The organism is Streptomyces sp. SJL17-4, from assembly GCF_036826855.1.
GTDB lineage: Bacteria > Actinomycetota > Actinomycetes > Streptomycetales > Streptomycetaceae > Streptomyces.
The window spans coordinates 6636528-6690000 of record NZ_CP104578.1 but is presented as its reverse complement, the minus strand read 5'-3'; the positions used below and the strand labels follow the sequence as shown (position 1 = coordinate 6690000).

Annotated in this window: 58 protein-coding genes (1 of these 58 running past the window's edge); 22 read left to right on the top strand and 36 right to left on the bottom strand. The window is 71.3% G+C overall.

The features are described from left to right. Positions 1-501: 501 nt before the first annotated feature. Complete coding sequence (locus tag N5875_RS30100) at positions 502-1164, bottom strand: DNA-3-methyladenine glycosylase (protein ID WP_338497319.1); 663 nt, start codon at positions 1162-1164, stop codon at positions 502-504. A gap of 88 nt (positions 1165-1252) precedes the next feature. Between N5875_RS30100 and N5875_RS30095 the strand changes: the two genes are divergently transcribed. The 3 genes from N5875_RS30095 (at position 1253) to N5875_RS30085 (ending at position 3299) form a co-directional block, all read left to right on the top strand. Beyond that, entirely contained in the window at positions 1253-2035 is a 783-nt protein-coding gene (locus tag N5875_RS30095; protein ID WP_318207060.1) for a sporulation protein, read from the top strand. 53 nt (positions 2036-2088) lie between these two features. Further along, positions 2089-2625: a YbhB/YbcL family Raf kinase inhibitor-like protein gene (locus N5875_RS30090; RefSeq protein ID WP_338497317.1), complete on the top strand. Its 537-nt coding sequence runs from the start codon at positions 2089-2091 to the stop codon at positions 2623-2625. 167 nt (positions 2626-2792) lie between these two features. Further along, entirely contained in the window at positions 2793-3299 is a 507-nt protein-coding gene (locus tag N5875_RS30085) for an HNH endonuclease (RefSeq protein WP_189830354.1), read from the top strand. Between the two features lie 75 nt (positions 3300-3374). On the opposite strand, the gene N5875_RS30080 is transcribed toward N5875_RS30085, so the two are convergent. From N5875_RS30080 to N5875_RS30065, 4 genes are all read right to left on the bottom strand, one after another. Further along, a complete protein-coding gene (locus tag N5875_RS30080; protein WP_318207062.1) occupies positions 3375-4148 on the bottom strand; it encodes a sulfite exporter TauE/SafE family protein in 774 nt (257 codons plus the stop codon). 92 nt (positions 4149-4240) lie between these two features. Beyond that, positions 4241-5179: an SPFH domain-containing protein gene (locus N5875_RS30075; protein WP_318207063.1), complete on the bottom strand. Its 939-nt coding sequence runs from the start codon at positions 5177-5179 to the stop codon at positions 4241-4243. Between the two features lie 93 nt (positions 5180-5272). After that, the gene (locus N5875_RS30070) at positions 5273-5704 is read right to left on the bottom strand and encodes an NfeD family protein (RefSeq protein WP_318207064.1); all 432 of its coding nucleotides are present in this window, start codon (positions 5702-5704) and stop codon (positions 5273-5275) included. A gap of 76 nt (positions 5705-5780) precedes the next feature. After that, positions 5781-6578 carry an ABC transporter ATP-binding protein gene (locus N5875_RS30065; RefSeq protein ID WP_318207065.1) on the bottom strand — a complete coding sequence of 266 codons (798 nt, stop codon included), beginning with the start codon at positions 6576-6578 and terminating at the stop codon, positions 5781-5783. A 157-nt stretch (positions 6579-6735) separates the two neighbouring features. On the opposite strand from N5875_RS30065, the gene N5875_RS30060 reads away from it, so the two are divergent. Then, positions 6736-7533, top strand: a complete 798-nt coding sequence (locus N5875_RS30060) for a hypothetical protein (RefSeq protein WP_318207066.1) — start codon at positions 6736-6738, stop codon at positions 7531-7533. Between the two features lie 222 nt (positions 7534-7755). Here the strand turns inward: N5875_RS30060 and N5875_RS30055 are convergent, their stop codons facing one another. The 3 genes from N5875_RS30055 to N5875_RS30045 form a co-directional block, all read right to left on the bottom strand. Beyond that, positions 7756-7998 (bottom strand): chaplin, encoded by a 243-nt coding sequence (locus tag N5875_RS30055; protein ID WP_318207067.1) that lies wholly within the window; start codon positions 7996-7998, stop codon positions 7756-7758. A gap of 155 nt (positions 7999-8153) precedes the next feature. Further along, a complete protein-coding gene (locus N5875_RS30050; RefSeq protein WP_318207068.1) occupies positions 8154-8798 on the bottom strand; it encodes a response regulator transcription factor in 645 nt (214 codons plus the stop codon). After that, positions 8791-9936: a GAF domain-containing sensor histidine kinase gene (locus tag N5875_RS30045; protein WP_318207069.1), complete on the bottom strand. Its 1146-nt coding sequence runs from the start codon at positions 9934-9936 to the stop codon at positions 8791-8793. Before N5875_RS30045 ends, N5875_RS30050 begins: the two co-directional genes overlap by 8 nt. Before the next feature lie 442 nt (positions 9937-10378). On the opposite strand from N5875_RS30045, the gene N5875_RS30040 reads away from it, so the two are divergent. After that, positions 10379-11161, top strand: coding sequence for a transglycosylase SLT domain-containing protein (locus N5875_RS30040; protein ID WP_318207070.1), 783 nt, complete (start codon positions 10379-10381; stop codon positions 11159-11161). Positions 11162-11247: 86 nt separating this feature from the next. Here N5875_RS30040 and N5875_RS30035 read toward each other — a convergent pair whose 3' ends face one another. Further along, complete coding sequence (locus N5875_RS30035; protein ID WP_318207071.1) at positions 11248-13875, bottom strand: FHA domain-containing protein; 2628 nt, start codon at positions 13873-13875, stop codon at positions 11248-11250. 221 nt (positions 13876-14096) lie between these two features. Here N5875_RS30035 and serB point away from each other — a divergent pair, with 221 nt between their 5' ends. Then, positions 14097-15314 carry a phosphoserine phosphatase SerB gene (gene serB, locus N5875_RS30030; RefSeq protein WP_318207072.1) on the top strand — a complete coding sequence of 406 codons (1218 nt, stop codon included), beginning with the start codon at positions 14097-14099 and terminating at the stop codon, positions 15312-15314. Between the two features lie 118 nt (positions 15315-15432). On the opposite strand, the gene N5875_RS30025 is transcribed toward serB, so the two are convergent. The 4 genes from N5875_RS30025 to N5875_RS30010 form a co-directional block, all read right to left on the bottom strand. Further along, the gene (locus N5875_RS30025) at positions 15433-15951 is read right to left on the bottom strand and encodes a histidine phosphatase family protein (RefSeq protein WP_318207073.1); all 519 of its coding nucleotides are present in this window, start codon (positions 15949-15951) and stop codon (positions 15433-15435) included. Between the two features lie 35 nt (positions 15952-15986). Next, a complete protein-coding gene (locus N5875_RS30020; protein WP_318207074.1) occupies positions 15987-16190 on the bottom strand; it encodes a hypothetical protein in 204 nt (67 codons plus the stop codon). A 156-nt stretch (positions 16191-16346) separates the two neighbouring features. Then, on the bottom strand, positions 16347-16463 hold the full coding sequence (locus tag N5875_RS30015; protein ID WP_252121862.1) for an SGM_5486 family transporter-associated protein: 117 nt from the start codon (positions 16461-16463) through the stop codon (positions 16347-16349). A 17-nt stretch (positions 16464-16480) separates the two neighbouring features. Beyond that, the gene (locus N5875_RS30010) at positions 16481-17794 is read right to left on the bottom strand and encodes an MFS transporter (protein ID WP_318207075.1); all 1314 of its coding nucleotides are present in this window, start codon (positions 17792-17794) and stop codon (positions 16481-16483) included. Between the two features lie 81 nt (positions 17795-17875). Between N5875_RS30010 and N5875_RS30005 the strand changes: the two genes are divergently transcribed. Beyond that, positions 17876-18589: a FadR/GntR family transcriptional regulator gene (locus tag N5875_RS30005; protein WP_318207076.1), complete on the top strand. Its 714-nt coding sequence runs from the start codon at positions 17876-17878 to the stop codon at positions 18587-18589. Here the strand turns inward: N5875_RS30005 and N5875_RS30000 are convergent. The 3 genes from N5875_RS30000 to fabG form a co-directional block, all read right to left on the bottom strand. Beyond that, positions 18534-18944 carry a hypothetical protein gene (locus tag N5875_RS30000; RefSeq protein ID WP_318207077.1) on the bottom strand — a complete coding sequence of 137 codons (411 nt, stop codon included), beginning with the start codon at positions 18942-18944 and terminating at the stop codon, positions 18534-18536. The two genes, N5875_RS30005 and N5875_RS30000, sit on opposite strands and share 56 nt — an antisense overlap. A 162-nt stretch (positions 18945-19106) precedes the next feature. Then, positions 19107-19883 carry an enoyl-ACP reductase FabI gene (fabI, locus tag N5875_RS29995; RefSeq protein WP_318207078.1) on the bottom strand — a complete coding sequence of 259 codons (777 nt, stop codon included), beginning with the start codon at positions 19881-19883 and terminating at the stop codon, positions 19107-19109. Positions 19884-19885: 2 nt separating this feature from the next. Continuing rightward, positions 19886-20605, bottom strand: a complete 720-nt coding sequence (fabG, locus tag N5875_RS29990; protein ID WP_318207079.1) for a 3-oxoacyl-[acyl-carrier-protein] reductase — start codon at positions 20603-20605, stop codon at positions 19886-19888. Positions 20606-20847: 242 nt separating this feature from the next. Here fabG and N5875_RS29985 point away from each other — a divergent pair, with 242 nt between their 5' ends. The 3 genes from N5875_RS29985 (at position 20848) to tyrS (ending at position 25103) form a co-directional block, all read left to right on the top strand. Further along, positions 20848-22371 carry a TldD/PmbA family protein gene (locus tag N5875_RS29985; RefSeq protein WP_318207080.1) on the top strand — a complete coding sequence of 508 codons (1524 nt, stop codon included), beginning with the start codon at positions 20848-20850 and terminating at the stop codon, positions 22369-22371. After that, entirely contained in the window at positions 22368-23759 is a 1392-nt protein-coding gene (locus N5875_RS29980; RefSeq protein WP_318207081.1) for a metallopeptidase TldD-related protein, read from the top strand. Before N5875_RS29985 ends, N5875_RS29980 begins: the two co-directional genes overlap by 4 nt. 75 nt (positions 23760-23834) lie before the next feature. After that, the gene (gene tyrS / locus N5875_RS29975) at positions 23835-25103 is read left to right on the top strand and encodes a tyrosine--tRNA ligase (protein ID WP_338497309.1); all 1269 of its coding nucleotides are present in this window, start codon (positions 23835-23837) and stop codon (positions 25101-25103) included. A 94-nt stretch (positions 25104-25197) separates the two neighbouring features. On the opposite strand, the gene N5875_RS29970 is transcribed toward tyrS, so the two are convergent. Beyond that, positions 25198-25473 carry a GlsB/YeaQ/YmgE family stress response membrane protein gene (locus N5875_RS29970; RefSeq protein WP_318207083.1) on the bottom strand — a complete coding sequence of 92 codons (276 nt, stop codon included), beginning with the start codon at positions 25471-25473 and terminating at the stop codon, positions 25198-25200. Between the two features lie 169 nt (positions 25474-25642). On the opposite strand from N5875_RS29970, the gene N5875_RS29965 reads away from it, so the two are divergent. Further along, positions 25643-25987 carry a DUF3099 domain-containing protein gene (locus N5875_RS29965; RefSeq protein ID WP_318207380.1) on the top strand — a complete coding sequence of 115 codons (345 nt, stop codon included), beginning with the start codon at positions 25643-25645 and terminating at the stop codon, positions 25985-25987. A gap of 182 nt (positions 25988-26169) precedes the next feature. Next, a complete protein-coding gene (locus N5875_RS29960) occupies positions 26170-26385 on the top strand; it encodes a hypothetical protein (protein ID WP_189830380.1) in 216 nt (71 codons plus the stop codon). A 55-nt stretch (positions 26386-26440) separates the two neighbouring features. Here the strand turns inward: N5875_RS29960 and moaA are convergent, their stop codons facing one another. The 3 genes from moaA to N5875_RS29945 form a co-directional block, all read right to left on the bottom strand. Next, positions 26441-27430 (bottom strand): GTP 3',8-cyclase MoaA, encoded by a 990-nt coding sequence (moaA, locus tag N5875_RS29955; RefSeq protein WP_338497301.1) that lies wholly within the window; start codon positions 27428-27430, stop codon positions 26441-26443. Positions 27431-27596: 166 nt separating this feature from the next. Continuing rightward, positions 27597-29237: a cation acetate symporter gene (locus tag N5875_RS29950; protein WP_318207085.1), complete on the bottom strand. Its 1641-nt coding sequence runs from the start codon at positions 29235-29237 to the stop codon at positions 27597-27599. Next, positions 29234-29608 (bottom strand): DUF485 domain-containing protein, encoded by a 375-nt coding sequence (locus tag N5875_RS29945; protein ID WP_318207086.1) that lies wholly within the window; start codon positions 29606-29608, stop codon positions 29234-29236. Before N5875_RS29945 ends, N5875_RS29950 begins: the two co-directional genes overlap by 4 nt. A gap of 273 nt (positions 29609-29881) precedes the next feature. Between N5875_RS29945 and N5875_RS29940 the strand changes: the two genes are divergently transcribed. Next, positions 29882-31423, top strand: coding sequence for a S8 family serine peptidase (locus N5875_RS29940; protein ID WP_338497298.1), 1542 nt, complete (start codon positions 29882-29884; stop codon positions 31421-31423). An 89-nt stretch (positions 31424-31512) separates the two neighbouring features. Further along, the gene (locus tag N5875_RS29935) at positions 31513-32814 is read left to right on the top strand and encodes a CoA transferase (protein ID WP_318207088.1); all 1302 of its coding nucleotides are present in this window, start codon (positions 31513-31515) and stop codon (positions 32812-32814) included. Here the strand turns inward: N5875_RS29935 and N5875_RS29930 are convergent. The 8 genes from N5875_RS29930 to N5875_RS29895 all read right to left on the bottom strand — a co-directional run bounded on the left by N5875_RS29930 (position 32804) and on the right by N5875_RS29895 (position 40585). Beyond that, positions 32804-33847 (bottom strand): zinc-dependent alcohol dehydrogenase family protein, encoded by a 1044-nt coding sequence (locus tag N5875_RS29930; protein ID WP_318207089.1) that lies wholly within the window; start codon positions 33845-33847, stop codon positions 32804-32806. The genes N5875_RS29935 and N5875_RS29930 overlap by 11 nt on opposite strands. An 18-nt stretch (positions 33848-33865) precedes the next feature. Continuing rightward, positions 33866-34510: a lysoplasmalogenase gene (locus N5875_RS29925; RefSeq protein WP_338497296.1), complete on the bottom strand. Its 645-nt coding sequence runs from the start codon at positions 34508-34510 to the stop codon at positions 33866-33868. Continuing rightward, positions 34507-35436, bottom strand: coding sequence for a sterol desaturase family protein (locus N5875_RS29920; RefSeq protein WP_338497295.1), 930 nt, complete (start codon positions 35434-35436; stop codon positions 34507-34509). The genes N5875_RS29925 and N5875_RS29920 overlap by 4 nt, the downstream gene beginning before the upstream one ends. A 155-nt stretch (positions 35437-35591) precedes the next feature. After that, positions 35592-36302, bottom strand: coding sequence for a VIT family protein (locus N5875_RS29915; RefSeq protein WP_318207381.1), 711 nt, complete (start codon positions 36300-36302; stop codon positions 35592-35594). Between the two features lie 42 nt (positions 36303-36344). After that, positions 36345-37610, bottom strand: coding sequence for an amidohydrolase family protein (locus N5875_RS29910; RefSeq protein ID WP_338497293.1), 1266 nt, complete (start codon positions 37608-37610; stop codon positions 36345-36347). After that, the gene (locus N5875_RS29905; RefSeq protein WP_338497292.1) at positions 37610-38893 is read right to left on the bottom strand and encodes an amidohydrolase family protein; all 1284 of its coding nucleotides are present in this window, start codon (positions 38891-38893) and stop codon (positions 37610-37612) included. Before N5875_RS29905 ends, N5875_RS29910 begins: the two co-directional genes overlap by 1 nt. A gap of 10 nt (positions 38894-38903) precedes the next feature. Beyond that, entirely contained in the window at positions 38904-39788 is an 885-nt protein-coding gene (locus N5875_RS29900; RefSeq protein WP_338497290.1) for an SDR family NAD(P)-dependent oxidoreductase, read from the bottom strand. After that, entirely contained in the window at positions 39788-40585 is a 798-nt protein-coding gene (locus N5875_RS29895; protein ID WP_318207095.1) for an acetoacetate decarboxylase family protein, read from the bottom strand. Before N5875_RS29895 ends, N5875_RS29900 begins: the two co-directional genes overlap by 1 nt. A 96-nt stretch (positions 40586-40681) precedes the next feature. Between N5875_RS29895 and N5875_RS29890 the strand changes: the two genes are divergently transcribed. From N5875_RS29890 to N5875_RS29865, 6 genes are all read left to right on the top strand, one after another. Continuing rightward, positions 40682-41350 carry a TetR family transcriptional regulator gene (locus N5875_RS29890; protein WP_338497287.1) on the top strand — a complete coding sequence of 223 codons (669 nt, stop codon included), beginning with the start codon at positions 40682-40684 and terminating at the stop codon, positions 41348-41350. Continuing rightward, positions 41347-42336 (top strand): DEDDh family exonuclease, encoded by a 990-nt coding sequence (locus tag N5875_RS29885; protein WP_318207097.1) that lies wholly within the window; start codon positions 41347-41349, stop codon positions 42334-42336. The genes N5875_RS29890 and N5875_RS29885 overlap by 4 nt, the downstream gene beginning before the upstream one ends. Positions 42337-42400: 64 nt before the next feature. Next, entirely contained in the window at positions 42401-42634 is a 234-nt protein-coding gene (locus N5875_RS29880; protein ID WP_015032679.1) for a hypothetical protein, read from the top strand. A 107-nt stretch (positions 42635-42741) separates the two neighbouring features. Continuing rightward, the gene (locus N5875_RS29875; protein ID WP_338497282.1) at positions 42742-43581 is read left to right on the top strand and encodes an SURF1 family protein; all 840 of its coding nucleotides are present in this window, start codon (positions 42742-42744) and stop codon (positions 43579-43581) included. 34 nt (positions 43582-43615) lie between these two features. Beyond that, entirely contained in the window at positions 43616-45406 is a 1791-nt protein-coding gene (locus tag N5875_RS29870; RefSeq protein WP_338497280.1) for a glycoside hydrolase family 15 protein, read from the top strand. A 4-nt stretch (positions 45407-45410) separates the two neighbouring features. Continuing rightward, the gene (locus N5875_RS29865; RefSeq protein WP_338497277.1) at positions 45411-46166 is read left to right on the top strand and encodes an SDR family oxidoreductase; all 756 of its coding nucleotides are present in this window, start codon (positions 45411-45413) and stop codon (positions 46164-46166) included. A 20-nt stretch (positions 46167-46186) separates the two neighbouring features. On the opposite strand, the gene amaP is transcribed toward N5875_RS29865, so the two are convergent. From amaP to N5875_RS29840, 5 genes are read right to left on the bottom strand one after another with little or no spacing between them, the layout of a single operon-like run. Then, positions 46187-46774: an alkaline shock response membrane anchor protein AmaP gene (gene amaP / locus N5875_RS29860; RefSeq protein ID WP_338497275.1), complete on the bottom strand. Its 588-nt coding sequence runs from the start codon at positions 46772-46774 to the stop codon at positions 46187-46189. Between the two features lie 26 nt (positions 46775-46800). Further along, positions 46801-47580 carry a DUF6286 domain-containing protein gene (locus N5875_RS29855; protein WP_318207102.1) on the bottom strand — a complete coding sequence of 260 codons (780 nt, stop codon included), beginning with the start codon at positions 47578-47580 and terminating at the stop codon, positions 46801-46803. Next, positions 47577-47936 carry an Asp23/Gls24 family envelope stress response protein gene (locus N5875_RS29850; RefSeq protein ID WP_338497274.1) on the bottom strand — a complete coding sequence of 120 codons (360 nt, stop codon included), beginning with the start codon at positions 47934-47936 and terminating at the stop codon, positions 47577-47579. The genes N5875_RS29855 and N5875_RS29850 overlap by 4 nt, the downstream gene beginning before the upstream one ends. 6 nt (positions 47937-47942) lie before the next feature. After that, a complete protein-coding gene (locus N5875_RS29845) occupies positions 47943-48134 on the bottom strand; it encodes a hypothetical protein (RefSeq protein ID WP_318207104.1) in 192 nt (63 codons plus the stop codon). Between the two features lie 52 nt (positions 48135-48186). Beyond that, positions 48187-48663: an Asp23/Gls24 family envelope stress response protein gene (locus N5875_RS29840; RefSeq protein WP_318207105.1), complete on the bottom strand. Its 477-nt coding sequence runs from the start codon at positions 48661-48663 to the stop codon at positions 48187-48189. A gap of 93 nt (positions 48664-48756) precedes the next feature. On the opposite strand from N5875_RS29840, the gene N5875_RS29835 reads away from it, so the two are divergent. Continuing rightward, positions 48757-49404 carry a hypothetical protein gene (locus N5875_RS29835; protein WP_318207106.1) on the top strand — a complete coding sequence of 216 codons (648 nt, stop codon included), beginning with the start codon at positions 48757-48759 and terminating at the stop codon, positions 49402-49404. A gap of 57 nt (positions 49405-49461) precedes the next feature. On the opposite strand, the gene N5875_RS29830 is transcribed toward N5875_RS29835, so the two are convergent. The 3 genes from N5875_RS29830 to N5875_RS29820 form a co-directional block, all read right to left on the bottom strand. Beyond that, complete coding sequence (locus N5875_RS29830; RefSeq protein ID WP_318207107.1) at positions 49462-50262, bottom strand: enoyl-CoA hydratase/isomerase family protein; 801 nt, start codon at positions 50260-50262, stop codon at positions 49462-49464. A 133-nt stretch (positions 50263-50395) separates the two neighbouring features. Next, positions 50396-50617, bottom strand: a complete 222-nt coding sequence (locus N5875_RS29825; protein WP_006123601.1) for a helix-turn-helix domain-containing protein — start codon at positions 50615-50617, stop codon at positions 50396-50398. Between the two features lie 342 nt (positions 50618-50959). Further along, on the bottom strand, positions 50960-52558 hold the full coding sequence (locus tag N5875_RS29820) for an ABC-F family ATP-binding cassette domain-containing protein (RefSeq protein ID WP_318207108.1): 1599 nt from the start codon (positions 52556-52558) through the stop codon (positions 50960-50962). 266 nt (positions 52559-52824) lie between these two features. Between N5875_RS29820 and N5875_RS29815 the strand changes: the two genes are divergently transcribed. Then, on the top strand, positions 52825-53473 hold the 5' portion of the coding sequence (locus N5875_RS29815; RefSeq protein ID WP_318207109.1) for a neutral zinc metallopeptidase. 242 nt of this gene lie beyond the right edge of the window; 649 of the gene's 891 nt are visible here — the first part of the coding sequence; it begins with the start codon at positions 52825-52827; its stop codon lies off the right edge, out of view.

The window sequence follows — 53473 nt, the reverse complement described above, 5'->3', positions numbered from 1 at the left end:
ATCGGGTGACACTCGCGTTGAGCGGGACAGTCAGGCCGGAATAAGGCCGACTGTCCACAGCGTCCTCGCTGTGTATGTTGCCTACCCACCACAAGGGCCGGCAGGACTTTCAAAGGAACCTCGCCATCCGAAGATGGACGGGGTATCAACTAATCTGGCGTTGATTTTTGGCACGCTGTTGAGTTCTCAAGGAACGGACGCTTCCTTTGTACTCACCCTCTCGGGCTTTCCTCCGGGCTTCCCTTCGTGTTTCCAACCTTACCAGATCATTTTCCGTTCCGTTTCCGGTTCGGAGTTTGTATCCGGTGGCCTGTTGGCTGCCTTTCGCCTTTCGGCGTGTTCACTACTTTAGCTGATTTCTTCGGTGACTCATAATCGAGTCAATCGAATTCGTATTCCGGCATGCCGAAATACGCCCCTGCTGGGGAGTCGTCTTGAGTAGTGGGTGGCCGCTGCGGGGTGCTCGAACAAGCAGGCCCGTAACCAGCTGCTCGGGCTACGTTAGGCGCTCGGGGCCCCCGAGTCAAGTGGACGTTTCCGGGGCGTGTGGGGGCGATACGGACTCACCGTCGGGTCGTCGTCGATCCAGAAGCGCCAGGGGTGCGGGGCGCCGTCGCCGCCGACTCCTGTGCGGGGGCCGTTGCGGATGCGGTCGGGCGCCGGCGGGGTGCCGGTCAGGAGGGAGAGAGGGGCGTCCGGGCCCGCGCAGGTGTCGGTGCCGTTCAGGGAGAGGCCGATGTCGAGGGCCGTGGCGAGACGGGCGGGGCCCTTGGCCAGCTCGTGGTCGTACCGGGCCGAGCGGCGGCGGGGGCGTGCCTGCTCGGCGCCCCGAAGGACCTCCCCCGCGCGGAGCAGTACCCCGCTCGCCTCGCCCTCCGGGCCGCACACCAGGTTGAGGCAGTGCCACATGCCGTAGGTGAAGTAGACGTACGCGTGGCCGGGCGGGCCGAACATGACGGCGTTGCGCGCCGTCCGGCCCCGGAAGGCATGCGAGCCGGGGTCGATCGCGCCGGCGTACGCCTCCACCTCCGTGAGGCGCAGTTCCATCCGTCCTCCGGGGGAACGGCGGAGGAGTGTGCGGCCGAGGAGGTCGGGGGCGACCTCGAGGACCGGGCGGTCGAAGAAGGTCCGTGGGAGCGGCGTACGGTCGGGGCTCTCGCTCATGGCGCACGAGCGTAGTGGGGGTCCGCTGGGGAACCGACTACGGTCGTCGCGCGTATGTAGGGGTCAGGACTGAGAAGGAGTGAAGGTCATGGGTTTCAAGAAGCTGCTCGCGAGCCTGGGTGCTGGTGGGGCCACCGTGGAGACGGTGCTCACCGAGGAGAACGTGGTTCCCGGCGGTGTCGTCCAGGGTGAGGTCCGGATCCAGGGCGGCAATGTCGACCAGCAGATCGAGGGGCTTTCCGTCGGGCTGCAGGCGCGGGTCGAGGTCGAGGGCGGTGACCAGGAGCAGAAGCAGGACATCGAGTTCGTCAAGGTCCGTCTGGGCGGTGCCTTCGAGGTGAAGGCCGGCGCGGTGCACGTGGTGCCGTTCGGCCTGGAGATCCCGTGGGAGACGCCGGTGACCTCGGTCTCGGGGCAGCAGCTGCGCGGGATGAACATCGGTGTGACCACCGAGCTGGAGATCGCCCGCGCGGTGGACTCCGGTGACCTGGACCCGGTCAACGTGCACCCGCTGCCGGCGCAGCAGGCGATCCTCGACGCGTTCCTCCAGCTGGGCTTCCGCTTCAAGAGCGCGGACATGGAGCGCGGGCAGATCCGGGGGACGCGGCAGAAGCTGCCCTTCTACCAGGAGATCGAGTTCTTCGCGCCGCAGCAGTACCGGGGTCTGAACCAGGTCGAGGTCAGCTTCGTCGCGGACGACCGTGAGATGGACGTCGTCCTGGAGATGGACAAGAAGCCGGGTCTCTTCGGTGAGGGCAGCGACTCGTTCCGTGCGTTCAAGGTGGGTCTGAACGACTTCCACACCACCGACTGGGCGGCTTACCTGAACCAGTGGCTCGCCGAGGTCGGCGGCCGCCGCAACTGGCTCTAGGCTCGGCCCCGTAAAGGCTGCTGAGGCAGTACGGGCGAGACGGAGGATTCGACGTGTCCGAGGGCAAGAGGGCGCCGCTCCCGCATGACTTCCATCCGCCGGTGGCGGCGTTCACCCTGGTGAGCGACGACATCGCGCCGGGCGGGGTCCTGAAGGACGCTCAGGTGTACGCGGCGGGGAACACCTCTCCGCAGCTGCGCTGGGAGGGGTTCCCGGCGGAGACGAAGAGCTTCGCCGTCACCTGCTTCGATCCGGACGCCCCCACGGGCAGCGGGTTCTGGCACTGGGTGCTGTTCGACATCCCGGTGTCGGTGACCGAGCTGCCCGCCGGTGCCGGGTCGGGGGCGTTCGAGGGGCTGCCGGCCGGGGCCGTGCACGTCCGGAACGACTACGGCTCGAAGGACTTCGGTGGCGCGGCTCCTCCGGCCGGGGAGCAGCATCGCTATGTCTTCACCGTGTACGCGGTGGACAGCGAGAAGCTCGGTCCGGACGGCGATGTGTCGCCGGCGGTGGTCGGGTTCAATCTGCGCTTCCACACGCTGGGGCGTGCCCAGTTGATCGGTGAGTACGCGGCTCCCGCGGCGGTCTGATCGTTCGTTTGTTGTTTGCCCGCTTCTGGTCTTGGAGAGATCAGAAGCGGGCATCTTTTGTTGCGCGGGAAATATTGCGTTGTCCGACCCGGGCCGGCCCGGCCATCGTTGATCCAGGCCCCACCGCCCCGCTCCGGGGCCGGGCCTGCACACGGGAGGTGGGCACAATGCGGGACACGCTGGTACTCAACGCGAGCTTCGAGCCGCTGTCGACGGTCACTCTGAACCGTGCGGTGGTGCTTGTCCTGACGGACAAGGCCGTCGTCGAGCACGCCCACCCCGATCTGCGGGTCCGAGGTGCGGCCGTCGATCTTCCGGTGCCGCGGGTGATCAGGCTCTGCCGCTACGTCCGGGTGCCGTTCCGAAGACAGGCGCCGTGGTCGAGGAGGGGGGTGCTGGTGCGGGACCAGCACCGGTGCGCGTACTGCGGGCGGCGGGCGACGACCGTGGACCACGTGGTGCCGCGGGCCCAGGGCGGTGGGGACAGCTGGCTGAACACGGTCGCTTCCTGCGCCGAGGACAACCACCGCAAGGCGGCCAGGACCCCGGAGCAGGCGGGGATGCCGCTGCTGTTCCAGCCGTTCGAGCCGACGCCCGCGGACGCGATGCTGCTGGCGATGCGGGCGAGCGAGCGGTCGGAGCTGCCGGAGTGGCTGGCGAAGGCTGCCGCGTAACCCTGTCTCGTAGCGGAAGGGCCCGCCTCCCCCGGTGTGGGGAGGCGGGCCCTTCCGCCGTTCCGGGCTCCGGAACTAGCGGAGCGTCAGCTGGAGGATGGCGATGACGCCGACGGTGATGATCACTCCGCGCAGGACCGTGGGCGGCAGCCTGCGGCCGACCTTGGCGCCGATCTGGCCGCCGATGGTGGAGCCGACGGCGATGAGCAGGACGGCCGTCCAGTCGAACTCGGCGACGAAGAGGAAGAAGACGGCGGCGACGCCGTTGACGAGGGCGCCGAGGATGTTCTTGACGGCGTTGATCCGCTGCAGGGTGTCATGGAGCAGCAGGCCCATCAGGGAGAGGTAGAGCACGCCCTGGGCGGCGCCGAAGTACCCGCCGTACATGCTGGCGAGGAGGAGGCCGACGAGGAGGACGGGGCCGCCGTCGGGGTGGGCCTCGGTGCCGGTCTGTTCGCGGCGGCGCTTGACGGCGGCGGCGATGCGGGGCTGGAGGACGACCAGGACGAGTGCGAGGCCGATGAGGACCGGGACGATCGCGTCGAAGGCGTCGGACGGGAGCGCGAGGAGCAGGATCGCGCCGATCAGGCCGCCGATGAGGGCGGCGACGCCGAGACGGATGATGCGGCGCTTCTGGCCCTTGAGTTCGGCCCGGTAGCCGATGGCTCCGCTGATGGAACCGGGGACGAGGCCGAGGGCGTTGGAGACGTTCGCGGTGATCGGAGGGAGTCCGGTCGCGAGAAGGACCGGGAACGTGATGAGCGTTCCCGATCCGACGATGGTGTTGATGGTGCCGGCGCCGATGCCGGCGGCGAAGACCGCCAGGGCTTCCCAGATGGACAACGCCATCTCCTTACATGGTCAGCGAGTCGCCTCCCCGCCCTGGCGTCGCCGGGGTCGAGGGGCTCGCACCGATCATGCACGAGGATTACGTGTACGTGTCAGTCAACCGGCGGTTCGTCTCGCCTTTCGGCCGCGGCGCCCTTGGTGTTGAAGCCGGGGAGGCTGCCGTCCTTGTTGCCGAAGGCGCCCGAGAGGCCCTTGAGTGCGTCGCCGATCTCGCTGGGCACGATCCAGAGCTTGTTGGCATCGCCCTCGGCGATCTTCGGAAGCATCTGGAGGTACTGGTACGAGAGCAGCTTCTGGTCCGGGTCGCCGGCGTGGATGGCCTCGAAGACCGTACGGACCGCCTGGGCCTCGCCCTCGGCGCGCAGGGCGGCGGCCTTGGACTCGCCCTCGGCGCGGAGGATCGCGGACTGCTTCTCGCCCTCCGCGGTGAGGATGGCGGACTGGCGGGTGCCCTCGGCGGTGAGGATCGCGGCGCGCTTGTCGCGCTCGGCGCGCATCTGCTTCTCCATCGAGTCCTGGATGGAGGTCGGCGGCTCGATCGCCTTGAGCTCGACGCGGTTGACGCGGATGCCCCACTTGCCGGTGGCCTCGTCGAGGACGCCGCGGAGGGCGGCGTTGATCTCCTCGCGGGAGGTCAGGGTCCGCTCCAGGTCCATGCCACCGATGATGTTGCGCAGGGTGGTGACGGTGAGCTGCTCGATCGCCTGGATGTAGCTGGCGACCTCGTAGGTCGCGGCCCTCGCGTCGGTCACCTGGTAGTAGATGACCGTGTCGATGTTGACGACGAGGTTGTCCTGGGTGATCACCGGCTGGGGCGGGAACGGGACGACCTGCTCGCGCAGGTCGATCCGGTTGCGGATGGAGTCGATGAACGGGACGACGATGTTCAGTCCGGCGTTGAGCGTGCGGGTGTAGCGGCCGAAGCGCTCCACGATCGCCGCGCTCGCCTGCGGGATGACCTGGATCGTCTTGATCAGGGCGATGAAGACAAGCACCACCAGAATGATCAGGACGATGATGACTGCTGACATCGTGTTCCCCGTGCCCTTCGCTGCCGGTTGACTGCCGGATCGCTTTCGATGATCGAGTTTCCCAGATGGCGGAGCGTCATGGGTGAGGTTCGGTCACATGACGACGGCGGTCGCCCCGTCGATGTCCACGACATCGACCTGTTCGCCCGGTTCGAAGGTCTGTCCGGTGTCGAGTGCGCGGGCGGACCAGATCTCCCCCGCGAGCTTGATCCTGCCGGCGCCGCTGCCGTCGACCCGTTCCAGGACCACCGCCTGACGCCCCTTCAGGGCGTCGACTCCGCTGGCCACTTGGGGTCTTCCGTCGCGGTGACGTGCGGCGATCGGGCGCACCACCGCCACGAGCGCCACGGAGACGACGACGAAGACGAGAACCTGGGCGACGACGCCGAAGCCGAGGGCCGCGGTCACCGCCCCCGCGATCGCGCCGACGGAGAACATGCCGAATTCGGGCATCGCGGTCAGGACCAGCGGAATGCCGAGCCCCACCGCGCCGATCAGCCACCAGACCCATGCGTCGATGTCCACATGGTCATGGTAGGGCGGGTGGGGTGCTCCGGGACAGGGCGCGGGCGGCTGTGCGGGACGCCGGCGCTCCGGCCGCTTACTTCAGGGGCAGTCCGTGGGCGGTCCAGCGGTCGCCGACCCGCTCGACGACGAGCGGCAGGCCGAAGCAGTGCGAGAGGTTGCGGGAGGTCAGTTCCATCTCCACCGGGCCCGCGGCGAGGACCTTGCCCTGACGGATCATCAGGACGTGGGTGAAGCCGGGCGCGATCTCCTCGACGTGGTGGGTGACCATGATCATGGAGGGGGCGTACGGGTCGCGGGCGAGGCGGCCGAGGCGGCGGACGAGGTCCTCGCGGCCGCCGAGGTCGAGTCCGGCGGCGGGCTCGTCGAGGAGGAGGAGCTCGGGGTCGGTCATCATGGCGCGGGCGATCAGGGTGCGCTTGCGCTCGCCCTCGGAGAGGGTGCCGAACTTCCGGTCCAGGTACTCGTTCATGCCGAGGCGGTCGAGGAAGGCCTTGGCGCGCTGCTCGTCGACCGGGTCGTAGTCCTCGTGCCAGGTGGCGGTCATGCCGTACGCGGCGGTGAGGACGGTCTGCAGGACGGTCTGGCGCTTGGGGAGCTTCTCCGCCATGGCGATGCCGGCCATGCCGATGCGGGGACGGAGCTCGAACACGTCGGTGCCGACGCCGCCGAGACGCTCGCCGAGGATGTCGGCGGTGCCCTTGGTGGGGAAGAGGTAGCTGGAGGCGATGTTCAGAAGGGTGGTCTTGCCGGCGCCGTTGGGTCCGAGGATCACCCAGCGCTCGCCCTCCTTGACCGACCAGGAGACCTCGTCCACCAGAGCCCGTCCGTCGCGGACCACGGATACGTCCACCAGCTCCAGTACATCGCTCATGAGCGCGTTGTCTCCCCTTGCGGTCGAGTCGTGTCGTCGCCTTGCGCCGGTGGGCGCGGCGTCCAGGGGAAAACCTACGTTATCGACGGAGCGGGCCCGTCCCTAGGGCTTCCTTTGAGTCCCCCGGTGCGCCCAGGACTCCCCCTAGTCTTGGGGAATGCTTTCGGAACCACGCTCAGGACGCCTGGCCGCTTGGGGCAATGCCCTGCTGGCCGGGGCGGTGTCGCCGGACGAGGCGGCGCTGGCCATTGTCGGGGAGGACGCGGTGCACCGCGTGGAGGGGCTGCCGGGTGAGGCGCGGCCGGTGGGGCTGACGCTGGCGCTGGGCCGGCTGCGGCGGCTCGGGGTGACCGGGTGGCGGGTGGCGCTGCCCGCGCCGGGGCATCCGCTGGGGCTGAGCGGGCCGCCGGACTTCAACGCGCGCGCGTTGGAGGCGGAGGAGGCGGTGGTGGGCCACGGCGCTCCGTACGGCCTCGTGCCGGAGGTGTCGGAGGCGGGGCCGGTGGGTGACGTCCATGTGGAGGTGGTCTGGCGCTGTCTCGCGGTGCGGGAGGCGCCGCCGGCGGACGTGCCGTCGCTCGGCGAGGCCGAGCGGGAGCTGGCGGAGGCCCTGCGGGACGCGACGTCGGTCCTGACCCGGCTGGACGTGGCGGCCTCGGGCCCGGCGGCGGACGCGGCCCGCGAGGCGTACCGGGCGCGGGCGGAGGTGGGCCGCGAGGTCCTCGCCCCGGGCTACCCGCCGCGGGCGGTGCGGGTCCTGGAACTGGCGCAGCGGGTGGGCCTGCTGGTGGACCTGGCGTACGACCACGGGCACGGGGGCGCGGTGAGCGCCTCGGAGATGGCGGCGCGGGGGGCTGCGCTGCGGCCGGTGGAGCGGGTGGCGCGACGGGCGCAGGTGGCGGCGTACAACGCGTATGTGGAGGAACGGGAGCGGGAGCGGGATCGGGGGTTCTGAGCCGGAACGGCCTCGGCACCACGGTGCGGCTCGGTGCGCCGGGGCGACGGGCGCGGGTCGCCGCGTACAGGGCTTACGGGTCCTGGGGCGGAGGTGCGGGGAGCGGGCGGCGCCCTGGGGGGTTGTGCCCACCCGTTCCGCCCTGCGGAACGATTGCCCGCAACGGGGGAAAGGGGCCGGCCCCCGGGGGGATCGTCCGGGGGCCGGTTGTTCTGGGGGCGATCAGCCGTTGACGGCGTGGTTGCCGAAGGCCGGGTTGAGCAGGCCGATCACGTTGACCGTGTTGCCGGAGACGTTCACGGGGACGTGGACCGGGACCTGCACCAGGTTGCCGGACGCGACGCCCGGCGAGTTGAGGGCCTTGCCCGTGGCCTCGGCGCCGTGGGCGGAGGCGACACCCGCACCGGCGGCGACGATGCCACCGGCGACCATGGTGAGGGCAGCGGCCTTCTTGAGGTTCTTCACTTGGTACATCCTCCTGGTCATCGCTGCGGCCGGTCAGCCGCAGCACGCCATGGAGAACGCGGCACCCCCCGTCAGGTTGCGCCGAACGGGGGACATACACACGACGGTATGAAGGACAGAACGGTCGTGCGCCCGGCGCACGGGGGGCGCACGCGTCAGTTGGTGAGGCCGTGGCGGACCGCCCAGAGGGCCGCCTGGGTGCGGTCCGCGAGGTCGAGCTTCATCAGGATGTTCGAGACGTGCGTCTTCACCGTCTTCTCCGAGAGGACGAGCGCGCGGGCGATCTCGCGGTTCGAACGGCCGTCCGCGATCAGGCCCAGTACCTCGCGCTCCCGCTCCGTGAGGGTCGATCCGCGTCCCGTGCCCCCGTGGGAGTCGTCCTGGGCGAGGAGCGCGCCCGCGACCTCGGGCTGGAGCAGGATGTGCCCGGCGTGGACGGAGCGGATCGCGCCGGCCAGCGCGTCGGGGTCGATGTCCTTGTAGACGTAGCCGGAGGCGCCGGCGCGGAGCGCGGGGACCACCGTGCGCTGTTCGGTGAAGCTGGTGACGATCAGGACCCTCGCCGGGTTGTCCAGCTCGCGGAGCCGCTTCAGCGCCTCGATGCCGTCCGTCCCCGGCATCTTCACGTCCATGAGGACCACGTCGGGGCGGAGCTCCTCGGCGCGCGCGACGCCCTCGGCGCCGTCGGAGGCCTCCCCCACCACCTCTATGTCGTCCTGCACCTCCAGAAAGGTGCGCAGGCCTCTGCGGACGACCTGGTGGTCGTCGACCAGCAGGACACGGATCTGCTTGTCAGCCACCGGGAACCTCCATCTCGATCGTGGTGCCCTCGCCCGGGGCCGAGGTCACGGTGAGCGATCCGCCGACGCCGCCCGCCCGGTCCCGCATGGAGACCAGGCCGAGGTGGCGCCCCGCACTGCGGACCGTACGCGGGTCGAAGCCCTTGCCGTCGTCGGTGACGGTGAGCCGCGCGCCCTGGCCGGCGCGGGTGAGGGAGACCGTGACGAGCGCCGCGTCCGCGTGCCGCAGGGCGTTGTGCAGGGCCTCCTGGGCGACCCGGAGCACCGCTTCCTCCTGCGCCGCCGGCAGCGCGCGCGTCCCGGGGCTCTCGAAGGTGACCCGGGCGGTGTGGGCGCGGTCCAGGACCTGGATGTGGGTACGGAGGGTGTGGACGAGGCCGTCCTCGTCGAGGGCGGCGGGGCGGAGCTCGACGACGGCGGCGCGCAGCTCGTCGGCGGCCTCGGCGGCCAGAACGGCGACCTGCTGGAGCTCGCCCTTGGCGCGGGCGGGGTCGCGGTCGACGAGCGCGGCGGCGGCCTGGGCGGTCAGCCGGAGCGAGAAGAGCTTCTGGCTGACGGCGTCGTGCAGCTCGTGGGCGAGGCGGGAGCGCTCCTCGGCGATGGTGAGCTCGCGGCTGCGCTCGTACAGCCGGGCGTTGGTGAGGGCGATGGCCGCGTGCTGGGCCAGGATCGAGAGGAGTTCCTCGTCCTCGGCGGTGAAGCCGCAGCCGCCGTTCTCCCGCGGGCAGCGCTTGTTGGCGAGGAAGAGGGCGCCGAGGGTCTCGTCGCCGTCCCTGACGGGGAGGCCGAGGAAGTCGGAGAGTTCGGGGTGGGCCTCCGGCCAGCCCCCGAAGCGGGGGTCCTCGCGGACGTCGGCGAGTCGCTCGGGCTCCGCCTTGTGGAGCATCGCGGCGAGGATGCCGTGCTGCCGGGGCAGCGGGCCGATCGCCTTCCACTGTTCGTCGCTGACTCCGTCGACGACGAACTGGGCGAAGCCGCCGTGGTCGTCGGGGACGCCCAGGGCCGCGTACTCGGCGTCGAGCAGCTCGCGGGCGGAGGCGACGATCGTCTTGAGGACGTCGCGGACCTCCAGATGGCGGCTCATGGCCAGGAGGGCGGTGCTCACGGCGGCCAGGCCGGAGCTCGGTCGATGGCTCATGTGTTCACCGTACCGGCGGGCCGTGACGGTCCGTATCCGTCCGGAGACCGCGAAGGAGGGGGACCGGGGACCTAGGTCGTACGGCCCGGGGGCCCTTGTCCTCCCCCAGGAGGAGGGGACTCTCCGTGGGCTCACTGTGCGCATTGCTCACGCAACGCCTGGTGAGTTCGTTACGTGCCCGATGTGAGCCCGCGCATAGGACCCACGTCACTTACGAAGCCCCCTAGTGGACTCCCGGAGGGCGGGTCAGGGTGGGGTGAGCCCGACATAAGGGCGCTTCCGTGGCTCGTGCACGAGGCCCTGATCCACTACCCGGGATCGTACGTCACACCTTTGCCACGGGATTTTGCTGCCGCTAAGAATTGCCCCCGTCGCCGCCGAAGCAGGCGCACCGCCATCCCGGCGAGCGACGACCCCCAGCGATTCGAAGAGGTAGTCCGTTATGTCTGCGAACACCCCTGGCCACAGTCGTGGTCTGAAGAAGACCCACAAGGCCACGATCGCCGGCGTCGCCGCTCTGGGCGCCGCCGCGCTCACCCTCTCCCTGGTCCCCGGCAACGGCTCCACCGAGACCGAGCCCCAGGCTCTTTCCGGTACGCAGCAGGTGGCCTGGTCGTACGACGCGAGCAGCCCGCAGGCGAAGGCCCTGGCCGCCAGCGTGACCGAGCAGCACACCACCGTCGGCCTCCAGGCCAAGCAGGCGGCCGAGGCGAAGGCCAAGGCCGACGCCAAGGCGAAGGCCGCCGCGGCGGCCAAGGCGAAGGCCGACGCGCAGGCCAAGGCCGCTGCGAAGGCGAAGGCGGACGCCAAGGCCAAGGCCGCGGCGAAGGCGAAGGCCGACGCGAAGAAGCGCGCCGCGGAGAAGGCGGCCGCGAGCCGTTCCGTCGCCCGTACCCCGGTCTTCGCGAACAACCTCGACGGCTGGATCCGCGAGGCGCTGTTCATCATGGACAAGCACAACATCCCGGGCACGTACAACGGCCTGCACAAGAACATCATGCGTGAGTCCAGCGGCAACCCGCGGGCCATCAACAACTGGGACATCAACGCCATCAACGGCGTCCCGTCGAAGGGCCTGCTGCAGGTCATCTACCCGACCTTCAAGGCCTACCACATCCCCGGCACCAAGTTCGACCAGTACGACCCGGTCGCCAACCTCGTCGCCGCCGCCAACTACGCGGCCGACCGCTACGGCTCGATCGACAACGTCAACAGCGCGTACTGATCGCACTCGGTCCGCTGTCGTACGCCGAAGGGCGGCACCCCCCGCACTGGGGGTGCCGCCCTTCGGCGTACCGGTCGTTCAGTCGATCACTTGCGCATGACCTCGGGCTCGTGGCGGCGCAGCAGTCGCGCCACGGCGACGCAGCAGATGGCCGCCATGGCCAGCTGGATGCCGAGGTCGAGGCTCCACTGTGCGACCGTGTGCTCCCAGAGCGGGTCGGTGTTCGTGGGGTTCTTGTGGTCCCACGGCGGCATCAGGTGTGCCAGGTCCAGGGTGGCGCCGGCGCCGGCGATGCCCCAGCGGGAGGGCATGAGCCAGGCGAACTGCTCCAGGCCGGGCGAGTCGTACACCTGGAAGAGGATGCCGGTGAACACGACCTGGATGATCGCGAACATGACCAGCAGCGGCATGGTCTTCTCGGCGGTCTTCACCAGCGCGGAGATGACCAGGCCGACCATCATCGAGGTCAGGCCGAGCCCGATGACCTGGATGCACAGCTCGACGGCCGGCGGCATGAACAGGCCCTCTTCGGGCAGCGCGCGCGTGGAGAAGCCGATACCGCAGATGATCACGCCCTGGAAGGCCGTGATCACGCCGAGGACGATGACCTTGGACATCAGGTACGCGGAGCGGGACAGGCCGACGGCACGCTCCCGCTCGTAGATGACCCGTTCCTTGATCAGCTCACGGACCGAGTTGGCCGCGCCGCTGAAGCACATGCCGACCGCGAGGATCAGCATGATCGTGCCGGCGTCGCCGTTGAACCGGGACGGGGGCGTGGGCTTGCCGAGGCCGAAGTCGGCGGGGATGACGACGGACACCGCTCCGAGGACCGCCGGCAGGATCACCATCAGGGCCATGAAGCCCTTGTCGGAGGCGATCACGGAGACGTAGCGGCGGATCAGCGTCCACAGCTGGGAGCCCCAGCCCTGCGGCTTCGGCGGCCTGGCCATCGCCTGCTGCGGCATCTGGACGGGCTGCGCGGCGACGGCGTCGATGTCGGCGGCGTACAGCTGGTAGTGCTGCGAGCCCTTCCAGCGGCCCGCCCAGTCGTAGTCGCGGTAGTTCTCGAAGGCGGAGAAGACATCGGCCCACGTGGAGTAGCCGAAGAAGTTCAGCGCCTCGTCCGGCGGGCCGAAGTACGCCACCGAGCCGCCGGGGGCCATGACGAGCAGCTTGTCGCAGAGGCCCAGCTCGGCCACCGAGTGGGTGACGACGAGGACCGTGCGGCCGTCGTCGGCGAGGCCGCGGAGCAGCTGCATGACATCGCGGTCCATGCCCGGGTCGAGGCCGGAGGTCGGCTCGTCCAGGAAGATCAGCGACGGCTTGGTGAGGAGCTCCAGGGCGACCGAGACGCGCTTGCGCTGACCACCGGAGAGGGAGGTGACCTTCTTCTCCTTGTGGATGTCGAGCTTGAGCTCGCGCAGCACCTCGCCGATGCGGGCCTCGCGCTCGGACTCGGCGGTGTCGCCGGGGAAGCGGAGCTTGGCGGCGTAGCGCAGCGCCTTCTGGACGGTCAGCTCCTTGTGCAGGATGTCGTCCTGCGGGACCAGACCGATGCGCTGGCGCAGCTCGGCGAACTGCTTGTAGAGGCTCCGGTTGTCGTAGAGGACGTCGCCCTCGTTGGCCGGGCGGTAGCCGGTCAGCGCCTTGAGCAGCGTGGACTTTCCGGAGCCGGACGGGCCGATGACACCGATCAGCGACTTCTCGGGGACGCCGAAGGAGACGTCCTTGAGGATCTGCTTGCCGCCGTCGACCGTGACCGTGAGGTGGCGGGCCGAGAAGGAGACGGAGCCGGTGTCGACGAACTCTTCCAGCTGGCCGCCGACGAGCCGGAACGTCGAGTGGCCGACGCCGACGATGTCCTGGGGGCCGAGGAGGGCGGTGCCGCCCTTGGTGATCGGCTGACCGTTGACGTACGTGCCGTTGTGCGAGCCGAGGTCGCGGATCTCGAAGCGTCCGTCGGGCGTCGCGTGGAACTCGGCGTGGTGCCGCGAGACCTGGAGGTCGGAGACGACCAGCTCGTTCTCGAGGGCACGGCCGATGCGCATGACGTGGCCGAGGGCCAGCTGGTGGAACGTGGTGGGGCTGCGGTCGGCGTACGCCGAGGAGGCACCCCCGGCTCCGCCGGCGGCGGGAACCTTCTGCGCGAGCTGCTCGACGGGGCCGCCCTGGCCCGGGTGGCCGACGGGGCCCTGGTGGCCGCCAGGGCCCTGCTGGTGCGGGACCTGTTGGTGGGCGGGCGGCTGGGCCTGCTGCTGCCAGTTCTGCTGCGGCGGCGCCTGGTGCGTGGCCCAGTCGGCCTGGGCCGCGGCGGCCTGGTGGGCAGGGGCCTGCTGGGCGTGGGCCGGAGCCTGCTGGTGCGGGGCCTGCTGGTGCGGGGCCTGCTGCTGAGATGCGCCGGCCGCGCCGACGGCGGCGAGATTCAGCCTCGGGCCGTCGGTGGCGTTGCCGAGGTGGACGGCCGAGCCGGGGCCGATCTCCACCTGGTGGATCCGCTGCCCCTGCAGGAACGTGCCGTTGGTCGAGCCGTGGTCCTCGATGACCCAACTCCGGCCGCCCCAGCTGATGGTGGCGTGGCGCCACGAGACCCTGGCGTCATCGATGACCAGGTCGCCCTGCGGGTCGCGGCCCAGGGTGTACGACCTGGACGGATCGAGCGTCCAGGTCCTTCCGTTCAATTCCAGTACGAGTTCTGGCACTCCATGCCCCACTACTTGTCCCCCGATGTACCCCCGTCGCGGGGAGTCCAGGGATGCGAATCATCCTGGGGAACTATTTCAGGCCCGGTCCCCTCTCCGAAAGTCGGGCCGCGTGAAGACCCGGCGCAGGCTCTCCGAGAACGCTCCCGGGATCAAGGGCACGGCCGCTCGGGTGTCCGCTGGGCGGGACGGGGGGTCGGGTGGCACGCGGTGCCCGATACGGTGGAAGCACCATGAGCGCATCGCAGACCTCAGACGTTCCCACCCTTCTCGTCAAGATCTTCGGGAAGGACCGTCCCGGGATCACCGCCGGACTCTTCGACACCCTCGCCGCCTACTCCGTCGACGTCGTGGACATCGAGCAGGTCGTCTCCCGCGGCCGCCTCGTCCTGTGCGCGCTCGTCACCGAGCCGACCGTCGCCTCGCAGGGCGAGCTCCGCGCGACCGTGCACAGCTGGGCCGAGTCGCTGAAACTCCAGGCCGAGATCATCTCCGGCACGGGCGACAACCGTCCTCGCGGTGAGGGGCGCTCGCACGTCACCGTGCTGGGCAACCCGCTGACGGCGGAGCAGACGGCGGCCATAGCGGCCAGGATCGCGGAGGCCGGCGGCAATATCGACCGTGTCTTCCGGCTGGCGAAATACCCGGTGACGGCCGTCGAGTTCGCCGTCTCCGGCTGTGAGACCGAGCCGCTGCGGACCTCCCTCGCCACCCAGGCGCACTCCATCGGGGTCGATGTGGCCGTGGTCTCCGCCGGGCTGCACCGGCGGGCCCAGCGGCTCGTCGTCATGGACGTCGACTCGACGCTGATCCAGGACGAGGTGATCGAGCTCTTCGCGGCGCACGCCGGGTGCGAGGACAAGGTCGCCGAGGTGACGGCCGCCGCGATGCGCGGTGAGCTGGACTTCGAGCAGTCGCTGCACGCGCGCGTGGAGCTGCTCGCCGGGCTCGACGCCTCGGTGGTCGACAAGGTCCGCGCCGAGGTGCGGATGACGCCCGGGGCCCGGACCCTGATCCGTACGCTCAAGCGGCTCGGCTACCAGGTGGGTGTCGTCTCGGGCGGGTTCACGCAGGTCACGGACGATCTGAAGGAGCGGCTCGGGCTCGACTTCGCCTCGGCCAACACCCTGGAGATCGTCGACGGCAAGCTGACCGGTCGGGTGACCGGCGAGATCGTGGACCGGGCGGGCAAGGCGCGGCTGCTGCGCCGGTTCGCGGCGGAGGCGGGGGTGCCGCTGGCGCAGACCGTGGCGATCGGCGACGGGGCGAACGATCTGGACATGCTGAACGCGGCCGGTCTCGGCGTGGCGTTCAACGCGAAGCCGGTGGTGCGCGAGGCCGCGCACACGGCGGTGAACGTGCCGTTCCTGGACACCGTGCTGTATCTGCTGGGGATCACACGCGAAGAGGTGGAGGCGGCGGACGGCGGCGCGGAGGACCTGCTGCACTGAGCCGTGTGTGAACCCGTACGCGGGTGAACCGTACGAGGGAGGGCCCGGTCGTCGAGTGACGGCCGGGCCCTTTCCCGTACGGCTGCGGAGGAGGCGTACGGAAGACCGAGAGTGCGGATCAGACGTGCGGGGTCCAGAAGTCGACGAGGCGCCCGGTGCCGTGCTCCAGGGACTTCCACGAGCCGGTGAAGGTGACGACGGCGAAGGCGGAGGTCGGGAAGCCGCTGCGGTTCATCCGGGCCAGCGCGTCGCCCTCCGAGTCGCCCGCGAGGGCGTCGGCGAGGGCGTGCATCCCTGGGTTGTGGCCGATGACGAGGAGGTCGGACACGTCCTCCGAGGTCTCGTTGAGCAGGGCGATGAGCTCGCCGAGCGAGGCCTCGTACAGCCGCTCCTCGTACACGGTCTTCGGGCGCTCCGGGAGGGCCTGCACGGCCAGCTTCCAGGTCTCGCGGGTCCTGGTGGCGGTGGAGCAGAGGGCCAGGTCGAAGGCGATGCCGGTCCCGGCGAGCCGACGGCCGGCGACGGGGGCGTCCGCGCGGCCTCGCTCGGCGAGGGGGCGCTCGTGGTCGGACTCCTGGTTCCAGTCCGCCTTCGCGTGTCGGAGCAGCACGATCCTGCGGGGTGTGTCGACGCTCATGGTCCTCAGCTTCGCACGAAACGGCTCGCGCCGACTCAGAGAGAGAGCGTTTGCTGGATCCGCTCCAGGAACCCTCCGGCCCCTGGGTCGCCGACCGCCGCGTGGGCCTCACCGGGGCCGGTCATCAGCAGCAGAAGAGCGACGAACGCGGCCGCCGGGAGGGCGAGGGCCCACCAGGGCAGCCGGGTGTCGACACCGGTCGCCTCGGGCCGGACGCGGGTGGACGTATGGGCCGACATGACCGCCTCCGTGGGTGAGAACTCCGCTTTCCCTGTTGTCTCCAACCTAGGGATCGCGGGCCCCTCGGCCCATCCGGTGATCCACCCACTTCACCCTGAGTCCCGCCCCCTAGGGGATGCGGGGGTTATCCCCACCGCGGGGCGCGGGGAGCCGCCTCACGGGGAGGCGAACGAGGCGATGAAGCCGATGACGACCGTGATGCCGATCATCGCGCCGAACACGATGAGCAGCTTCTTCTGGCCGTTCGGGGGATTGGGTTCGAGAACTGGCATGGCGACAGTCTCGCATCTCAGGATTCGTCCTCGACCGTCCGGTCCCTGCCCGCCAGGGTTCCGACGATCATCTGCGGCACCATGAGCCCGCCCATGAGGGCGATCGGCAGTCCCCAGCCGCCGCTGTGCTGGTAGAGCACGCCGACGAGGAGGGGGCCGGGGATGGAGATGAGGTAGCCGACGCTCTGTGCGAAGGCGGAGAGCCGGACGACTCCTGCGCCGGTGCGCGAGCGCATGCCGATCATCGTGAGGGCGAGCGGGAAGGAGCAGTTGGAGACGCCGAGGAGCAGCGCCCAGATCCAGGCTCCGGCGGCGGGGGCGAGGAAGAGGCCGGTGTAGCCGGCGAGGCCGCAGAGGCCGAGGGCGACGACGATCGGGCCCTGGTTCTTCATACGGGTGGCGAGCCGGGGGATCACGAAGGCGAGCGGGACGCCCATGACCATGGTGACGGCGAGGAGCACGCCCGCGGTGGAGGCGGGGACGCCCGCGTCGCGGAAGATCTGCGGCATCCAGCCCATGGTGATGTAGGCGCCGGTGGCCTGGAGGCCGAAGTAGCAGCCGAGGGCCCAGGCGGTGCGGCTGCGGGTGATGCGCGGGGCGGCGGTCCGCGTCGCGACGGCGGTGGCCCGGGTCGCCGTGGCGGCGCGGTCCCGGTCGCGTACGAGCGGGATCCAGGGCAGGACGGCCAGCGCGGCGATGGCCGCCCAGACTCCCAGGCCGATGCGCCAGTCGCCGCCGAGGGCGGCGGTCATGGGGACGGTCGCGGCCGCGGCCATGGAGGTGCCGAGGGCGAGGGCCATGGAGTAGAGGCCGGTCATGCTGCCGATGCGGTCGGGGAAGTACCGCTTGACGATGACCGGCATCAGGACGTTGCTGACGGCGATGCCCATGAGGGCGAGGGCGCTGGCGGCGAGGAAGCCGACCGTGCCGCCGGCGAAGGGGCGCAGGATCAGGCCGGTGAAGATCGCCGCCATGCCCGCGCAGACGACGGCGGCGGGGCCGAAGCGGCGGGCGAGGCGCGGGGCCGTGATGCCGAAGACGGCGAAGCAGAGCGGGGGGACGGAGGTGAGGACGCCGGCGACGGTGCCGCTCATGTGGAGGCCCGCGCTGACCTCTTCGAGGAGGGCGCCGAGGCTGGTGATGGCGGGGCGCAGGTTCAGCGCGGCCAGGACGAGTCCGACGGTGACGAGGCCGAGGGTCCAGCGCTGCGCCTGCCCCTGTGCGGGAGAATCGCCGGCGACGGCGGCTCCGGGCGGGGTCGTGGTGGCCGCCGGGACGGTGGTCGTGGCCGGTCGTGCGGCTGGGTCGAGGGTCTTCGGCTCGTCAGGCATGGGGCCATCATAGAATCATGGGATGATTGGTTGTCCAATCTCGAACGACTTGGGCGACTCGAACGAATGGGAAGGTGCTCCATGGCCCTCGGCCACCCCCGGCGCGCAGGCCTCTCCGATCAGGTGATCGCCGAGCTGCGGAACCAGATCACGTCCGGCGAGTGGCCGGTGGGTTCGCGCATCCCGACCGAGCCCGAGCTGGTCGAGCAGCTGGGCGTGGCCCGCAACACCGTGCGCGAGGCGGTACGCGCGCTCGCGCACAACGGGCTCCTCGACATCCGCCAGGGCTCCGGGACGTACGTCATCGCCACCAGCGAGCTGGCGGGCGTCATGCACCGCCGCTTCGCCGGCTCCGACCCCCGGCACGTCGCCGAGCTGCGCTCGACGCTGGAGTCCGCCGGGGCGCGGCTCGCGGCCGCCCGGCGCACCGAGCGGGATCTGAAGCAGCTCGACACCCTGCTCGTACGACGCGAGGAGGCGTGGGAGTCCGGTGACGCGGAGCGGTTCGTGAGCGCCGACGCGACCTTCCACCACGCGGTCGTCGCCGCCTCGGGCAACGAGGTGCTCACCGAGCTCTACGCGGACCTCGGCGATCTGCTGCGGGAGTGGCTGCGCGACGACGTCGGGCAGGAGCTGCGCCCGGAGAACTGGATGGACCACGCGCGCCTGGTGGACGCGATCCGGGAGGGCGACGCCGAGCGGGCCGGTACGGAAGCGGCCGGCTATCCCTACATGTGCCTCAGGAGCCCCGTACCGGAGCCGGATCGGGAGCCTGGTCGGCCGGCTGGTGAGTGATCCAGGCGGACCGGACCTCCTTCCAGCAACGGCTGGTGATCTTGCCGTAGTCGGCGGGTCCGACCTCCACGGGGGCGCTGTCGGAGTCGATGTCCCACCAGCGCTCGCACTCGACGTGGAGCCGGACCCGGTCGGTGCGGGGGTACGGGTTGTGGCAGTGGGCGGTAACGGTCGAGCCCTGGACGACGGTGCGGCAGGAGGCGCCGAAGTTCTCCGGCTCCTCGGCCGCCGGGACGGTGACGGGGACTTCCTCGGCCGGGGCGGGTGCGGCCCGTACCTCGGCGGCGACGGCGACCCCGGTGAGCAGTACGGCGACGGAGGCGAACGCGCCGAACCCGTGACGTATCGCGCGCATGCCCGTACCTCCTCCCCGTCAGCAGCAGAAGCATCACGCTCTGCCCCAGTCTGGGGTGGTTCGCTCGACTTTTCGAGTCGGGCAGGAGTTGCGGAACGGCGAGGGCCGTGTGTCCGCCCGCTCCGGGCGGGCACACGGCCCTGACGCTCTGACGAGAAGCGGTTACGCGCCGATGGCGTGCAGGCCGCCGTCCACGTGGATGATCTCGCCGGTGGTCTTCGGGAACCAGTCCGAGAGCAGCGCGACGATGCCGCGGCCGGCCGGCTCCGGGTCCGAGAGCTCCCACTCCAGCGGGGCGCGGCTGTCCCACACGGACGCCAGCTCGCCGAAGCCGGGGATCGACTTCGCGGCCATCGAACCGATCGGGCCCGCCGAGATCAGGTTGCAGCGGATGTTCTGCTTGCCCAGGTCACGCGCCATGTAGCGGCTGGTGGCCTCCAGGGCGGCCTTGGCCGGGCCCATCCAGTCGTACTGCGGCCAGGCGAACTTCGCGTCGAAGGTGAGGCCGACGACCGAGCCGCCCTCGCTCATCAGCGGCAGCAGTGCCATCGTCAGCGACTTCAGGGAGAAGGCGGAGACGTGCATGGCGGTGGCCACGGACTCGAACGGGGTGTTCAGGAAGTTGCCGCCGAGCGCGTCCTGCGGCGCGAAGCCGATGGAGTGCACGATGCCGTCGAGGCGGTCGCCCAGGTGCTCACGGACCTGGCCCTCCAGGCGGGCGAGGTGCTCGTCGTTGGAGACGTCGAGCTCCAGCACCTTGACCTTGTCGGGGTGGGGCAGCTTCTTGGCGATGCGCTCGGTCAGCGTCGGCCGGGGCCAGGCGGTGAGGATGATCTCCGCGCCCTGCTCCTGGGCCAGCTTCGCGGTGTGGAAGGCGATGGAGGACTCCATCAGCACACCGGTGATGAGGATGCGCTTGCCCTCGAGAATTCCGCTCATGGTCAGTGACCCATGCCCAATCCGCCGTCAACCGGGATGACGGCTCCAGTGATGTACGAGGCGTCGTCGGAGGCGAGGAACTTCACCGCGGCGGCGATCTCCTCCGGCTGGGCGTAGCGGCCCAGCGGCACCTGGGACACGATGCCCGCGCGCTGCTCGTCGGTGAGCACCGCGGTCATCGCGGTGTCGACGAAGCCGGGCGCGACGACGTTGAAGGTGATGTTGCGGGAGCCCAGCTCACGCGCGAGGGAACGGGCGAAGCCCACCAGGCCGGCCTTGGAGGCGGCGTAGTTGGCCTGGCCGGCGGAGCCCAGCAGACCGACCACCGAGGAGATCAGGACGACGCGGCCCTTCTTGGCGCGCAGCATTCCGCGGTTGGAACGCTTGACGACCCGGAAGGTGCCGGTGAGGTTGGTGTCGACGACCGAGGTGAAGTCCTCCTCGGACATGCGCATGAGGAGCTGGTCCTTCGTCACGCCGGCGTTGGCCACGAGGACCTCCACCGGACCGTGCTTCTCCTCGATCTCCTTGTACGCCTGCTCCACCTGCTCACCGTCGGTGATGTCGCACTTGACGGCCAGGCAGCCGAGCTCGGTGAGGGCCGCCGGCGGCTCGCCGGAGCGGTACGTGATCGCGACCTTGTCGCCGGACTCGGCGAACGCGCGGGCGATGGCGAGGCCGATGCCCCGGTTTCCTCCGGTGACGAGAACCGAGCGGCTCAACGGATCACCCTTTCGATAGCGGTCTGGTAGCCGAAAACCTATCGGTATCGCCCCCGACATGAGGAATCGACCTCCCACAGTGGCTCCCGGGTGTCACTGTCGGGTCCCTACAGCTCAGGCCACCCGACGTCGGTAATGCGCCGACTCCGCGGGCCGTCCCGTGATTGACTTCCGGGGCAGATCAACGACAGCTCCACCACAGCTCCACCACAGCCTTCCGATCACCGAGAGCGAGGCCGCTCGTGGTCCACCAGATCGACCCTTCGTTCGTCGCGCTGCCCCTGCGGGCGCTCGCCGACGCGGCGCTCGCCCGAGCGCGCGCGCTCGGTGCCGAGCACGCGGACTTCCGCCTGGAGCGGGTGCGCAGCGCCTCCTGGCGGCAGCGCGACGCCAAACCGTCCGGTTCCTCGGACACCACGGACCTCGGCTACGCGGTGCGGGTGGTGCACGGCGGGGCCTGGGGCTTCGCGTCCGGGGTCGACCTGACCATGGACGGGGCCGCGAAGGTCGCCTCGCAGGCGGTCGCCATGGCGAAGCTGTCGGCCAAGGTGATCGCGGCGGCGGGCTCCGACGAGAGGGTGGAGCTCGCGGCGGAGCCGGTGCACGAGGAGCGCACCTGGGTCTCCTCGTACGAGATCGACCCCTTCTCCATCCCCGGCGAGGAGAAGAGCGCGCTGCTCGCCGACTGGAGTTCCCGGCTGCTTCGGGCGGAGGGCGTGGCGCATGTGGACGCCTCGCTGCTCACCGTCCACGAGAACAAGTTCTACGCGGACACCGCCGGCACCGTGACCACCCAGCAGCGTGTCCGGCTGCACCCGCAGCTCACGGCGGTCGCCGTCGACGAGACGACCGGCGAGTTCGACTCGATGCGGACGATCGCGCCGCCGGTCGGGCGGGGCTGGGAGTACCTGACGGGCACCGGCTGGGACTGGGACAAGGAGCTGGACGAGATTCCGGCGCTGCTCGCCGAGAAGATGCGGGCGCCGAGCGTCGAGGCGGGCCGGTACGACCTGGTCGTCGACCCGTCGAACCTCTGGCTGACGATCCACGAGTCGATCGGGCACGCCACCGAGCTGGACCGGGCCCTCGGCTACGAGGCGGCGTACGCGGGCACGTCCTTCGCGACCTTCGACCAGCTGGGCAAGCTGGCGTACGGCTCCTCGATCATGAACGTGACGGGTGACCGGACCGCCGAGCACGGTCTCGCGACGGTCGGGTTCGACGACGAGGGCGTCGAGGCGCAGAGCTGGGACCTGGTGAAGGACGGCACGCTCGTCGGCTACCAGCTGGACCGGCGGATCGCGAAGCTCACCGGCCTCGGCCGGTCGAACGGCTGCGCCTTCGCCGACTCCCCCGCGCACGTGCCGGTGCAGCGGATGGCGAACGTCTCGCTCCAGCCGGACCCGGGCGGTCTGTCGACCGAGGACCTGATCGGGGGTGTGGAGCGCGGCATCTACGTGGTCGGTGACCGGTCCTGGTCGATCGACATGCAGCGCTACAACTTCCAGTTCACCGGGCAGCGCTTCTTCCGCATCGAGAACGGCCGGCTCGCCGGTCAGCTGCGGGACGTGGCCTACCAGGCGACGACCACCGACTTCTGGGGATCGATGGAGCAGGTCGGCGGCCCGCAGACGTACGTCCTCGGCGGCGCCTTCAACTGCGGCAAGGCGCAGCCGGGCCAGGTCGCCGCGGTCTCCCACGGCTGCCCCTCCGCCCTCTTCCGGGGCGTCAACATCCTTAACACGACGCAGGAGGCCGGGCGATGAGCCGCGTCAGCAAGCCGTACGAGATCGTCGAGCGGGCCCTGGAGCTGTCCCGTGCCGACGGGTGTGTCGTCATCGCCGACGAGGAGTCCTCGGCGAATCTGCGCTGGGCGGGCAACGCGCTCACCACCAACGGTGTCACCCGCGGCCGTACGCTCACCGTCATCGCGACCGTCGACGGCGCGCAGGGCACCGCCTCCGGTGTCGTCTCCCGGTCCGCCGTGACCGTCGACGACCTGGAGCCGCTGGTGCGGGCCGCAGAGGCCGCCGCGCGTGCCGCCGGGCCCGCCGAGGACGCCCAGCCGCTGGTGACGGGCGTGCCCTCGTCGCCGGACTTCACCGACGCGCCCGCGGAGACGTCCTCCGCCGTGTTCGCCGACTTCGCGCCGGCGCTCGGCGAGGCCTTCGCCCGCGCCCGGGTCGGCGGCCGTGAGCTCTACGGCTTCGCCAACCACGAGCTGACCTCCACCTATCTGGGGACGTCGACGGGCCTGCGGCTGCGCCACGACCAGCCCAAGGGCACCCTGGAGCTGAACGCCAAGTCCCCCGACCGCTCGCGGTCCGCCTGGGCCGGCCGCTCGACGCGGGACTTCAAGGACGTCGACCCGGCCGCGCTCGACGCCGAGCTGGCGACCCGCCTCGGCTGGGCGGAGCGCCGCATCGAGCTGCCCGCCGGGCGGTACGAGACGCTGCTGCCGCCGACGGCCGTGGCCGACCTGCTGATCTACCAGCTGTGGTCCTCCACGGCCCGGGACGCGGTCGAGGGCCGTACGGTCTTCTCCAAGCCCGGTGGCGGCACCCGGCTCGGCGAGACCCTGTCCCCGCTGCCGCTGACCCTGCGCAGCGACCCGAACGAACCGGGCCTGGAGTCCGCGCCGTTCGTCATCGCCCACTCCTCGGGCGACGACTCCTCCGTCTTCGACAACGGTCTGCCGGTCGCACCGACGGACTGGGTGCGCGACGGGAAGCTGGAGCGTCTGATCACCACCCGGCACACGGCGGAACTCACTCGCCTGCCGATGGCTCCCGGAGCGGAGAACCTCATCCTGGACGGCGGGGGCGAGCGCTCCCTGGAGGAGATGGTCGCCTCGACGGAGCGCGGTCTGCTCCTCACCTGCCTCTGGTACATCCGCGAGGTCGACCCGGCGACGCTGCTGCTCACCGGACTGACCCGGGACGGCGTCTACCTCGTCGAGAACGGCGAGGTGGTCGGCGAGGTGAACAACTTCCGGTTCAACGAGTCGCCGGTGGACCTGCTGTCGCGGGCCTCCGAGGCGGGCCGGACGGAGAAGACGCTGCCGCGCGAGTGGAGCGACTGGTTCACCCGAGCCGCGATGCCCGCCCTGCGGATCCCCGACTTCAACATGAGCTCGGTCAGCAAGGGGGTCTGACCCACCTAGACTGAGACAGCTGTTCCCCCGAGTTTTTCCCACCGGCATCACCGGCATCACAAGGAGACGGACGACGTGACCGACATCGTCGACGAGCTGAAGTGGCGTGGGCTCTTCGCCCAGTCCACCGATGAGGACGCACTGCGCAAGGCTCTCGCGGACGGTCCCGTCACCTTCTATTGCGGTTTCGACCCGACCGCGGCCAGTCTCCACGTCGGCCACCTGGTCCAGGTCCTCACCGTCCGCCGGCTCCAGCAGGCCGGGCACCGGCCGCTGGCGCTGGTCGGCGGGGCCACCGGTCAGATCGGTGACCCGCGGCCGACGGCCGAGCGCACCCTGAACGACCCCGAGACGGTCGCGAACTGGGTGAACCGGCTGCGCTCGCAGATCGAGCCGTTCCTCTCCTTCGAGGGGGAGAACGCGGCGGTCATGGTGAACAACCTGGACTGGACCGCCGGCCTGTCGGCGATCGAGTTCCTGCGGGACATCGGCAAGCACTTCCGGGTCAACAAGATGCTGACCAAGGACTCCGTCGCCCGGCGCCTGGAGTCCGAGCAGGGCATCAGCTACACCGAGTTCAGCTACCAGCTGCTCCAGGGCATGGACTTCCTGGAGCTGTACCGCCGGTACGGCTGCACCCTCCAGCAGGGCGGCTCGGACCAGTGGGGCAACCTGGTGGCCGGCCTCGACCTGATCCACCGCCTGGAGCCGGGCGCCGAGGCGCACGCGCTGGCGACCCCGCTGATGGTCAAGGCGGACGGCACCAAGTTCGGCAAGACCGAGAGCGGCGCCGTCTGGCTCGACCCGGAGATGACCACGCCGTACGCGTTCTACCAGTTCTGGCTGAACGTGGACGACCGGGACGTCTCGACGTACATGCGGATCCTGTCCTTCAAGTCCCGCGAGGAGCTGGAGGCGCTGGAGGCGCAGACCGCCGAGCGGCCGCAGGCGCGCGCCGCGCAGCGTGCGCTGGCCGAGGAGCTGACCGCTCTGGTGCACGGCGCCGACCAGTGCGCGGCCGTCATCAACGCCTCCAAGGCGCTGTTCGGCCAGGGCGACCTGGCGGAGCTGGACGAGGCGACGCTGGCCGCCGCCCTGTCCGAGCTGCCGCACGCGCGGGTGACCGAGCTGGGTCAGGTCGTCGACCTGTTCACCGAGGTCGGCCTCGCCCCGAGCAAGTCGGGGGCGCGCCGCACGGTGAAGGAGGGCGGGGCGTACGTGAACAACGTGAAGGTCACCGCCGAGGACGCCGAGGTGTCGGCGGACGAACTGCTGCACGGCCGCTGGCTGGTGCTGCGGCGCGGCAAGAAGAACCTGGCGGCGATCGAGTTCACCGGCGCGTGATCCCGTAGCACCGCACGGACACGCCGGGAGGCCCGGTGCGGCACATCGCGTGCCGTACCGGGCCTCCCGGTTCTCGTGGAGTCGATGAGCGGAGCTAGGCCCGCTGTCTGCTGCCCTTGATCGAGGCCCACAGCATGTCGCCCACTCCGACCACCGCGACGGCGCCGATCAGCTGGAGCAGGTGGCGGGTCCAGTCGATGCCCTTGGTGTCGTTGACACCGATCCAGGTCGCGACGGCGTTGCCGAGCACGCTGCCGAGAATGCCGAACACGGTCGTCAGCCAGAGCGGGATCTGCTGCTTCCCCGGCAGGATCGCCTTCGCGATCAGGCCCAGGACGAATCCCACGATGATCGCCCACAACCAACTCATCGTCGCCTCCTTGTACGCATGTGCGCCCAGTCTCGGCGCATCCGCCATACGACGCATGTCGGACAGCGCCATCCGTGCCCCGGTCTCGTCGGCGGAGAAGGGCGGGCGTACGGTGGAACGAGGTCCGGACCGGGGAGAGTCCGGCGCGACCGGTGGGTGGTGGACGGCGATGCCGAAGCGTGGCGGGAGCGAGGTCTTCCGGATCACGGGGGCCCGGCAGGGGCTCGCGGACGACGTCCGGGGACGGCAGCGGCGCTACATCATCTCGATGACGGTCAGGACGCTGTCGGTGATCGCGGCCGCGGTGCTGTGGAACGTCGAACGGCACGTGGCGATCGTGGCGCTCGCCCTGGGCATCCTGCTCCCCTATATCGCGGTGGTCATCGCGAACGCGGGACGTGAGACCTCTCCGTCCCTTCCCTCCACCTTCGTACCGGCACCGGTACGGCCCGCGATCGGTGCCGCGGAGGCCTCCGCGGACGGGGACACGGAGCGACCGTACGGCCGGAACTGATCACGGACAGTGGCCGGAAAGCTCAAGAAAAGCTCAGATCAATCGTGAAGTTCCGGTGCACGACACCCCATGTGCCGTGACATACTGCCTACGCGCTCCGCATCCCCCGTCGGAGCGACGGACCGATGCCGGGCAGCTCCCCCCGTGGCTGCTCGGCATCGCCCTTGCTGGACAATGATCAGGTGAGCGAAGAGAAGCCGATCTGTTCCGCCAAGGGCTGCCGCGCCGACGCCGTATGGGTGCTCGCGTGGAACAACCCCAAGCTGCACACGCCCGAGCGTCGCAAGACCTGGCTCGCGTGCGAGGAGCACCGGGAGCACTTGTCCCAGTTCCTGGGTGTACGGGGTTTCCTCAAGGACGTCGTACCGCTGGCCGACTGGGAGTCCGCCGAGGCCTGATCCGACAGGCGGGCCCAGGGCTGCGGGCCCTGGGGCCGCCTTTGGCCTTCCCCGCTCAGCCGCCGATCGCCGACATCGGACGGTCGGGCTGGAGGAATTCGGGGTCGTCGAGGCCGGAGCCGGCCTTCTTGCCCCACATCGCCTTCCGCCAGAGCTCCGCGACCTTGGCGTCGGAGGCGTCCGAGCGGAGCGTGGCCCGCAGGTCGGTCTCCTCGGTGGCGAACAGACAGGTCCGCACCTGGCCGTCGGCGGTGAGCCGGGTGCGGTCGCAGGCCCGGCAGAACGGACGGGTGACGGAGGCGATGACGCCGACCGTGTGCGATCCGCCGTCCACGACCCAGCGCTCGGCGGGGGCCGAGCCCCGCTCGTCGGCGCCTTCCGGCGTCAGGGTGAAGCGGGTGCGCAGGGACTCCAGGATGTCCCCGGCGGTGATCATGCCGTCGCGCTTCCAGCCGTGCTGGGCGTCCAGCGGCATCTGCTCGATGAAGCGGAGCTCGTAACCCTCCGCGACCGCCCAGGCGAGCAGGTCGGGGGCCTCGTCGGCGTTGAGCCCGGGCATCAGGACGGCGTTGACCTTGACCGGGGTGAGGCCGGCCTCGCGGGCGGCGGCCATGCCGTCGAGGACGTCCTGGTGACGGTCGCGCCGGGTGAGGGTCTTGAAGACCTCGGGGCGCAGGGTGTCCAGGGAGACGTTGACCCGGTCGAGACCGGCGGCCTTCAGTGCGGCGGCCGTGCGCTTCAGCCCGATGCCGTTGGTGGTGAGGGACATCCGGGGGCGCGGCTCCAGGGCCGCGCAGCGCTCGACGATGCCGACGAGGCCGGGGCGGAGGAGGGGCTCGCCGCCGGTGAAGCGGACCTCGGTGACGCCGAGGTCGGTGACGGCGATGCGGATGAGCCGGACGATCTCGTCGTCGGTGAGGAGATCGGGCTTCGCGAGCCACTGCAGGCCCTCTTCCGGCATGCAGTACGTGCAGCGGAGATTGCAGCGGTCGGTGAGCGAGACGCGCAGGTCGGTGGCCACCCGGCCATAGGTGTCGATGAGCACTGTGGGCCCCCTCCCCGTCGTGGTGATGGCGTGTGGTTCGAGCCTACGTGAGCACGCGGCCCACGAGCAGGGCAGATTGTCACGAGGACCGGAGCGGCCGCGTCGTAGAACTCTACGACGCGGCCGTCCGGGAATCGCGGACCGTATACGGTCGGCTGCGCTCCGGTCAGTGCTTGATCGCCGCGGCGACCCCGACACCGGTGAGGGACTTGACCTCCAGCTCCGCGTACTTGCCGGCGTCCGGCTCCTCCTTGGAGAAGAGCGAGCCGAGCCAGCCGAGGAGGAAGCCGAGCGGGATCGAGACGAGGCCGGGGTTCTCCAGCGGGAACCAGTGGAAGTCCACGCCCTTGAACATCGAGGCCGGGCCGCCGGAGACGACCGGCGAGAAGAGGACGAGGACGACGGAGGAGATCAGTCCGCCGTAGATCGACCAGAGCGCGCCCTGGGTGGTGAACCTCTTCCAGAACAGCGAGTAGAGGATCGTCGGCAGGTTGGCCGAGGCGGCGACCGCGAAGGCGAGGGCGACCAGGCCGGCGACGTTGAGGTCGCGGGCGAGGGCGCCGAGCGCGATCGAGACGATGCCGATGAGGACGGTGGACCAGCGGGCGGCCCGCATCTCCTCCTTCTCGGTGGCCTTCCCGCGCTTGATCACGTTCGCGTAGATGTCGTGCGCGAAGGACGAGGACGAGGCCAGGGTCAGACCGGCGACCACGGCGAGGATGGTGGCGAAGGCGACGGCGGAGATGACGGCGAGGAGGATCGCGCCGCCGGTGGAGTCGGCGCCGCCGCCGACCTCCAGGGCGGTGAGCGGGGCCGCCGTGTTGCCCGCCTTGTTGGACGCCTTGATGGTGTCGCCGCTGAGCAGGGCGGCGGCGCCGAAGCCGAGGACGATCGTCATCAGGTAGAAACCGCCGATGATGCCGATGGCCCAGTTGACCGACTTACGGGCGGCCTTGGCGGTCGGCACCGTGTAGAAGCGGATCAGGATGTGCGGCAGGCCGGCGGTGCCGAGGACGAGGGCGATGCCGAGGGAGAGGAAGTCGAGCTTCGAGAGGGCGCTCACGCCGTACTTGAGGCCGGGCTCCAGGAAGGCGTCGCCCTTGCCGCTGTTGGTCGCGGCGGCGCCGAGCAGCTGCGAGAGGTTGAAGTCGAACTTCAGCAGGATGAGGAAGGTGATGAGGAGCGTGCCCGCGATGAGCAGGACGGCCTTCACCATCTGCACCCAGGTGGTGCCCTTCATGCCGCCGATCGTCACGTAGACGATCATCAGGACGCCGACGAGGGCGACGATCGCGATCTTGCCGCCGTCGCTGGTGATGCCGAGCAGCAGCGAGACGAGCACGCCCGCGCCCGCCATCTGCGCGAGCAGGTAGAAGATCGAGACGACGATGGTGGAGGTGCCGGCGGCGGTGCGGACGGGCCGCTGGCGCATCCGGTAGGCGAGGACGTCGCCCATGGTGAACCGGCCGGAGTTGCGCAGCGGTTCGGCGACCAGGAGCAGCGCGACGAGCCAGGCGACCAGGAAGCCGATCGAGTACAGGAAGCCGTCGTAGCCGTAGAGGGCGATGGCGCCGCTGATGCCGAGGAAGGACGCGGCGGACATGTAGTCGCCGGAGATCGCGAGGCCGTTCTGGAAGCCGGTGAACTGGCCGCCGCCGGCGTAGAAGTCGGCGGCGCTGCGGGTCTGGCGGCCGGCCCAGACGGTGATGACCAGGGTCGCGATGACGAAGGCCCCGAAGAGGGCGATGATCAGCGGTCGGTGCTCGCTGGTGGCGTTGCCCGCCGCGAGCAGGACGGGGGTGCTCATGCGTCGCCCTCCATGCGCATTCTGATGGCGTCGGACTGGGGGTCGAGCCGGTTCGCCGCGTGCCGCGAGTAGAGCCAGGCGATGAGGAAGGTGGTGGCGAACTGGCCGAGGCCGAGGACGAGGGCCACGTTGATGTTGCCGAAGACCTTGGTCCCCATGAAGCCGCCCGCGTAGTTGGAGAGCAGCACGTACAGCAGGTACCAGGCGATGAAGGCCAGGGTGAGCGGGAAGGCGAAGGAACGGTACGTACGGCGCAGTTCGCCGAACTCCGCGCCCTCCTGCACCTCGACGAACTGTTCCGTCGTGGGCGTTACGGGAGCGGATGCGGCATCCGTCCCGTTTCTGGGCGGCGGCGGTGCTTCGGTAGCCACGGAATCTCCTCGTGACGCGGGGACGGACGGCATGGTCAAGGGGGCCTCACCAGGGGTGCGGGAACCGGCGCTCCGATCGGAGCTCCTCCCCTGCACAACGGCACGGAGCGCGAAGCGAAGCGGTTCACACGAGGGATTTATTCGCACAGATCTTCATGAAGTCTTCTCAACTCATTGAAGCGCCGGGAAGATCAGCGATAGCTTCACTCGTCATGCACCTGCCCGCGCGCAAACCCGCGCGCGAGCAGTACATACGGATGATGTGGAGAACCCATGGCTCATCTGGGATCGAGGCGCGGCCGAGCTCTCGCTCTGCCGGTTGGTCTCGCGCTCACGGCTTCGCTCGGCTTCCTTCCCTCCGGCGCCGCCTCCGCCGCGGATCTGAGCGACGCACCGGCTACGGCAGCGGTGGCGACGAACGGGCCGAAGCTGACGTACGTCGTCAACGTCGAGGGGGGTCGCTGGACGGCCGCCTCGGTGAAGAAGGCGATCGCCGCCGCCGGCGGCGAGGTGGTCGTCTCGTACGACCAGATAGGCGTGATCGTCGTCCACTCGCAGAACCCCGAGTTCGCGAAGACGATCCGTCAGGCGCGTGGTGTGGTGTCGGCCGGTTCGACCCGTACCGCCCCGCTGTCCGCCCAGGCGGACGACGCCGTCGACGAGGGCGCCCAGACGCTGTCCGCGGCCGAGGCCAAGGCCGCCGCGGCGAGCGCCACGGACGCGCAGGACCCGCTGGAGCCCCTGCAGTGGGACCTTCCCGCCATCAAGGCGGACAAGGCCCACGCGAAGACGCTCGGCAGCAAGCGCGTCACCGTCGCCGTCATCGACACGGGTGTCGACGACACCCACCCGGACCTGGCGCCGAACTTCGACGTCGCCGCGTCCGCCAACTGCGTGTCGGGCAAGCCGGACACCACCCCCGGCTCGTGGCGTCCGAACCCGGGCGAGAGCGACCACGGCACCCACGTCGCCGGCACCATAGCCGCCGCCAAGAACGGCGTCGGCATCACCGGTGTCGCCCCGGGCGTCAAGGTCTCCGGCATCAAGGTGTCCACCCCGGACGGCTTCTTCTACACCGAGGCCGTGGTCTGCGGCTTCATGTGGGCGGCCGAGCAGGGTGTGGAGATCACGAACAACAGCTACTACACCGACCCGTGGATGTTCGCCTGCAAGACCGACGAGGACCAGAAGGCCCTCATCGAGGCGGTCACCCGTGCGACCCGCTACGCGGAGCGCAAGGGCACCGTCAACGTCGCGGCGGCCGGCAACTCGAAGTTCGACCTCGCGGCCGACTCGATCGTCGACAAGAGCAGCCCGAACGACACCGTCCCGGCCGAGCGGGTCATCGACCCGAAGGTGTGCTTCGACTACCCGGCCATGCTGCCGGGCGTCGTCACCGTCTCCGCGACCGGTGCCAAGGACCTGAAGTCGTCGTACTCCAACTACGGCCTCGGCATCATCGACGTCGCCGCCCCCGGCGGCGACCGCACCGAGTACCAGACCCCGGGCGCCCCGGCGGTCAACGGTCGCATCCTGTCGACCACGGTCAACGGTGGCTACAACTACAAGGCCGGTACGTCGATGGCCTCGCCGCACGCGGCGGGTGTCCTCGCGCTCATCAAGTCGACGCACCCCTACGCGAGCCCGGCGGCGCTGAAGGCGCTGCTGTACGCGCAGGCCGACGACCGCGCCTGCACCAACCCGTACGACATCGAGGGCGACGGCACGATCGACGCCGTCTGCGAGGGTGGCAAGAACAAGAACGGCTTCTACGGGGCCGGTCTGATCGACGCGCTGGACGCCGTCCGCCGCTGATCGGTGACTGAATGAGCGAGGGCCCTGGTGGGGTGTGCCACACCAGGGCCCTTCGCATGACGCCTGGCACTCAGTGCCACACTGCCGTCATGGACAACACAGTGCGCACCGGTACGGAGTTGTTGTGGTCGGCCCTCGGCGGTGATCCCGCCCTGGTGGACCGGGTGGAGTACGGCGGGCCCGCGGGACTGCTGGCCGCGCGGCTTCCGGTGATGGAGCTGGCCCGGTCGGCGGTCGCGGTCGCCGGACTCGCCGCCGTCGAGCGGGCCGGTCTCCCGGGCCCGGTGCGGGTGGACGACGGGGCCGTCGCCACCGCCTTCGTGAGCGAGCGTCATCTGCGGGTCGACGGGCGGACCCCGGTGAACTTCGCACCGCTGTCGCGGTTCTGGCGGGCGGCCGACGGCTGGGTCCGTACCCATGCCAACTACCCGCACCACCGGGCCGCGTTGATCGCCGCTCTGGGCGTGGGCGAGGGGTCGGTGGAGGCCGTCGCGGCCGCGATCGGCGAGCGGAAGGCCGTCGAGGTCGAGACGGCGGTGTACGCGGCCGGGGGCCTGGCCGTCGCCCTGCGGACCCCCGCGCAGTGGGCGGCGCACGAGCAGGGCCGGGAGGTGGCGGCGCGGCCGCTGCTGACCCGGGAGCGGCTCGACGAGGCCCGGCCCCGGCGTCGTACGGGACCCCTGCGGGTCCTTGACCTGACCCGGGTGATCGCGGGTCCCGTCGCGACCCGGACGCTCGCGCTGCTCGGTGCGGACGTGCTGCGGATCGACCCGCCGGGCAATCCCGAACTGCCGGACCAGCACGCGGACACGGACGTCGGCAAGCGGACCGCCGCGCTCGATCTGGACCGCCCGTCGGACCGGCGTACCTTCGACGAGCTCCTGGACGCGGCCGATGTACTGGTCACCGGCTACCGGCCGGGCGCCCTCGACCGCTTCGACCTCCACCGCCCCGGTCTCGTCACCGCACGGCTCTCCGCCTGGGGCGACTACGGGCCGTGGGCCGGGCGGCGCGGCTTCGACAGCCTGGTCCAGGTGGCGACCGGGATCGCGACGGCCGAGGGTTCGGCGGAGCAGCCGGGCGCGCTGCCCGCGCAGGCCCTGGACCACGGCACGGGCTATCTGCTCGCGGCGGCGGTCCTGCGGTCGCTGACCGAGCAGGACCGGGACGGCGGCACGCGGCTCGTCCGGCTCGCCCTCGCCCAGACGGGGCACTGGCTGACGCACGCGCTGCCGAGGTACGAACCCGAGCGGTACCTCACCGAGTCGGAGGGGCCGCTCGGGCGGCTGCGGCACGCGCTGTCGCCCGTCGCGTACGAGGGCGGCCCGACGGGCTGGTCCCGCCCGCCGGGCCTCCAGGGTGGGGACGACGCCGTCTGGACTACGGCTTGACGAGGACCTTGAGGGCGGTGCGCTCGTCCATCGCCTTGTAGCCGCCCGGGACGTCGTCGAGGCCGACGGTCAGGTCGAACACTGGCGACGGGTCGATGGTGCCGTCGAGGACGTCGGGGAGCAGCTCCGGGATGTACGCGCGGACGGGGGCGACCCCGCCGCGGAGCGCGATGTTCCGGTCGAACATGACGGACAGGTCGAGCCCGGTGCCGCTGCCGTGCGGGACGCCGACGTAACCGATGGAGCCTCCGTCGCGGGCGATGGCGACGGCGGTCCGCATGGACTGCTCGGTGCCGACGGCCTCGATGACGGCGTGGGCGCCCTGGCCGCCGGTCAGCTCGCGGACGGCGGCCTCGGCGGCCTCGCCGCGCTCGGCGACGACGTCGGTGGCGCCGAAGCGGCGGGCGATGTCGGTGCGGGTGGTGTGCCGCCCGAGCGCGATGATCCGCTCGGCGCCGAGGCGCTTGGCGGCGAGGACACCGCAGAGGCCGACGGCGCCGTCGCCGACGACGGCGACCGTGGAGCCCTTGCGGACCCCGGCGCCGAGGGCGGCGTGGTGGCCGGTGCCCAGGACGTCGGAGAGCGCCAGGAGCGCGGTGAGCAGGTGGTCGTCGGAGGCGGCGTCGGCGGGCAGCTTGACGAGGGTGCCGTCGGCGAAGGGGACGCGGACGGCCTCGCCCTGGCCGCCGTCGGAGCCGACCGAGCCCCAGAAGCCGCCGCTCGGGCAGGAGGTCTGGAGGCCCTCGGCGCAGTAGTCGCAGGTGCCGTCCGACCAGACGAAGGGGGCGACGACGAGGTCTCCGGCGGTGAAGCCGGTGACCTCGGAGCCCGCCGCCTCGACGATGCCGAGGAACTCGTGCCCGATGCGCTGGCCGGGCTGCCGGGCCGACTCTCCGCGGTACGCCCACAGGTCGCTGCCGCAGACGCAGGCGCGCAGGACGCGGACGACGACGTCGGTGGCGTCGCGCACCACCGGGTCGGGCACGTCCTCCACGCGCATGTCGAACGGGGCGTGGATGGTGGTGGCGCGCATGGCGGGCGTTCCTTGCTGTCAGACGGTTGTACGACGCTCACCGTACATCGCGTGGAGCGCGCCCGCCGGCAGCAGGTACTGCGCCGCGATGTAGGTCAGCATGACCCAGAAGTCGGGAGCGGGCAGCTGGGGCCACTCGGCGACCCCGGTGGCGATCAGGGTGTCGGACAGCAGGAAGAGCGCGCCGCCCACTCCCGCGAGGAGACCGCGGGCGCTCGCGCGGTACGCCATGGCGGTGAGGAGCAGCGAGTAGCCGGCGACCGGGACGCGGAGGTCGGCGGGGAGGTCGGGCCAGAGGAGCACGACGGTGCCGACGAGGACGGCCGCGTACAGGGCGCCGAGCGCCGGGGACGTACGGCGTCGTCCGAAGAGGACCAGGTAGCAGACGTGGCCGGCGGCGAAGGAGCCCATGCCGACGAGGAAGGCCCAGTCGGCGTCGGAGAGCAGGAACACGTCTCCGCCCCAGCCGAGGAGCAGCGCGGCGGTCAGCGGCCTGGGGGCGCCCCGGGTGACGGCGTACGCGGCGAGCAGCGGCATCAGGAGCGGCTTGGCGATCTGGTGGCCGAGCTCGGCGCCGGCGAGCAGCGAGATCAGGTCGACGGCGGTCGCGAGGCCGAAGGCGGCGAGCAGTGCGCGGGAGAGCGTGGAGGAGGAGGTCTTCACGCGGCGCGCTCCGGGGTGGCCTTGTCGGTACGGGATTCGGTACGGGTGTCGGTACAGGTGTTGGAACGGGTGTCGGTGGCGGCTGCCGGCGCGGCGGCGGCCGGTTGCCAGCCCGGGCCGCGGAGGACCCGGCCGGCCCGCTCGCGCCAGTCGTGGGCGGCGCGGAGGTCGCGGGCGATGGCGGCGTACTCGTGGGTGGCGACGCGCAGGGGGTTGTAGGTCTCGATGTTCTTGGTGAGGCCGTAGACGGGCCGGTCGGTCTCGCCGACCCAGGAGCCGAACATCCGGTCCCAGACGATGAGGATCCCGCCGAAGTTCCGGTCCAGGTAGCCGCCCTGGGAGGCGTGGTGGACGCGGTGGTGGGAGGGGGTGTTGAGGACGTACTCGAAGGGCCTGGGCAGCTTGTCGACGCGCTCGGTGTGGATCCAGAACTGATAGACGAGACTGACCGAGGAGCAGAAGGCGACGGCGGCCGGGTGGACGCCGAGCGCGATCATCGGCAGATAGAACGGCCACGAGGTGAAGCCCGTCCAGGGCTGCCGCAGCGCGGTGGAGAGGTTGAACCTGCGGCTGCTGTGGTGCACGACGTGGGACGCCCACAGGATCCGGACGACATGGTGGCCGCGGTGCTGCCAGTAGTAGAAGAAGTCCTGGGCGAGCAGCATCAGCGGGATCGTCCACCAGAGGAGGGGGACGCGGAGCGGGGTGAGCTCGTGGACCGCCGTGTAGATCGCGACGATCGGGATCTTCCACACGAGGTCGACGAAGAGGCTCCCGAGCCCCATGCCCATGCTCGTGGCCGTGTCCTTGGCCTCGTAACCGGCGGCTTCCTCGTCGGGATGGAGGCGGTAGCCGACCATCTCCAGGACGGCGAGCAGGACGAACGCCGGTATGGACCAGAGCACGACATCGGGCAGGTTGGGCATGCGGTCGACGGTAGGGGCGGGGGCGGGGGTGCGGATAGACGTCGTTACCAACAAGTATGCGAGACGAGTTGTCAGCAAGCCTTGGCACCTTCTGACAGCCGCCCCCGGGGCAACCTCCGGGACAACCGGCTCCGGGACAACCGCCCCCGGGAGGCCTACACGCCCGTCGCTCCCAGCAACGAGCCCGCGCCGTAGGTGACCGCCATCGCCAGGGCACCTCCCGCGACGTTGCGGAGCATCGCGCGGCCCGTGGGGGCGGCGCCCAGGCGAGCGCTCCACCAGCCGGTGAAGGCCAGGGCCGCGAGGACGGAGACGACCGTGACCCAGAGGCGCGCCGAGGCCGGTGGAAGGACGATCGCGAGGAGCGGGAGCAGGGCGCCGACGGTGAAGGCGAGGAAGCTCGCGGCGGCCGCGTGCCAGGGGATCGTGAGCTGGTCCGGGTCGATGCCCAGCTCCACGCGCGCGTGGGCGCGCAGGGCGTCGCGGGCGGTGAGCTGCTCGGCGGCCTCGCGGGCCACGTCGGCGGAGAGGCCGCGGGCGGCCAGGAGGCCGGTCAGTTCGGCGAGTTCCGCCTCCGGATCCTCGCGCAGTTCGCGCTTCTCCTGCGCCAGGGCGGCCTTCTCGGAGTCGCGCTGGGTGGAGACCGAGACGTACTCCCCCGCCGCCATCGACATCGATCCGGCCAGCAGCCCCGCGAGACCCGCGGTGAGCAGGGCGGCCTGGGACTCGGTGGCGCCGGCGACGCCGACGACGAGGCCCGCGGTGGATACGACTCCGTCGTTGGCTCCGAGCACGGCGGCCCGGAGCCAGTTGAGACGGGAGCCGAGGCCTCCGCCGTGGGCCTCGTGTTCGGGGACGTCGGTCATCTCGGGCGCGTCGGTCACGTCAGGAGCGTCGCACCGGGCGGGTCACCAGACGCGGACCGACCCGCCCGGGGCGAAGGCCGGGCTGGTGGCGCCCGCGGGAACCTCCTTCAGGGGCTCGGCGATCTCCTCGACGGTCGGTCCGTGGACCGCGGCGAGGGAGTCCAGGTACGGCAGGTCGAAGCCGTAGACGCGGGCCGCGTTGCCGCCGGCCATCGCCGCGACCTCCTCCCTCGGCAGCCCGGCGTAGGCGATCCGGAGGCCTTCGCGGGAGTACGGGGTGGTGCCCTCGTCGTGCGGGTAGTCGCTGCCCCACATGATCTTGTCGAGGCCGATCCGGTCGCGCAGCGGCACCTCGTGGGGGCGCATGAAGCTCGCGCCGACGAAGCAGTTGTCCCGCCAGACCGCGCTGGGGCCCTTGCCCATGGCCTCGGCGAGGCCCGCGCCGAACTTCGACTCCGCGGTGGAGGCCCCGGGGGCGCCGGTGGCGCCGGGGGAAGCCCCCGCGGAGGCCTTCGTCGCCGCCGACACCAGGCGGCCGTGGTAGTAGTCCAGCATGTCGAGCACGCCCGGGATCCAGCCCGAGCCCTGCTCGGTCAGGACCAGCTTGAGCCCCGGGTGGCGCCGGAACGCCCCGCCGAAGACCAGGTGCCACAGCGCCCGGTGCGAGAACCAGGTGGTCTCCACCATGAAGACCGCCCGGGCGGCCGGTTCGTCGCCCAGCGGCGGTGACGCCGAGCCGCCGTGGTGGTTGACCGGGACGTCGAGCTCGGCGCAGACCGCCCAGATCGGGTCGTACGCCTCCGAGTACAGCTCGGGCACGGTCGAGCCGGGCGGCACACCGGGCAGCAGGATGCCGCCGGTGAGCCCGGCCTCGCGGGCCCGGCGGATCTCGCCGACCGCCGCGTCCACGTCGTTGAGGAGGATCTGCGCCACGCCCGCCCTGCGCCCCGGCGCGGCGGCGCAGAAGTCGGCGAGCCAGCGGTTGTGCGCCTGGAGTCCGGCCCACCGCTGCTCGTACTCGGCCGCGGTGGGCGGCTGGGCCATCAGGGAGGCCTTGGGGAAGAACGGCGGGACGGTGTTGGGGAAGACGACCTCGGCGACGATGCCGTCCGCCTCCAGCTCGCGCAGCCGGCGCTCGGAGTTCCAGTTGCGGTCGGCGGTGTCGGCAAGCAGATCCTCGTACGGGTTGACGTAGGTGGCGGCCCAGGCGTCGAAGGCCTCGTGGTGCTTCCTCTCCAGGTAGGGGCGGTAGTCGAGGAGGTCGGCGCCGGCGTGACAGTCCGCCGAGATCACGGTGTAGCGGTCCATCAGCTCACCCCCAGGGTGGGGAAGTCGTGGTCCGTCAGCCAGTGCCGGCCGACCTCGCGCGAGCGGGCCCAGGAGGCCTCCACGGCGGTCTGGTCGGCGGGCTGGCCCAGGTCGGCGGGGGTGGGGCCGATGCGGCGGGCGATCGGATCCAGCTTCTGGACGTCGAATCCGAAGACCTCGGCCGCCGCGAGGCCCAGCATCCGGCGGGTCTCCGTCACCGGAATGTCGTGGAAGGTCTTCCGGAGCCACGCGCGCGTGTCCGGCCAGGTTCCCTCCGGGTGCGGGAAGTCCGAGCCCCACAGGATGTTGTCGACGCCGATCTCGTACCGCTGGGCGAGTTCACGCCGCTTGGTGTTGGTGGCGCAGATGAAGACCTGCCGGTCCAGGTACTCGCTCGGCGGCCGCCTCAGCTCCGCGAACGGGGACAGCTTCTTGCCGCCGTGCGCGCCGAGGTAGAGCCGGTCCATGAACCAGAGGAGGTTCGGCAGCCACCAGCAGCCGGACTCGGCGACCCCGAACCGGAGGCCGGGGTGCCGCTCGAAGACGCCCGACCAGAGCAGGAACCACAGCGGCCTGGCCGGCCACCAGGTGACCTCGGAGACGTAGATGCCGAGGTGGTCGCCGTACTCCTCGCGCGGTGCCGCTCCGGAGTGGGTGACCAGCGGCATCCCGGTCTCGGCGGCGGCCGCCCAGACCGGGTCGTAGCGCCGGTCGTGGTACGGCTCCTTGTCCACCCACATGGAGGGGATCATCAGCGCCCCGAGCCCGGACTCCTTGGCCCGGTGGATCTCGGCGACGACCTTCGCCGGCTCGGCGGTGATCGGCAGCAGCGCCACCCCGCAGTGCCGCTCGGGATTCCGTCCCACGAACTCGGCCAGCCAGCGGTTGTGCGCCTGCGCGCCCGCCATGCCGAGCTCCGGGTCCTGGTCGCCGGAGAGCCCGAGGCCGACCCCGAAGGGCGCGGCGGTCTGGCTGTCGACGGCGTCCGCGTCGGGGAAGACGACCTCGGCCGCCACCCCGTCGCCGTCGAGCTCCTTGAGCCGCTGCCCGGCGTCCCAGCCGCCGCGCAGCCCTTCCTCGTTGTCGCTGAACCACTTGTTCGCGAAGGCCTCGTTGCGCACCCCGAGCCGGGTCATGGCCTCCCGGCGGGCCTCGCGTCCGGCGAGGAAGTCGTCGAACGCGCCGTGGAAGCGGGAGTCGAGGTAGGGCCGGTACCGCTCGGTGGGCAGCCCGGCGTGGCAGTCGGAGGAGATGATCAGATACGGGTCGTTCGGATCGGCCATCGGGGCCCCCTCAGTCGAGGATGAAGTTCTCCAGGTACGACGGGTTCGAGCGGTCGAGCATCGACCGCGAGCGCGCCCGGATCTGCCGGTCGCTGTGCTCGCTCTCCGGCAGCATCCAGAAGCGGTCGGCACGGATGCCGTCGACGACGTGCTCGGCGACCTCCTCCACCGGGGTGAAGGCGACCTCGTGCCCGGCCTCCTTCATGGCGGCCTCCCACTGGTCGAGGCTGCGGTACGGGGTCCTGCGCGGGCGCTCCTTGGCGTACCGCTCGGGGCGGTTGCGGTGCGACTCCCAGAGGCCGGTGCGGAGCATGTGCGGCCCGGGGAAGAGCACGGAGGCGCTCACGCGCGCGTGCTCGGCCCTGAGGTGGGCGTAGAGCGACTCGGTCATGGTGACGACGGCCGCCTTGGTGACCGCGTACACGGAGGCGGTGGGCAGCGGGGCGATGCCGCCGTCGCCGGAGGAGGTGTTGACGACATGGCCGGGTTCGCCGCCCGCGAGCATCCGGGGGACGAAGGCCTGGATGCCGTGGAAGACGCCCCAGACGTTGACGGAGAACGCCCACTTCCAGTCGTTGGGCTCGTGCTCCCACATGCGGCCCTCGGCGCCGGAGCCGACGCCCGCGTTGTTGCAGAGGACGTGGACGGCTCCGAAGGTGTCGTAGGCGGCCTCGGCGAACGCCCGTACCCCGTCGGCGTCCGAGACGTCGACCGTCCGGGCGAGGACCTGCGCCCCGCTCGCCATCAGCTCGTCGGCGGCCTCGGCGAGCGCGCCCTCCTCGACGTCGCCGAGGACGACGGCCAGGCCCTCGGCGGCGAAGCGGCGGGCCATCGCGAGCCCGATGCCGCTCGCCGCGCCGGTGACGACGGCGACCTGTCCCTCGCGGAGCTCCATCAGACGCTCCCCTCGGGCGGGCCGTCGAGGATCTGCTGCGGGTCGTCGTACCGCTGGTGGATGTACGGCAGGAGGGCCTGCGCGGAGACCCGCTCGGCGACCGTGCCCCGCTGGTCGGTGGTCTTCTCGCCGATGGTGATCTCGACGAGCCGGCGTACGGGGAGGTCGGCGACCGGGTCGTACATGGACTCGCGCAGCACCACGTCGCCGGTGATCCGCTCCAGCTTCCGCACCTTCTCGTTGCGGACGCAGTGGACGAGGACGGGGTCGGCGTCGAAGCCCGAACCCTCCACGCCCGGCAGGAACTTGAAGTAGAAGTCGGTCTTCTCGACCGGCTCCGGGAGCGGCAGTGGTCCGGAGACCGCGCCGCGCACCTCGACGAAGTCGATGCCGTGCCGCCCGAGGGAGGCGCGGACGACGAGCCCGTCGCGCTCGACGACGACCGCGCCGAGCTTCTTCGGTTCGCCGAAGACCTCGCGGCCGCCGACGAGGGCGCGCTCGTGGGTCATCGGCATGACCAGCGGGTACCAGCCCTCGCGGTCGCCGTGGGCGGCGGCGACGGCCACCGAGCCGGCGCCGAGGGGGTAGCCGGGCAGGTCGACCTGGGAGATGTTGGCCCGCACGAGGGGCCGCTCGGTGGGCTTCAGCGGGGGCGGCAGGACGGCCGCCACCACCTCCGGATCGGTCTCCCAGACGGCTACCACTCCGGTGGACCAGATGTCGGGGAGCTTGGCGCTCTTCGTGCGGGCCGCCGTGATCTCGGCGTCCGTGCGAGCCCCGTACCGTACTCGTGTCATGACGTACCACCCTTCGGGGGGTCGGGTCTGTAACAGAGTTACACCGGCGGCGATGAAGGGTAAAGACCCGTGCACGCGACAGAGTTGGGGGAACGGATGGCGCGCACCGCACTCACCCGGGAGGAGGTTCTCGAGACGGCCGCCGCCCTGGTGAAGCAGCACGGCCCGGACGCCCTCACCATGCGCAGACTCGCGGCCGAGCTCGGCACCGCGGTCACCTCGATCTACTGGCACGTCGGCAACCGGGAGTCCCTGCTCGACGCCCTGGTCGAGCGGACGGTCGCCGATCTCGACACGATCCGCCCCCGCGGCGCGACCCCGGCCGAGCGCCTCGTCTCGGTCGCCCGCGCGCTGCGCCGCGCCCTGCGCGAGCGCCCCCACCTGGTCGCGATGGTCCACGAACGGGGCCTGACGGAACGCATGTTCCTGCCCGCCCAGCGCGCCCTGGTCCACGAGGCGCACGCCGCGGGACTGCGCGGGGCGCACGCGGCGCGGGCCGTCCGCGCGGTGCAGTTCCAGGTCGTCGGCTATGTCCTGGTGGAGCGCAACCGGGAGCGCGCACCGGCGCAGTCGCCCGCCGAGGAGGAGCTGTGGAGCGCCGAGGACGCCGAGTCCGACGGCCCCCTCGCCCGCGCGCTGGCCGCCTCCATCGACACCGAGCGCCTGTTCGTCGACTCGGTGCGCGCCCTGGTGGACGGGCTGCTCGCCGGGGCCGCCGGGGACACCGGGGACGGAGTTGTCGGTCGCGGGCCGTATTCTCAGTGACCGTGCTTGACGACCGTACGACAGCAGCGACGTGGCCGGCCGCCTACCCACAGGGGTACGCGGTCGTCGACGTGGAGACCACCGGACTCGCCCGCGACGACCGGATAGTGTCGGCTGCCGTCTATCGGCTGGACGCCCAGGGGAACGTCGAGGACCACTGGTACACGCTCGTCAACCCCGAGCGTGATCCGGGACCCGTCTGGATCCACGGGCTCACCACCGACGTCCTGGAGGGCGCGCCGCTCTTCCCGGAGATCGCGGCGGAGTTCGCGACCCGGCTGGACGGGCGGGTGCTCGTCGCGCACAACGCGATGTTCGACTGGCAGATGATCGCCCGGGAGTACGCGCGCGCGGAGTCGGCCGCGCCGGTGCGGCAGCGGCTGTGCACGATCGCGCTCGCCAAGGAGCTGTCGCTGCCGCTGCCCAATCACAAGCTGGAGTCGCTCGCCGCGCACTTCGGTGTCGTGCAGCAGCGCGCGCACAACGCGCTCGACGACGCGCGCGTGCTCGCGGAGGCGTTCCGGCCGAGCCTGCACGCGGCGGCCGAGCGCAACGTACGGCTGCCGCTGCTCGAATGCCGGCCGCTGACCGAGTGGGCCGCGTCACCCGCGCAGCAGCCGCGGATCGGCCACCAGGCCGGGTACGCCTCCTCGTACCGGGCGGGCAGCTGGCGTCCCTCGCGGAAGCGGCCGCCGTGCCCGTACCCCAACCCCGGCCGGTACGAGACGGACAAACCGCTCAAGCAGGGCATGCGGGTGGCGTTCTCGGGAGACACCTCCGTCGACCGGGAGCTCCTGGAGGACCGTACGGTCGACGCCGGACTCCATGTGGCGGGGAGCGTCTCCCGGCTGACGAGCCTCCTCGTCACCAACGACCCGGACTCCGCCACCTCCAAGACCGTCAAGGCCAAGTCCTTCGGCACGCCGATCGTCGACGAGGCGGCGTACACCCAGCTGCTGCGGGACGTGGCCCCGGCAGACGGGTGACACCCCCGGCCCTGCGGGCGTGCCGAGCTGCGCACGCCCGCCGGGAGCCCTCACCCTGTGGCGCATGGCACGTTGTGAGGTCTGCGGAAACGATTACGGCATGTCCTTCGAGGTACATGCGCAGGGCGCGATCCATGTCTTCGACTGCTTCGCCTGCGCCATCCACCGTATGGCGCCCATCTGCGAGCACTGCCGGGTCCAGATCATCGGACAGGGCGTCGAGGTCGACGGCAGCTGGTACTGCGGCGGACACTGCGCCCGCGCGGAGGGAAAGGTGGGCATCGTCGACAGGGTGTGAGTCGACAAGGTCTGAGTCGACATGGTCCGAGGAAACGATCCTGGGCTCGTCTCCCGCGAGCCGCCCCCCGTGCGTGCACCCCATGGACCGAGTTGTACGGTCATGGGGTGTACCGCTTCTTGTTGTCCCGGCAGTGGGTGATCCTCACCCTCATCGCCCTCGTCCTCGTCCCGACGATGATCGAGCTGGGCTTCTGGCAGTTCCACCGGCACGAGCGCCGGGTCGCCCAGAACGCCCTGATCGCGGACAGCATCGCGGCGAAGCCGGTCCCGGTCGAGGAGCTCACCTCCCCCGGCCACACGGTCCCGCGCTCCGACTACTGGCGGCCCGCCACCGCCACCGGCACCTTCGACACCACCCATGAGGTGGTCGTCCGCCGCCGCACCTCCTCCGACGAGCGGGTCGGCGTCCACATCCTGACCCCGCTGGTCCTCCGGGACGGCCGGATCGTCCTGGTCAACCGCGGCTGGGTCCCGGCCGCCGCCGACCAGCACTCCTTCCCGCCGGTGCCGCCCGCCCCCAAGGGCGAGGTCACCATCACCGGCCGGCTCAAGGCCGACGAGACGACCGGCGCCAGCGGCATCAAGGACCTGAAGGGGCTGCCGGACCGTCAGGTCATGCTCATCAACAGCGAGCAGCAGGCGGAGCTCATCGGCCGCGAGGTGCTGGGCGGCTACCTGGAGCAGACCGGGCCCGAACCCGCCGGGGACACCCCCGAGCTGATCCCCGAGCCCGACCACGCATCGATCGGCGCCCACATGGCGTACGCGGTGCAGTGGTGGCTCTTCGCGGCCGGGGTGCCCGTCGGCTGGGTGATCCTGGTCCGCCGCGAGAAGCGCGACCGGGAGACCGAGGCCTCCGCCGGCACCACGGGGAACGACACTCCGGGCACCCCGGGAACCCCGGAACGGGACTCCGAAGCGATCCAGGCCACTCCGTCCCTCTGATTGACCGTCGCCGCTTCCGGGAACAGCCCAAAGCGTGACGCAACGTATCGACGACTACGCCCTCATCGGCGATCTCCAGACCGCCGCGCTCGTCGGCCGCGACGGATCGGTCGACTGGCTGTGTCTGCCCCGGTTCGACTCGGCGGCCTGCTTCGCCTCGATCCTCGGCGACGAGGACAACGGCCACTGGCGGATCGCCCCGACGGGCGCCACGGCCTGTACCTCCCGCCGGTACGCCGAGGACTCCCTCGTCCTGGAGACCTACTGGGAGACCCGGACCGGCACCGTCAGGGTCGTCGACTTCATGCCGCAGCGGGACAAGGCCCCCGATCTGATGCGGATCGTGGAGGGCGTCAGCGGCAGGGTCGAGATGAGCTCCGTCCTGCGGCTCCGCTTCGACTACGGATCGGTCGTGCCGTGGATGCGCCGCTCCGACGGCCACCGGGTCGCCATCGCCGGGCCCGACGCGGTCTGGCTGCGCAGCGAGCCGCCCGTGAAGACCTGGGGCCAGCAGTTCTCCACCTGCTCCTCCTTCACCGTCACCGCCGGCGAGAAGGTCGCGTTCGTGCTGACCTGGCACCCCTCGCACGAGCCGCGCCCCGACCTCGTCGACCCCTACGAGGCCCTGGAGCAGTCCCTCGCGGACTGGCGGGACTGGTCGGCCCGCTGCACCTACCGCGGCCCGTACCGGGAGGCGGTGCTGCGCTCGCTGATCACCCTGAAGGCCCTCACGTACGCCCCGACCGGCGGGATCATGGCCGCCCCCACCACCTCCCTGCCGGAGGAGGTCGGCGGCGTACGGAACTGGGACTACCGCGCCTGCTGGCTGCGCGACTCCTCCCTCACCCTCGGCGCGCTGCTCGCCGCCGGATACGTCGACGAGGCATGCGCCTGGCGGGACTGGCTGCTCCGGTCGGTCGCCGGCGACCCTGCCGACCTGCAGATCATGTACGGGCCCGCCGGGGAGCGCCGGCTCCCCGAGACCACCCTGCCGTGGCTGCGCGGCTACGCCGACTCCTCGCCGGTACGGACCGGGAACGCGGCCGTGGACCAGTTCCAGCTCGATGTGTACGGCGAGGTCATGGACTCGCTCCACCGCGCGCGTGAGGCCGGGATCCCCGCGGAGCGGCACGCCTGGAACCTCCAGCTGAGCCTGCTCGGCTTCCTGGAGTCGACCTGGCGCGAGCCCGACGAGGGGCTGTGGGAGGTGCGCGGGCCGCGCCGGCACTTCACCCACTCGAAGGTGATGGCCTGGGTGGCCGCCGACCGGGCGGTGCGCACCCTGGAGGCGGACCCCTCGCTGCCGGGCGACGCGGCACGGTGGCGGACGATGCGGGACGAGATCCACGCGCAGGTGTGCGCCAGGTCGTACGACCCCGTCCGGAACACCTTCACCCAGTCGTACGGCTCGCGGGAGCTGGACGCCGCGACCCTGCTGATCCCGCAGGTCGGCTTCCTGCCGCCGGACGACCCCCGGGTGGTCGGCACGGTGGACGCGGTACGGGCGGAGTTGATGCACGGCGGGTATCTGCGCCGCTACAGCACGGACTCGGGCAAGGTGGACGGCCTCCCCGGCCAGGAGGGCACCTTCCTGGTCTGCTCCTTCTGGCTCGCGGACGCCCTGCGGCTGACCGGCAGGTCCGAGGAGGCCCGGGAGCTGTTCGAGCGCCTGGTGGCCCTCAGCAACGACGTGGGCCTCCTGGCGGAGGAGTACGACCCGGTGACGGACCGCCAGCTGGGCAACTTCCCGCAGGCCTTCAGCCACATCGGCCTGGTGGGCACGGCGCTCGCACTGGCAGCCGAGGATCAGGACCCGGCAGGATAGCTCCATGGATCTTGGACTGAAGGACCGTGTGTACGTGGTGACCGGGGCGACGCGGGGGCTCGGGCGGGCCTCCGCCGAGGCGCTGCTGGCCGAGGGGGCCAAGGTGCTGGTCACCGGTCGCGAGGAGAAGACCGTCGCCGAGGCCGCGGCCGAGCTGGGCCCGGGCGCGGCGGGCATCGCCGCCGACAACGCCGACCCGGAGACCCCGGCGCGGCTCATCGCCGAGGCGCGGGCGCGGTTCGGCGGCTTCGACGGCATCCTCATCAGCGTCGGCGGACCGGCTCCCGGCTTCGCGGCCGACAACACCGACGCGGAGTGGGCCACCGCCTTCGACACCGTCTTCCTCGGGGCCGTACGACTGGCCCGCGCGGCCGCCGAGACGCTCGGCGAGGGCGGTGTCATCGGCTTCGTCCTGTCCGGCTCGGTCCACGAGCCGATCCCCGGCCTGACCATCTCGAACGGTCTGCGCCCGGGTCTCGCCGGCTTCGCGAAGTCCCTCGCCAACGACCTGGGCCCGCGCGGGGTGCGCGTCATCGGGCTGCTGCCCAGCCGGATCGACACGGACCGGGTGCGGTTCCTGGACTCCCTCTCCGGCGACGCGGACGCGGCCCGCGCGGCCAACGAGCTCACCATCCCGCTGCGCCGCTACGGCACCCCGGAGGAGTTCGGGCGGACGGCGGCCTTCCTGCTGTCGCCGGCCGCCTCGTACCTCACGGGGCTGATGCTCCCGGTGGACGGCGGGGCGCGCGCCGAGTTCTGATCCGCAGGAACCCAGGAGCCTCAGGTGACCCTGCGGGCCCGGTGCTTCACCGCCCGCAGGCGCGCCTCGGTGGGCAGGGCGGGCAGGCCCGTGGACGTCCGCGCGTGGGCCAGGGCCTGGGTGCTGAGCGTGGTCAGGGCGGCCCCCGGGGAGGCGTACGGCTCCAGGAGGAGCCGTACGCGGGTACGGGGGGCCGCGCGGCGGCCCGTGAGCGAGACCCGGGCCCGGGCCACGCCGTCCTGGGCCGTGGCGTCCGCCTCCAGGACGCCCTCCAGGGCCCGGCCGCGCAGCACCGCCGCATCGCCGTCGCCGCTGTCGACGACGACCTCGGCGAGCCGGGCCCGCCGGAACTGGACGAGCAGCCACCACAGGGCGAGCAGGACGACGAGTCCGAGGGCCGCGATGACCACCGGCCACCACCAGCCCTCGTCGCGCCAGCGCTGCCGGTCCGCGGCGGAGAGCAGCACGTCCGCGGGGCCCGACCAGGGCCACCAGGACGGTACGGACAGATCGAGGGAGGCGGCGAGGACTCCCCCGCCGACGAGGACGAGCAGCAGCCCGGCGAGGCCGAGCAGGACGCGGTTGACGCGCCGGAGGACGACCGTCACCGGAGCACCTCTTCGTGGCTCATGGCTCATGCCTTCCTGGGCGGCCGGGCCACCCGTACCGTCAGCGCGGGCGCGTGGGCGAGGGCCAGTTCGTCGACGCCGGCGGCGAGGGCGGTCTCCACGTCGGCGCGGACCTCGTCGAGCGCCCGGAAGTGGGAGACGGCCCTGACCGCCACCTTGGCGCGGCCCACCCGGACCCGGACGGACTGCACTCCGGAGACCTCCATGGCGCGGTCCCGCAGGGCCAGGGCCGCGGCCTCACGGTCGAGTCCGGCCCGTACGTCGGCGTGTTCGCGGCGCATCGGGAGGACTGCGCGCAGGCCGGGGGTCGTGGCCAGGACCAGGAGCCAGAGGCCGAGGACGACCGCGAGGGCCGCGCCGAGCACGACCCAGGTGTCGTCGAGCGGCCGGGTCGCGAGGCCGTCGGCGAGCTCGCGCCGCCAGGCCATGGCGGTGCGGTCGGCCCGTACGGCCGCCACGTCGTAGAGCAGGAGCCCGACCCCGCCGAGGACGAGCGCCGCGAGAACGGCGGCGGGGATGCGTCGGACCGCCCAGAAGCGGCGGACGCGGGGCGCGGGGGCGTCGGTGTCGGTCAGGACGGGGACGTCGTCGGAGGGAGAGCCGGAACCGGAGTGGGAATGGGGATCGGAGCCGGAGTGGGTGCCGGAGCCGGAGCCGGAGTGGGGGTCGGAGCCGGGGTGGGAGCCGGGAGGCGAGTCGGGGTCGCCGCCGCGGGCCCGGGTCGGCTCGCTGCCGGGGGGCGGGGTGGGCTCGTGCCTGGGGGACGGTTCGGGGGGAGTCGTCATGACAGGCGGCCCCTCGGTCCGGACTGGCGGGTGAGCGGGGAGTGGAGGCGTTCCACCTGGACGGTGACCTCGTGGACCTCCATGCCCACGAGCTTCTCCACCCGCGCGCGCACCCGTCCCCGGACGGCCCCGCACCGGGCCCCGATGTCGGTGGGGTAGTCGAGGTCGAGGCTCACCGCGACCCGGGCGACGTCCCGGTGGACGACGACCGAGGCGTGCGGCTTGGAGCCGCCCTCCGGGACGGTGCCCACCGCTTCCCTGGCCGCCTGGGCCGCGATCTTCGCCACCACCCGGTCGGCGATCGAGGTGGCGCCCCGGTCACGCACCGGGTCCGGGGAGACCAGGTCGGTTGCCACCCCGGGTCACCGCCGCCGGTCGCCGCGGTCGCGGCTCCGGAACAGGTCGCCGGGTTCGAGGTCGCCGTCGAGGAAGCGGCCCGCCACGAAGCCGATCGCACCCAAGGCCGCGACCAGTACAAACGCCCCGAAGCCGCCGAAGTATCCGGCGAAGCCGAGAGCCATGCCGGCCACCAGGCCGACCACCGCCATGCTCATTACTGACTCCTTTCCGAGTCATCCCGAGCCCCCCGCGCAATGCCGTCCGCGGCTACTGCAGCCGTGATTCCGGCTCGTCCTCCTCCTCGTCGGGCAGCTTCACGTCGCTGACGGCGATGTTGACCTCGACGACCTCGAGGCCCGTCATGCGCTCCACGGCCGCGATGACGTTCTCGCGGACATCGCCGGCCACGTCGGCGATGGAGACGCCGTAGTCGACGACGATCTCCAGGTCGAGCGCGGTCTGCACCTCGCCGACCTCGGCCTTCACCCCTCGGGTGACGTTCGACTTGCTGCTGCCCCCGCCGGGCACGCGGTCGCGTACGGCGCCGAAGGTGCGGGAGATGCCGCTGCCCATGGCATGGACGCCGTCGACGTCACGGGCGGCGAGTCCGGCGATCTTCTCGACGACTCCGTCGGCGATGCTGGTCCGGCCGCGGGTCGCGGCAGCGCCGCCTCCCCGCTTGGTGACCGAGGTCCGGCGCGGTTCGCCGCCGGTGGACTCGGTGGAATGCGTGGTGTCCGTCATCACGTTTCGCCCCTTCTGGGATATTTCGGGGTTCCTCGCCCACACTAAGGGCGCTTACCCGACCTCGCCCCGGGGATACGGCAGGCTGGGGTAATGACGACGGGTGACGGTTGGACGGCTGCGGTACGGGACCGCCTCGCTCCGGGCAGGCTGCTGCCGCTCGGAACGGCGGCGGAGGGGGCTTGGATCACCGAGCGGGCGGTGCGCGAGGTGCTCGACGTGGCCGCCTCGGCGGTACGGGGTGTGGTGCCGGGCAGGCTCCGCATCGGTCCTGGCGACGTGCCCGACGAGCCGGAATCGGGCGGCCTGCTGATCACGGCCTCGTTCGGCGCGGTCGCCGGGCGGGAACTGCCGGAGCTCGCCGGGGAACTGCGGGCGGCGCTGCTCGCCGCGGCCGAGGACGGGCTCGGCCTGGTGGTCGCGGTGGTGGACCTGCGGGTGACGGATCTGCTCGACGCGGCGCCGCCGGCGCCGGATGCCGGTGCCGCTCCCCCGCCGGGCCCGACCTCGCCGGCGACGGACGATCCCGCGGCGCTCGCCGCGCTCGGGGTGGCGGGGGTCGCGGCGGTGACGGACACGCTGGGTCCGCCGGTGCGCCGGAAGCCCGACGAGGTGCGGGTGGAAGTGGCCGTGACGGCCGGGGCCCGCCCGCTGGACGTGGCCCGCGCGGTGCGCACGGCGGTGGCCGCGGTCGCCCCGGAGGGGACCGCGGTCACGGTCGTGGTGTCGGGCCTGCGCTAGGCCGGGCCCGGCGCGTGCGGACCCGGCGTATGCGGCCCCGGCGCGTGCGGGCAGGCGTCAGTCGCCGAGGCCCGCCAGGTCGCGCAGGCGGCGGGCCTGGGCGGCGCGCTCGGCGACGCGCTGCTCCTCGTACGAGCGGCCGGAGGCACCCTGAAGGAGCGCCTTGGTCTCGGTGACCGCGTCGCGCGGCGCCGCGAGCAGGGCGGCGCCGAGGTCCCGTACCGCCGCGTCGAGCTCGTCGGCGGGCACGGACAGGTTGGCGAGACCGATGCGCTCGGCCTCCTCCGCGTGGACGAAGCGGCCGGTGGCGCAGATCTCCAGCGCGCGGGCGTAGCCGACGAGCGAGACGAGCGGGTGCGTCCCGGTCAGGTCCGGGACGAGGCCCAGGCTGGTCTCGCGCATGGCGAACTGCACGTCCTCGGCGACGACCCGCAGGTCGCAGGCGAGAGCGAGCTGGAAGCCCGCGCCGATGGCGTGCCCCTGGACGGCCGCGATCGACACCAGGTCGCTGCGGCGCCACCAGGTGAACGCCTCCTGGTACTCGGCGATGACCGCGTCGAGGTCCGCGTCGGAACCGCGCGCGAGATCGAGGAAGGACGGCTCTCCGTCGAAGCCCTCGGGCGTGAACGCCTGCCGGTCGAGTCCGGCGGAGAAGGACTGTCCCTCACCGCGCAGGACGACGATCCGCACGCTGCCGGGCAACGACCGGCCGGCTTCTGTCAACGCCCGCCACAGAGCGGGAGACTGAGCGTTGCGCTTCGCCGGATTGGTCAGGGTCACCGTGGCAACGGCGTCCTCGACGGTGAGCCGTACACCGTCCTTGTGGAATACGAGCTCAGAGTCGTCGAGCGTAGTCATGGGGCGCCTCCGGTTACGGTGCAGCACATTGCATGCGAAATGCTAAGTGACTGCACAGTAACCACCTGGTCGGCGCGATGACCGACCGGGTGGCCACCGGGAGATCCGGTGGCCCGGTCGAGGCGTCCCGATGTCAGGCCGAGGCGGCTTTCTTGCCCCGGGTCGCTCCGCCGCGTCCGCGCAGCGTGACTCCGGACTCACTGAGCATCCGGTGGACGAATCCGTAGGAGCGGCCCGTTTCCTCGGCCAGCGCCCGGATACTCGCACCGGAGTCGTACTTCTTCTTCAGGTCTGCCGCGAGCTTGTCGCGCGCGGCGCCGGTCACCCGGCTGCCCTTCTTCAGAGTCTCGGCCACCCGTGCCTCCTCATGGGAAGTGCGCTCTGGACTTCTCATGATCACCCCTCCCGTCCGTCCTGGCCACCCATTCGACAAGGTCCATGCCGCCGGGTTTGTGGACGAGCGCGCGTTCATCACGACCGGAAGCTTGGATTCCGCTGGGCCGGAAACAGGCCTTCGCGCCGCCCGGCACAGGAATCAGCAGGTCAGCGACACAGGGGGAACACACGTACGGCGCGGGTCTGCCGGAAGGATTCGGCAGAGCACCGCGCCGGGGTGTACGAGACGCCCTCACTCAGATGAAGGATCACCCGTGGGCCGAATGATCCAGCCGGGCATGATCACCCGGTCCTCTCCGGGTCAGGCGAGCGCGACCAGGTCCGCGTAGTCCGGGCCCCACAGGTCCTCGACGCCGTCCGGGAGCAGGATGATCCGCTCCGGCTCCAGCGCGTCGACCGCGCCCTCGTCGTGGGTGACGAGGACGACGGCGCCCTTGTACGTCCGCAGGGCCCCGAGGATCTCCTCGCGGCTGGCCGGGTCGAGGTTGTTGGTGGGCTCGTCGAGGAGCAGCACGTTCGCCGAGGAGACGACCAGGGTGGCCAGGGCCAGCCGGGTCTTCTCGCCGCCGGAGAGCACCCCGGCCGGCTTGTCGACGTCGTCGCCGGAGAAGAGGAAGGAGCCGAGCGTCTTGCGGACCTGGACGAGGTCGAGGTCGGGCGCGGCCGAGCGCATGTTCTCCAGGACGCTGCGCTCGGGGTCGAGCGTCTCGTGCTCCTGGGCGTAGTAGCCGAGCTTGAGACCGTGGCCCGGGGTCACCTCGCCGGTGTCGGGCTTCTCGGCGCCGGCGAGCAGCCGGAGCAGCGTGGTCTTGCCCGCGCCGTTGAGGCCGAGGATGACGACGCGCGAGCCCTTGTCGATCGCGAGGTCCACATCGGTGAAGATTTCGAGAGAGCCGTAGGACTTGGAGAGTCCCTCGGCCGTCAGCGGGGTCTTGCCGCAGGGCGCGGGGTCGGGGAAGCGGAGCTTGGCGACCTTGTCGGAGGCGCGCACCGCCTCCAGGCCGGAGAGCAGTCGCTCGGCACGCTTGGCCATGTTCTGCGCGGCCACGGTCTTGGTGGCCTTGGCGCGCATCTTGTCGGCCTGCGAGTTGAGGGCGGCGGCCTTCTTCTCGGCGTTCTGCCGCTCGCGCTTGCGGCGCTTCTCGTCGGCCTCGCGCTGCTGCTGGTAGAGCTTCCAGCCCATGTTGTAGACGTCGATCGTGGAGCGGTTGGCGTCCAGATAGAAGACCTTGTTGACCACGGTCTCGACGAGGTCGACGTCGTGGGAGATCACGATGAAGCCGCCGCGGTAGCTCTTCAGGTAGTCGCGCAGCCAGACGATGGAGTCGGCGTCAAGGTGGTTGGTCGGCTCGTCGAGGAGGAGCGTGTCGGCGTCCGAGAAGAGGATCCGGGCGAGCTCGACCCGGCGGCGCTGACCACCGGAGAGGGTGTGCAGCGGCTGACCGAGGACCCGGTCGGGCAGACCGAGGGCGGCCGCGATGGTGGAGGCCTCGGCCTCGGCCGCGTACCCGCCCTTGGTCAGGAACTCGGTCTCCTGGCGCTCGTACTGCCGCATCGCCTTGTCGCGGGTGGCGCCGGAGCCGGTGGCGATGCGCTCCTCGTTCATCCGCATCTTCTTGAGGAGGACGTCGAGGCCACGGGCGGAGAGGATGCGGTCGCGGGCCAGGACGTCGAGGTCGCCGGTGCGCGGGTCCTGCGGGAGGTAGCCGACCTCGCCGGAGCGGGCGATCTGGCCGCCGGCGGGGACGCCCTCGCCTGCGAGGCACTTGGTGAGGGTCGTCTTGCCCGCTCCGTTGCGACCGACGAGGCCGATGCGGTCGCCCTTGGCGACGCGGAAGGAAGCGGACTCGATGAGGACTCGGGCGCCGGCGCGCAGCTCGATGCCGGAAGCGGTGATCACGGACAGACTCCAGGGCGATGGGAAACGGCGGAAGGACGGCTGGTGAAGGGCTTCGACGCCGCTAATGCACGGGGAGAATGGCCATACGGCCAGTCTAACGGGCCCCTGCAACTGCTTTTCGGCCATCAGGGGGCCTGAGGGGCGATCGGATCTTTCTCACATAACTTCCCTTGACGGAAGAAAAGGGGCGAGCGGTGAAAGATCGGCCGATACTCGGCGCAGGGCGGCGGCCTCTGCCGCGGCAGTGACGCGGAGGATGGTGGACCGTGCAGTTCGACGACGACGCCGATCTGGACACCTCGGAGGTCAAGGACGTCCGGGGCAGTCGCATCCCAGGCGGGAAGGCGACCGTCGGCGGCGGCATCATCGGCTTCATCGCCCTGATCCTGGGCCTGTTCCTCGGGGTGGGGCCGGACCAGCTGGGACTCTCCTCGGGCGGCGACGAGCCGGTGGCCAGCTCGTCCGGGGCCGCCCAGGTGGCACAGACCTGCAAGAAGGGTTCGGACGCCAACACCCGCGAGGACTGCCGGATCGTCGCCGTCGTGAACAGCGTCCAGGACTTCTGGCGGAGCGAGTACACGCGCCGGGGCGGCACGTACGGGGGCGCCGCCACCGTGATGTTCAGCCAGCGGGTCCCGACCGCCTGCGGTTCCGCGACCTCCGCGGTGGGGCCGTTCTACTGCCCCGGCGACCGGCAGGTCTATCTGGACCTGGGCTTCTTCGACGAGCTGCGCACCACGTTCGGGTCGAGCGGCGGGCCCTTCGCCCAGGCGTACGTGGTGGCGCACGAGTACGGCCACCACATCCAGAACCTGATGGGGACCCTGAGCCGCGCCCAGGACGGGCGCACCGGGGCGAACTCCAACGCCGTGCGGGTCGAGCTCCAGGCCGACTGCTACGCGGGCGTGTGGGCCC

Bases quoted from the DNA above. Each gene is read 5' to 3' on its own strand.
- N5875_RS30100 (WP_338497319.1), bottom strand. From the start codon at position 1,164: ATGAGCGAGAGCCCCGACCGTACGCCGCTCCCACGGACCTTCTTCGAC.
- N5875_RS30095 (WP_318207060.1), top strand. From the start codon at position 1,253: ATGGGTTTCAAGAAGCTGCTCGCGAGCCTGGGTGCTGGTGGGGCCACC.
- N5875_RS30085 (WP_189830354.1), top strand. From the start codon at position 2,793: ATGCGGGACACGCTGGTACTCAACGCGAGCTTCGAGCCGCTGTCGACG.
- N5875_RS30080 (WP_318207062.1), bottom strand. From the start codon at position 4,148: ATGGCGTTGTCCATCTGGGAAGCCCTGGCGGTCTTCGCCGCCGGCATC.
- N5875_RS30075 (WP_318207063.1), bottom strand. From the start codon at position 5,179: ATGTCAGCAGTCATCATCGTCCTGATCATTCTGGTGGTGCTTGTCTTC.
- N5875_RS30065 (WP_318207065.1), bottom strand. From the start codon at position 6,578: ATGAGCGATGTACTGGAGCTGGTGGACGTATCCGTGGTCCGCGACGGA.
- N5875_RS30060 (WP_318207066.1), top strand. From the start codon at position 6,736: ATGCTTTCGGAACCACGCTCAGGACGCCTGGCCGCTTGGGGCAATGCC.
- N5875_RS30045 (WP_318207069.1), bottom strand. From the start codon at position 9,936: ATGAGCCATCGACCGAGCTCCGGCCTGGCCGCCGTGAGCACCGCCCTC.
- N5875_RS30040 (WP_318207070.1), top strand. From the start codon at position 10,379: ATGTCTGCGAACACCCCTGGCCACAGTCGTGGTCTGAAGAAGACCCAC.
- serB (WP_318207072.1), top strand. From the start codon at position 14,097: ATGAGCGCATCGCAGACCTCAGACGTTCCCACCCTTCTCGTCAAGATC.
- N5875_RS30025 (WP_318207073.1), bottom strand. From the start codon at position 15,951: ATGAGCGTCGACACACCCCGCAGGATCGTGCTGCTCCGACACGCGAAG.
- N5875_RS30020 (WP_318207074.1), bottom strand. From the start codon at position 16,190: ATGTCGGCCCATACGTCCACCCGCGTCCGGCCCGAGGCGACCGGTGTC.
- N5875_RS30015 (WP_252121862.1), bottom strand. From the start codon at position 16,463: ATGCCAGTTCTCGAACCCAATCCCCCGAACGGCCAGAAGAAGCTGCTC.
- N5875_RS30010 (WP_318207075.1), bottom strand. From the start codon at position 17,794: ATGCCTGACGAGCCGAAGACCCTCGACCCAGCCGCACGACCGGCCACG.
- N5875_RS30005 (WP_318207076.1), top strand. From the start codon at position 17,876: ATGGCCCTCGGCCACCCCCGGCGCGCAGGCCTCTCCGATCAGGTGATC.
- N5875_RS30000 (WP_318207077.1), bottom strand. From the start codon at position 18,944: ATGCGCGCGATACGTCACGGGTTCGGCGCGTTCGCCTCCGTCGCCGTA.
- fabI (WP_318207078.1), bottom strand. From the start codon at position 19,883: ATGAGCGGAATTCTCGAGGGCAAGCGCATCCTCATCACCGGTGTGCTG.
- N5875_RS29980 (WP_318207081.1), top strand. From the start codon at position 22,368: ATGAGCCGCGTCAGCAAGCCGTACGAGATCGTCGAGCGGGCCCTGGAG.
- N5875_RS29970 (WP_318207083.1), bottom strand. From the start codon at position 25,473: ATGAGTTGGTTGTGGGCGATCATCGTGGGATTCGTCCTGGGCCTGATC.
- N5875_RS29965 (WP_318207380.1), top strand. From the start codon at position 25,643: ATGCCGAAGCGTGGCGGGAGCGAGGTCTTCCGGATCACGGGGGCCCGG.
- N5875_RS29950 (WP_318207085.1), bottom strand. From the start codon at position 29,237: ATGAGCACCCCCGTCCTGCTCGCGGCGGGCAACGCCACCAGCGAGCAC.
- N5875_RS29940 (WP_338497298.1), top strand. From the start codon at position 29,882: ATGGCTCATCTGGGATCGAGGCGCGGCCGAGCTCTCGCTCTGCCGGTT.
- N5875_RS29935 (WP_318207088.1), top strand. From the start codon at position 31,513: ATGGACAACACAGTGCGCACCGGTACGGAGTTGTTGTGGTCGGCCCTC.
- N5875_RS29930 (WP_318207089.1), bottom strand. From the start codon at position 33,847: ATGCGCGCCACCACCATCCACGCCCCGTTCGACATGCGCGTGGAGGAC.
- N5875_RS29920 (WP_338497295.1), bottom strand. From the start codon at position 35,436: ATGCCCAACCTGCCCGATGTCGTGCTCTGGTCCATACCGGCGTTCGTC.
- N5875_RS29915 (WP_318207381.1), bottom strand. From the start codon at position 36,302: ATGACCGACGTCCCCGAACACGAGGCCCACGGCGGAGGCCTCGGCTCC.
- N5875_RS29910 (WP_338497293.1), bottom strand. From the start codon at position 37,610: ATGGACCGCTACACCGTGATCTCGGCGGACTGTCACGCCGGCGCCGAC.
- N5875_RS29905 (WP_338497292.1), bottom strand. From the start codon at position 38,893: ATGGCCGATCCGAACGACCCGTATCTGATCATCTCCTCCGACTGCCAC.
- N5875_RS29900 (WP_338497290.1), bottom strand. From the start codon at position 39,788: ATGGAGCTCCGCGAGGGACAGGTCGCCGTCGTCACCGGCGCGGCGAGC.
- N5875_RS29895 (WP_318207095.1), bottom strand. From the start codon at position 40,585: ATGACACGAGTACGGTACGGGGCTCGCACGGACGCCGAGATCACGGCG.
- N5875_RS29890 (WP_338497287.1), top strand. From the start codon at position 40,682: ATGGCGCGCACCGCACTCACCCGGGAGGAGGTTCTCGAGACGGCCGCC.
- N5875_RS29880 (WP_015032679.1), top strand. From the start codon at position 42,401: ATGGCACGTTGTGAGGTCTGCGGAAACGATTACGGCATGTCCTTCGAG.
- N5875_RS29865 (WP_338497277.1), top strand. From the start codon at position 45,411: ATGGATCTTGGACTGAAGGACCGTGTGTACGTGGTGACCGGGGCGACG.
- N5875_RS29855 (WP_318207102.1), bottom strand. From the start codon at position 47,580: ATGACGACTCCCCCCGAACCGTCCCCCAGGCACGAGCCCACCCCGCCC.
- N5875_RS29845 (WP_318207104.1), bottom strand. From the start codon at position 48,134: ATGAGCATGGCGGTGGTCGGCCTGGTGGCCGGCATGGCTCTCGGCTTC.
- N5875_RS29840 (WP_318207105.1), bottom strand. From the start codon at position 48,663: ATGACGGACACCACGCATTCCACCGAGTCCACCGGCGGCGAACCGCGC.
- N5875_RS29835 (WP_318207106.1), top strand. From the start codon at position 48,757: ATGACGACGGGTGACGGTTGGACGGCTGCGGTACGGGACCGCCTCGCT.
- N5875_RS29830 (WP_318207107.1), bottom strand. From the start codon at position 50,262: ATGACTACGCTCGACGACTCTGAGCTCGTATTCCACAAGGACGGTGTA.